Annotated in this window: 59 protein-coding genes, 1 tRNA gene, 1 other RNA gene, 1 pseudogene and 1 riboswitch (1 of these 63 cut by a window edge); of the genes and pseudogenes, 32 read left to right on the top strand and 30 right to left on the bottom strand. The window is 50.7% G+C overall.

Translation table 11 applies throughout. The features are described from left to right. Positions 1–598, top strand: partial view of a VOC family protein gene (locus SD70_RS21150; RefSeq protein ID WP_394298000.1) — the 3' portion only. Its footprint begins 320 nt before the window's first position; only the last 598 of its 918 coding nucleotides appear in the window; the start codon falls outside the window, past its left edge; it ends in the stop codon at positions 596–598. 269 nt (positions 599–867) lie between these two features. Here the strand turns inward: SD70_RS21150 and SD70_RS39905 are convergent, their stop codons facing one another. From SD70_RS39905 to SD70_RS21135, 4 genes are all read right to left on the bottom strand, one after another. After that, positions 868–1,179, bottom strand: coding sequence for a GyrI-like domain-containing protein (locus SD70_RS39905; RefSeq protein ID WP_331436827.1), 312 nt, complete (start codon positions 1,177–1,179; stop codon positions 868–870). Positions 1,180–1,190: 11 nt separating this feature from the next. Next, complete coding sequence (locus SD70_RS39900) at positions 1,191–1,487, bottom strand: hypothetical protein (RefSeq protein WP_331436826.1); 297 nt, start codon at positions 1,485–1,487, stop codon at positions 1,191–1,193. Between the two features lie 287 nt (positions 1,488–1,774). Beyond that, complete coding sequence (locus tag SD70_RS21140; RefSeq protein ID WP_041049481.1) at positions 1,775–2,806, bottom strand: Cfr family 23S rRNA (adenine(2503)-C(8))-methyltransferase; 1,032 nt, start codon at positions 2,804–2,806, stop codon at positions 1,775–1,777. Between the two features lie 235 nt (positions 2,807–3,041). Next, positions 3,042–4,538, bottom strand: a complete 1,497-nt coding sequence (locus tag SD70_RS21135; RefSeq protein ID WP_041049480.1) for an Lsa family ABC-F type ribosomal protection protein — start codon at positions 4,536–4,538, stop codon at positions 3,042–3,044. A gap of 704 nt (positions 4,539–5,242) precedes the next feature. On the opposite strand from SD70_RS21135, the gene SD70_RS21130 reads away from it, so the two are divergent. The 8 genes and pseudogenes from SD70_RS21130 to ssrA all read left to right on the top strand — a co-directional run bounded on the left by SD70_RS21130 (position 5,243) and on the right by ssrA (position 11,839). After that, a complete protein-coding gene (locus SD70_RS21130) occupies positions 5,243–6,382 on the top strand; it encodes a DNA cytosine methyltransferase (protein ID WP_041049479.1) in 1,140 nt (379 codons plus the stop codon). Further along, positions 6,369–7,196, top strand: coding sequence for a NotI family restriction endonuclease (locus SD70_RS21125; protein WP_041049478.1), 828 nt, complete (start codon positions 6,369–6,371; stop codon positions 7,194–7,196). The genes SD70_RS21130 and SD70_RS21125 overlap by 14 nt, the downstream gene beginning before the upstream one ends. 79 nt (positions 7,197–7,275) lie before the next feature. Continuing rightward, a complete protein-coding gene (locus SD70_RS21120; protein ID WP_041049477.1) occupies positions 7,276–8,028 on the top strand; it encodes a DUF6946 family protein in 753 nt (250 codons plus the stop codon). 143 nt (positions 8,029–8,171) lie between these two features. Beyond that, positions 8,172–8,513: pseudogene (locus SD70_RS40465) on the top strand (group I intron-associated PD-(D/E)XK endonuclease); the annotation flags it as partial. Between the two features lie 140 nt (positions 8,514–8,653). Continuing rightward, complete coding sequence (locus SD70_RS21110) at positions 8,654–9,403, top strand: hypothetical protein (RefSeq protein WP_041049475.1); 750 nt, start codon at positions 8,654–8,656, stop codon at positions 9,401–9,403. Beyond that, positions 9,375–10,493, top strand: coding sequence for a HEPN domain-containing protein (locus SD70_RS21105; RefSeq protein WP_156158123.1), 1,119 nt, complete (start codon positions 9,375–9,377; stop codon positions 10,491–10,493). Before SD70_RS21110 ends, SD70_RS21105 begins: the two co-directional genes overlap by 29 nt. Beyond that, positions 10,490–11,416 carry a hypothetical protein gene (locus tag SD70_RS21100; RefSeq protein ID WP_041049473.1) on the top strand — a complete coding sequence of 309 codons (927 nt, stop codon included), beginning with the start codon at positions 10,490–10,492 and terminating at the stop codon, positions 11,414–11,416. The genes SD70_RS21105 and SD70_RS21100 overlap by 4 nt, the downstream gene beginning before the upstream one ends. A gap of 79 nt (positions 11,417–11,495) precedes the next feature. Next, positions 11,496–11,839: a transfer-messenger RNA gene (gene ssrA / locus SD70_RS35170) on the top strand. A gap of 329 nt (positions 11,840–12,168) precedes the next feature. Here ssrA and SD70_RS21090 read toward each other — a convergent pair. The 8 genes from SD70_RS21090 to SD70_RS33755 all read right to left on the bottom strand — a co-directional run bounded on the left by SD70_RS21090 (position 12,169) and on the right by SD70_RS33755 (position 23,713). Continuing rightward, positions 12,169–12,429, bottom strand: a complete 261-nt coding sequence (locus SD70_RS21090; protein ID WP_041049471.1) for a hypothetical protein — start codon at positions 12,427–12,429, stop codon at positions 12,169–12,171. A 208-nt stretch (positions 12,430–12,637) separates the two neighbouring features. Further along, positions 12,638–17,995 (bottom strand): DUF4011 domain-containing protein, encoded by a 5,358-nt coding sequence (locus tag SD70_RS21085; RefSeq protein ID WP_231571375.1) that lies wholly within the window; start codon positions 17,993–17,995, stop codon positions 12,638–12,640. A gap of 128 nt (positions 17,996–18,123) precedes the next feature. Beyond that, positions 18,124–18,333 carry a hypothetical protein gene (locus SD70_RS39360; RefSeq protein ID WP_240353600.1) on the bottom strand — a complete coding sequence of 70 codons (210 nt, stop codon included), beginning with the start codon at positions 18,331–18,333 and terminating at the stop codon, positions 18,124–18,126. 22 nt (positions 18,334–18,355) lie between these two features. Then, positions 18,356–18,700: a UvrD-helicase domain-containing protein gene (locus SD70_RS39355; protein ID WP_269432500.1), complete on the bottom strand. Its 345-nt coding sequence runs from the start codon at positions 18,698–18,700 to the stop codon at positions 18,356–18,358. Positions 18,701–19,405: 705 nt separating this feature from the next. Next, on the bottom strand, positions 19,406–20,911 hold the full coding sequence (locus SD70_RS33760) for an LCP family glycopolymer transferase (RefSeq protein ID WP_052487717.1): 1,506 nt from the start codon (positions 20,909–20,911) through the stop codon (positions 19,406–19,408). A gap of 41 nt (positions 20,912–20,952) precedes the next feature. Further along, entirely contained in the window at positions 20,953–21,594 is a 642-nt protein-coding gene (locus SD70_RS21075) for an ankyrin repeat domain-containing protein (RefSeq protein ID WP_269432501.1), read from the bottom strand. Between the two features lie 78 nt (positions 21,595–21,672). Then, positions 21,673–21,867, bottom strand: coding sequence for a hypothetical protein (locus SD70_RS21070; RefSeq protein ID WP_041049469.1), 195 nt, complete (start codon positions 21,865–21,867; stop codon positions 21,673–21,675). An 85-nt stretch (positions 21,868–21,952) separates the two neighbouring features. Beyond that, on the bottom strand, positions 21,953–23,713 hold the full coding sequence (locus SD70_RS33755) for an S-layer homology domain-containing protein (RefSeq protein WP_052487716.1): 1,761 nt from the start codon (positions 23,711–23,713) through the stop codon (positions 21,953–21,955). Between the two features lie 312 nt (positions 23,714–24,025). Here SD70_RS33755 and SD70_RS21060 point away from each other — a divergent pair, with 312 nt between their 5' ends. The 9 genes from SD70_RS21060 to SD70_RS21025 all read left to right on the top strand — a co-directional run bounded on the left by SD70_RS21060 (position 24,026) and on the right by SD70_RS21025 (position 28,158). Beyond that, positions 24,026–24,385 carry a helix-turn-helix domain-containing protein gene (locus SD70_RS21060; RefSeq protein ID WP_041049468.1) on the top strand — a complete coding sequence of 120 codons (360 nt, stop codon included), beginning with the start codon at positions 24,026–24,028 and terminating at the stop codon, positions 24,383–24,385. Positions 24,386–24,694: 309 nt separating this feature from the next. Next, positions 24,695–24,898, top strand: a complete 204-nt coding sequence (locus SD70_RS21055; protein WP_041049467.1) for a hypothetical protein — start codon at positions 24,695–24,697, stop codon at positions 24,896–24,898. A gap of 39 nt (positions 24,899–24,937) precedes the next feature. After that, entirely contained in the window at positions 24,938–25,432 is a 495-nt protein-coding gene (locus tag SD70_RS21050) for an antirestriction protein ArdA (protein ID WP_041049466.1), read from the top strand. 129 nt (positions 25,433–25,561) lie between these two features. Further along, positions 25,562–25,780, top strand: a complete 219-nt coding sequence (locus tag SD70_RS21045) for a hypothetical protein (RefSeq protein ID WP_041049465.1) — start codon at positions 25,562–25,564, stop codon at positions 25,778–25,780. 38 nt (positions 25,781–25,818) lie between these two features. Then, the gene (locus tag SD70_RS37095) at positions 25,819–25,995 is read left to right on the top strand and encodes a hypothetical protein (RefSeq protein ID WP_197081104.1); all 177 of its coding nucleotides are present in this window, start codon (positions 25,819–25,821) and stop codon (positions 25,993–25,995) included. A gap of 60 nt (positions 25,996–26,055) precedes the next feature. Then, the gene (locus SD70_RS21040; protein WP_041049464.1) at positions 26,056–26,241 is read left to right on the top strand and encodes a hypothetical protein; all 186 of its coding nucleotides are present in this window, start codon (positions 26,056–26,058) and stop codon (positions 26,239–26,241) included. A 110-nt stretch (positions 26,242–26,351) separates the two neighbouring features. After that, on the top strand, positions 26,352–26,969 hold the full coding sequence (gene radC, locus SD70_RS21035) for a RadC family protein (protein WP_041049501.1): 618 nt from the start codon (positions 26,352–26,354) through the stop codon (positions 26,967–26,969). A 93-nt stretch (positions 26,970–27,062) separates the two neighbouring features. Further along, positions 27,063–27,323, top strand: coding sequence for a hypothetical protein (locus SD70_RS36240; protein WP_156158122.1), 261 nt, complete (start codon positions 27,063–27,065; stop codon positions 27,321–27,323). Positions 27,324–27,357: 34 nt separating this feature from the next. Beyond that, on the top strand, positions 27,358–28,158 hold the full coding sequence (locus SD70_RS21025; protein WP_041049462.1) for a hypothetical protein: 801 nt from the start codon (positions 27,358–27,360) through the stop codon (positions 28,156–28,158). Positions 28,159–28,572: 414 nt separating this feature from the next. Here SD70_RS21025 and SD70_RS21020 read toward each other — a convergent pair whose 3' ends face one another. Beyond that, positions 28,573–29,547, bottom strand: a complete 975-nt coding sequence (locus tag SD70_RS21020) for a phage/plasmid replication domain-containing protein (protein ID WP_041049461.1) — start codon at positions 29,545–29,547, stop codon at positions 28,573–28,575. Positions 29,548–29,720: 173 nt separating this feature from the next. Between SD70_RS21020 and SD70_RS21015 the strand changes: the two genes are divergently transcribed. The 3 genes from SD70_RS21015 (at position 29,721) to SD70_RS21000 (ending at position 32,124) form a co-directional block, all read left to right on the top strand. Beyond that, positions 29,721–30,485: a helix-turn-helix domain-containing protein gene (locus SD70_RS21015; RefSeq protein WP_041049460.1), complete on the top strand. Its 765-nt coding sequence runs from the start codon at positions 29,721–29,723 to the stop codon at positions 30,483–30,485. A gap of 211 nt (positions 30,486–30,696) precedes the next feature. After that, positions 30,697–30,918, top strand: a complete 222-nt coding sequence (locus tag SD70_RS21005; protein WP_041049459.1) for a hypothetical protein — start codon at positions 30,697–30,699, stop codon at positions 30,916–30,918. Between the two features lie 78 nt (positions 30,919–30,996). Then, positions 30,997–32,124 (top strand): site-specific integrase, encoded by a 1,128-nt coding sequence (locus SD70_RS21000; protein ID WP_041049458.1) that lies wholly within the window; start codon positions 30,997–30,999, stop codon positions 32,122–32,124. A 255-nt stretch (positions 32,125–32,379) separates the two neighbouring features. Here SD70_RS21000 and SD70_RS20995 read toward each other — a convergent pair. From SD70_RS20995 to SD70_RS39350, 6 genes are all read right to left on the bottom strand, one after another. Further along, positions 32,380–32,455, bottom strand: a tRNA-Ala gene (locus tag SD70_RS20995). Between the two features lie 125 nt (positions 32,456–32,580). Beyond that, the gene (abc-f, locus tag SD70_RS20990) at positions 32,581–34,449 is read right to left on the bottom strand and encodes a ribosomal protection-like ABC-F family protein (RefSeq protein ID WP_197081103.1); all 1,869 of its coding nucleotides are present in this window, start codon (positions 34,447–34,449) and stop codon (positions 32,581–32,583) included. A gap of 102 nt (positions 34,450–34,551) precedes the next feature. Beyond that, positions 34,552–34,938: a hypothetical protein gene (locus SD70_RS20985; protein WP_041049457.1), complete on the bottom strand. Its 387-nt coding sequence runs from the start codon at positions 34,936–34,938 to the stop codon at positions 34,552–34,554. 431 nt (positions 34,939–35,369) lie between these two features. Then, the gene (locus SD70_RS20980; RefSeq protein WP_041049456.1) at positions 35,370–35,843 is read right to left on the bottom strand and encodes a hypothetical protein; all 474 of its coding nucleotides are present in this window, start codon (positions 35,841–35,843) and stop codon (positions 35,370–35,372) included. A 142-nt stretch (positions 35,844–35,985) separates the two neighbouring features. Beyond that, positions 35,986–36,897, bottom strand: coding sequence for a type II pantothenate kinase (gene coaW, locus SD70_RS20975; RefSeq protein ID WP_041049455.1), 912 nt, complete (start codon positions 36,895–36,897; stop codon positions 35,986–35,988). A 289-nt stretch (positions 36,898–37,186) separates the two neighbouring features. After that, positions 37,187–37,309, bottom strand: a complete 123-nt coding sequence (locus SD70_RS39350) for a hypothetical protein (protein WP_269432499.1) — start codon at positions 37,307–37,309, stop codon at positions 37,187–37,189. Positions 37,310–37,421: 112 nt separating this feature from the next. Beyond that, positions 37,422–37,511, bottom strand: a riboswitch (cyclic di-GMP riboswitch). Positions 37,512–37,768: 257 nt separating this feature from the next. Between SD70_RS39350 and SD70_RS20970 the strand changes: the two genes are divergently transcribed. The 6 genes from SD70_RS20970 (at position 37,769) to SD70_RS20945 (ending at position 44,657) form a co-directional block, all read left to right on the top strand. Then, positions 37,769–38,545 (top strand): ABC transporter permease, encoded by a 777-nt coding sequence (locus tag SD70_RS20970; protein ID WP_041049454.1) that lies wholly within the window; start codon positions 37,769–37,771, stop codon positions 38,543–38,545. Between the two features lie 7 nt (positions 38,546–38,552). Further along, a complete protein-coding gene (locus tag SD70_RS20965; RefSeq protein ID WP_041049453.1) occupies positions 38,553–39,338 on the top strand; it encodes an ABC transporter permease in 786 nt (261 codons plus the stop codon). 132 nt (positions 39,339–39,470) lie between these two features. After that, positions 39,471–40,439, top strand: coding sequence for an ABC transporter ATP-binding protein (locus SD70_RS20960; RefSeq protein ID WP_041049452.1), 969 nt, complete (start codon positions 39,471–39,473; stop codon positions 40,437–40,439). Positions 40,440–40,474: 35 nt separating this feature from the next. Further along, positions 40,475–42,826 (top strand): RNA polymerase recycling motor HelD, encoded by a 2,352-nt coding sequence (gene helD / locus SD70_RS20955; protein WP_052487714.1) that lies wholly within the window; start codon positions 40,475–40,477, stop codon positions 42,824–42,826. A 188-nt stretch (positions 42,827–43,014) separates the two neighbouring features. Next, entirely contained in the window at positions 43,015–44,175 is a 1,161-nt protein-coding gene (locus SD70_RS20950; protein ID WP_052487713.1) for a glycosyl hydrolase family 18 protein, read from the top strand. Between the two features lie 62 nt (positions 44,176–44,237). Next, positions 44,238–44,657: an S-layer homology domain-containing protein gene (locus SD70_RS20945; RefSeq protein ID WP_231571373.1), complete on the top strand. Its 420-nt coding sequence runs from the start codon at positions 44,238–44,240 to the stop codon at positions 44,655–44,657. Between the two features lie 682 nt (positions 44,658–45,339). Here SD70_RS20945 and SD70_RS20940 read toward each other — a convergent pair. After that, positions 45,340–46,062, bottom strand: coding sequence for a TetR/AcrR family transcriptional regulator (locus SD70_RS20940; protein WP_041049450.1), 723 nt, complete (start codon positions 46,060–46,062; stop codon positions 45,340–45,342). A gap of 124 nt (positions 46,063–46,186) precedes the next feature. Between SD70_RS20940 and SD70_RS20935 the strand changes: the two genes are divergently transcribed. Then, positions 46,187–46,555, top strand: a complete 369-nt coding sequence (locus SD70_RS20935) for a VOC family protein (RefSeq protein WP_041049449.1) — start codon at positions 46,187–46,189, stop codon at positions 46,553–46,555. Positions 46,556–46,642: 87 nt separating this feature from the next. Here SD70_RS20935 and SD70_RS20930 read toward each other — a convergent pair whose 3' ends face one another. The 6 genes from SD70_RS20930 to SD70_RS20900 form a co-directional block, all read right to left on the bottom strand. After that, positions 46,643–47,083: a spore germination protein GerPE gene (locus SD70_RS20930; protein ID WP_052487712.1), complete on the bottom strand. Its 441-nt coding sequence runs from the start codon at positions 47,081–47,083 to the stop codon at positions 46,643–46,645. Continuing rightward, positions 47,083–47,268 (bottom strand): spore gernimation protein GerPD, encoded by a 186-nt coding sequence (locus SD70_RS20925; RefSeq protein WP_041049448.1) that lies wholly within the window; start codon positions 47,266–47,268, stop codon positions 47,083–47,085. Before SD70_RS20925 ends, SD70_RS20930 begins: the two co-directional genes overlap by 1 nt. Next, positions 47,269–47,544 carry a spore germination protein GerPC gene (gene gerPC, locus SD70_RS20920; RefSeq protein WP_041049447.1) on the bottom strand — a complete coding sequence of 92 codons (276 nt, stop codon included), beginning with the start codon at positions 47,542–47,544 and terminating at the stop codon, positions 47,269–47,271. It lies immediately after the preceding gene. Between the two features lie 32 nt (positions 47,545–47,576). Beyond that, entirely contained in the window at positions 47,577–48,146 is a 570-nt protein-coding gene (gerPC, locus tag SD70_RS33750) for a spore germination protein GerPC (protein WP_052487711.1), read from the bottom strand. An 86-nt stretch (positions 48,147–48,232) separates the two neighbouring features. Beyond that, positions 48,233–48,439 carry a spore germination protein GerPB gene (locus SD70_RS20905; protein ID WP_041049446.1) on the bottom strand — a complete coding sequence of 69 codons (207 nt, stop codon included), beginning with the start codon at positions 48,437–48,439 and terminating at the stop codon, positions 48,233–48,235. After that, the gene (locus SD70_RS20900) at positions 48,436–48,666 is read right to left on the bottom strand and encodes a spore germination protein (protein ID WP_041049445.1); all 231 of its coding nucleotides are present in this window, start codon (positions 48,664–48,666) and stop codon (positions 48,436–48,438) included. Before SD70_RS20900 ends, SD70_RS20905 begins: the two co-directional genes overlap by 4 nt. Before the next feature lie 297 nt (positions 48,667–48,963). Here SD70_RS20900 and SD70_RS33745 point away from each other — a divergent pair, with 297 nt between their 5' ends. Then, complete coding sequence (locus SD70_RS33745; protein ID WP_052487710.1) at positions 48,964–49,476, top strand: Hsp20/alpha crystallin family protein; 513 nt, start codon at positions 48,964–48,966, stop codon at positions 49,474–49,476. A gap of 66 nt (positions 49,477–49,542) precedes the next feature. On the opposite strand, the gene SD70_RS33740 is transcribed toward SD70_RS33745, so the two are convergent. The 3 genes from SD70_RS33740 to SD70_RS20880 all read right to left on the bottom strand — a co-directional run bounded on the left by SD70_RS33740 (position 49,543) and on the right by SD70_RS20880 (position 52,622). Next, positions 49,543–50,805 (bottom strand): sensor histidine kinase, encoded by a 1,263-nt coding sequence (locus SD70_RS33740; protein WP_052487709.1) that lies wholly within the window; start codon positions 50,803–50,805, stop codon positions 49,543–49,545. Further along, entirely contained in the window at positions 50,798–51,499 is a 702-nt protein-coding gene (locus SD70_RS20885) for a response regulator transcription factor (protein ID WP_156158121.1), read from the bottom strand. The genes SD70_RS33740 and SD70_RS20885 overlap by 8 nt, the downstream gene beginning before the upstream one ends. 163 nt (positions 51,500–51,662) lie before the next feature. Next, positions 51,663–52,622: an aldolase catalytic domain-containing protein gene (locus SD70_RS20880; protein ID WP_041049443.1), complete on the bottom strand. Its 960-nt coding sequence runs from the start codon at positions 52,620–52,622 to the stop codon at positions 51,663–51,665. A 148-nt stretch (positions 52,623–52,770) separates the two neighbouring features. Between SD70_RS20880 and SD70_RS20875 the strand changes: the two genes are divergently transcribed. The 3 genes from SD70_RS20875 (at position 52,771) to SD70_RS20865 (ending at position 55,223) form a co-directional block, all read left to right on the top strand. After that, complete coding sequence (locus SD70_RS20875) at positions 52,771–53,469, top strand: ABC transporter ATP-binding protein (RefSeq protein WP_041049490.1); 699 nt, start codon at positions 52,771–52,773, stop codon at positions 53,467–53,469. Between the two features lie 16 nt (positions 53,470–53,485). Next, positions 53,486–54,727, top strand: a complete 1,242-nt coding sequence (locus tag SD70_RS20870) for an ABC transporter permease (protein WP_041049442.1) — start codon at positions 53,486–53,488, stop codon at positions 54,725–54,727. A 70-nt stretch (positions 54,728–54,797) separates the two neighbouring features. Further along, on the top strand, positions 54,798–55,223 hold the full coding sequence (locus SD70_RS20865) for a hypothetical protein (RefSeq protein ID WP_041049441.1): 426 nt from the start codon (positions 54,798–54,800) through the stop codon (positions 55,221–55,223). A 110-nt stretch (positions 55,224–55,333) separates the two neighbouring features. Here the strand turns inward: SD70_RS20865 and SD70_RS20860 are convergent, their stop codons facing one another. Continuing rightward, entirely contained in the window at positions 55,334–56,623 is a 1,290-nt protein-coding gene (locus tag SD70_RS20860; RefSeq protein ID WP_041049440.1) for a BaiN/RdsA family NAD(P)/FAD-dependent oxidoreductase, read from the bottom strand. Positions 56,624–57,178 lie beyond the last annotated feature (555 nt).

Raw genomic sequence — 57,178 nt, 5'->3', positions numbered from 1 at the left:
GCTTATGCCGCTCGACAAATACCCGTTCAGCGAACGGTATGGCTGGATCCAGGACAAGTACGGTGTCACATGGCAGCTCATCCTGACGAATCCGGACGGGGAGCCGCGGCCCGCGATTGTCCCTTCCTTGATGTTTGCGAACAACAACTTCGGCAAGGCGGAAGAGGCACGCGAGTTCTATCTTTCGGTTTTCCGAAACGCCAAACCCGGCGCCCTCTTCCGGTATGGCCCCGGTCAAGAGCCGAACAAAGAGGGAACGGTTATGTTCACCGACTTTATGCTGGAGAACACCTGGTTTGCGGCAATGGACGCAGCGCTGGAACACCGGTTCAATTTCAACGAGGCGATTTCCCTAATGGTCTGTTGCGAGACGCAGGAGGAAATCGACTACTACTGGGAAAAGCTTTCCGCCGTGCCCGAGGCCGAGCAGTGCGGCTGGCTTAAAGACAAATACGGCGTCTCGTGGCAGATCTCCCCTGTTGCGATGGACGAGATGATGACCGGGGGCACGCCGGAACAACGCAATCGCGTCACGAAGGCGTTCTTGAAGATGAAAAAGTTTAACATTGCGGATTTGCAAAAAGCCTTTCGAGAGTAATGACCTTGCGTGCCTAGTGAAGGACGCGCAGCGTTCATCAGGCAGCCGTTGAAGGTGAAGCCGCCCTCTTGTCGGGCGGCCTCACCATTGTGAACGTCTGCGGCTTTGACACCACTAGAACCTGATTTTAGTGTGGCTTTAGCGTTCGTGCCCTACAGCCTCGTTACCTGTTGCGCGGACTGAACCGCCGCTGATCTCCTAGTTGCCGGTGATGCGCACTCCCACCGTGGCCAGATTCACTGCCCTAATTTGTGTTTGGACGCGAATAATCATTTCTTCGCAAGAAATCTTAACACCGTTTTCAGCTTTTCCGGTTTCGTCTTTCGAGGATCCGTCAAATAAATCTCCCGATGAATTTTGCTGGCACGGCTATAACCATTCTCTGCGCAGAACGCTTCCATTCGAGCAAAGCTTTTCGGTTCATCGTCAAAGCTTCCGATATGCATCATTTGACAACACAATCCTTCTTCCACATGCTCGAACCGGACATGCTCAAGAAACGGATTCGGTTTTTTCTTTTTCGCGTGTTCAAGAAACCGCTCAAACCATTGTTCTGTCAAAAAATCGGGTTGGCGTATCATAATCGTATACTTCAAATTGCTTTTTTGTGTCGCAGGTTGGTCCGATCAACCAAATCCCACACACCCTCAAGCGGAAAAACCGTATATTCGTAGTATCCAGGCGGTACATCGTCACTTTTGTAAGACATTCTCACCGCATAACTCAAGCTGTACAAAGCTTCCACCGCTCTCGCAAATTCCTCGCCGTTAGGGTCTCCGGAACCGTTGACCATAATAAACGGCATCCTCGGCACTTCCACAATTTCCGGCAACGTTTTCGGCAAATACAGTTGTTTAAAATCTTTCTTGTAATCTATCTTCGTACTCAAAATGGTATCTCTCCTTTTGGATGGACTTAGCATATTTTAACATTTTGAATATGACAACAGTATGTCATATTCAAACGTTCATGTTTCTCCGGAGCGGGGAAATCGTTAGCCTGATACAAAAGCAAATAGCCCCAATCGATAACTCCCGGTTTTCAGGTATGACTGTCTTTTATTTACTTGAAAGCCTACACCGCAAATCAAAACGGCTGCCATCTTCACGGCAGCCGTTCTCTTTCCAGTCGCAGTCCCGCTGCGTCCGGCGTAATCAATTTCATTTCCGACATCGATTATTCGGAGCGGTATAGCTGGCCGCATGCCGCGTTAATGTCCGATCCGAATTGGGTTCGGACCGTGACGCTGATACCCTTTGACTTCAAGATCCGAACAAACGCTTTAATCCGATCAGGATCAGATTGCCGATAGCTGTCTGGCGTAACGTCGGTCGAATTGAATGGAATCAGGTTAACGTGGTAGAGATGTTCCCCGGGTCCCCGTCCCCTTAACAACTCGGCAACTTCTTCCGCATGCGCCGTCGAGTCGTTGACTCCGCGAAGAAGAATATACGCAATATACACCTTTCTCCCTGTATGGAGGATGTGACGATCCAATGCCTTCAGCACGTCGCGGACCGGGAATCGGTCGTTGATCGGCATCAGCTCGCTTCTCTGATCGTCAAACGGCGAATGCAGCGAGAACGTTAGATTGACCTGCGGAAACTCCCGTGTCAGCCTGTCGATCCCCGGCAGCAAGCCGATGGTGGAAATCGTAATTCGTCGATGTCCTAAACCAAAGAGATGCGGGTCGGTCAAAATCGTCATGGCATCAAAAATATGCGGGTTGGCGAGCGCCTCCCCCATGCCCATGAATGAGACGCTGTCCAAGGCGTGGCCGTTCAAGCGAAAGTGCAGCAATTGGTCGGTAATTTCGTCGGCGGTCAGATTTCGTTTCAGGCCGATGGTACCGGTAGCGCAAAACCTGCACCCGAATCCGCAGCCGCACTGCGTGGAAATGCAGTACGATTTCCACCCCCGCTCATAAGTAAGCCGTACGGCCTCAACGCGTTCGTCACCTGCAATGGCAAACAGCACCTTGCTGACCTGTTTCGACGTGAGTTCCTTTACCGGAACGATGCTGCAAACGTTCGGACCAAGCATCCGGGTCAACTCGTCGCGCAAAAATTTGGGCAGTATGGTCATCCGTCCGTATTCGCCGACGTTTTGCTTGAAAATCGCGTCCATAATCTGAGCATACCGATACTCGGGCTGCTTGAAGTCGGATAACATTCTCCGAATTGTTTCATATTTCGAGGTTAGTCTCATGTCTTCTCCTTACCGCCGGAGAAAACGTAAAAAGCAACCGTCAGTTGGCGCTTTGACACGTCATTAACCAACTATACAGAAAAAGCGCATACGCTTGCAGACGGATCGCTACGTACACCTGTCGATAGTTGGGTAAACCTCCGGCAACCGATTTGTTTTTTTGTGAACCGCTTCACCTAACAGGATCCGGTTCATAACATCATCTACTACCTCAATCTCCATCGCTTTCATCCTCCTAGAAATGGTTGATCTCTTTCAGTTCTACAACCTTTGTCGCGATGTGCTTGCAAAACTCGCTGTCATGCTCCACAAAAAGGATGGTCGGAGAATGCTCCAACAGCAGTTCTTCGATTTGCATCCGGGAAATGACGTCGACAAAATTGAGCGGTTCGTCCCAAACGTGCAAATGAACCCGCTCGCAGAGGCTTTTCGCGATTAGCACCTTCTTCTTCTGACCGCCGCTAAAAGAAGCGATGTCTTTTTCGAATTGCAACCGCGAAAAATCGAATTTCCTCAATATCGATTTGAACAAGCTTTCGTCAATTCCGCTGTTTCTGGCGAATTCCGATAAATTGCCCTGCAAGTGTGAGGTGTCCTGCGAAACGTAGGATATTTTCAACTGGCTCCCTTTTCGAAAAGTGCCGGAATAAGGAATTTCCTCGCCGCAAATCAGTTTGAGCAAGCTGGATTTGCCTGAGCCGTTCGGACCGGAGAGCGCAATGCGGTCTCCTTGCTCCACAGTAAAGCTGACGTCGCGGCAAACGTTCCTCTCGCCGTAATGAATCGAAACGCGGTCAAGCTCGACTAATTGCTGTTTGTGATACGCCAACTGAAATATTTTCAGGCTTTCCGAGCTTTCAACGTTGTGAAGCAGCTGGGATCTTTCCTCGATCGCGGATTGCTGTCTTTGCTCGATCGATTTGGACCTCTTCATCATTTTGGCGGCCTTGTGACCGATGTACCCTTTATCGACCTTGGAGCCGGAGTTGCGGGTACCGTTTTTTGTTTTTTCCACTTCGTGCGACCAGTTGCTCGTCCGCTTGGCAGCTTCGGACAGCCGCTTGATGTCCTTCCTCAGCTTTTCGTTCTCGGCCATCTCAAAGTTGTCCTGCCGCTGCTTGTTCTCCCACCAATCGGAAAAATTTCCCTTCTGGATTTCGATATTCGTCTTGTTGATCGAAAGAACGTGGTCCACGCAGTTGTCGAGAAACGCCCGGTCGTGCGACACCAAAATAAACCCGCGCTTGTCGTTCAAATAATCGCTGACCAGCTTCCGAGCATGCAGGTCCAAATGGTTGGTCGGCTCGTCAATGAGCAAAAAACGGTTTTCCTTCAAAAACAGGGCCGCCAGCAGCACCTTCGTTTGTTCTCCGCTCGACAACGATTCGAACGGCCGGTACAACACGTCCTCCGACACATTCAGCAGCGAAAGCTCACGAAGGAGCTGCCAGTGCTCAAATTCCGGATAGATGTCGGCGACGACGTCGACGGTATGGTTCTCTTTGTGTTCAACATGGAATGGGAAGTACTCAAAGCTGACGCCCGCCGAAATCGTTCCGCTGTATTCGTACTTACCGAGCAGCAGATGGAGAAACGTGGTCTTGCCCCGGCCGTTTCTCCCCGTAAAGCCCAATTTCCAGTCGGTATCGATTTGAAAGCTTACATTCTCAAAGATGTTGTCGTAACTGCCGTCATAAGCAAACGTCAGGTTCGTTACCTTGATCAATGACATGTGTCTGCAACCTCCTTTGTGAAAATAAAAAAGAGCTACAAGAAAGTTACCTTTCTTGCAGCTCAAAAATACGGCAAATCCATCCCGGTACAGGGTATGAAAAAGATATATTTTCTGAGTGAAAAGAATAAGGTAACTTTCTTGCCAATAAAGAATAAAACAAATGCTGCTTTATTCTTTAAAAAAGTGGCAAGAAATATTACATTATCCTCTTCAACTCCAATCGTTAAGTGTCAGCACGATCTTAACATACCCGCGTCTACGTTGCAACATCCTAGAAATGATTACCCAAAAATCGAACTGGCCCATTGGCTTCACAGCCGTTAACTGAACAGGTTTGGTGGAACCCCTGGCCTCATCGCTGCCAGTGTGGAGATGTACTGTCCTCGCGTATCTCAAAATGCCCGGAAGCCTACTCCTATAAGGGTTTTCGGGCATCACTCTGTTTTTATGTATCCGTAGGTTTCCGGCTGTTTTCGGGGGTTTTGTGACCATTGTTGTGACCACAGATACAGATCGCCGTATCTATTGATAGGGTAAACTAAGAAAATAAGTAGAGGCAGACTAATCCACTTTAGGGGCGAGGCCCCTTTTTTGCTATCTATAATCACGAACAAATGTTTGGTATAATGATTTCATCAACTCGGTGAAGGATTTGGCAATTTCATGTCGAATAATAAAACAAATTAGTGAGGTGCTGGATTATGGTTTACACATGCGTTGATTTATTTGCCGGAGCAGGAGGCCTCTCGGAAGGTTTAAGACAAGCAGGATTTACGATTCTTGCGGCAAATGATTTTGACGATCACGCGGCTACTACATACAAACATAACCATCCTGAAACGATCTTTTTTGATGGGCCGATTCAAGATATTCAAGCAGAAGATATTTTGAAACGGACTGGATTGAAGAGAGGGGAGCTTTTCTGTCTTGCGGGCGGTCCTCCGTGCCAGGCATTCAGTGTGTATAATCATCAACGGGGCATGCATGACGAACGTTCCGGGCTCTTTAGAGAGTACATCAGAATCGTCGAAGGTTTGTATCCAAAGTGGATTGTTATGGAGAATGTCACCGGAATGAGTTCGGTTGAAGGCGGATTGGCGATTAAGGAAATTATACGCTCTTTAACTGAATTGGGGTACGAAGTTGAATGCAAGACTTTGAAAGCGGAGGAGTACGGCGTCCCTCAGGAAAGAAGACGTATTATTTTTATAGGGAACAGGCTTGGCTTGCCCATCCGGTTTCCTGAGCCATCACATGATGGAGTGAACCGTCCCTTTGTAAATGTAGAGCAAGCAATTATGGATTTGCCGGAAATCGGAGTGAATGGCGGAGCAGACGAAATGGATTACACTCAGGAAAGAGTATGCGAATACCAGCGTTACGTAAGAGACGGATCGCTGATGGTGTTTAATCATACTTCTCCGAACCTTAGTGATATTAACATCAAGCGGTTATCGTACATCAAACAGGGTGGAAGCTGGAGAGACATTCCTGTTGATTTACTGCCTGCCGGAATGAAAAAGGCAAAACGTTCTGATCACACCAAGCGGTATGGCAGACTGTCGCTCCAAGGGCTCAGTAGTACGATTTTAACCAAGTGTGACCCTCACTGGGGAGCGTATTTCCATCCAACGCAAGATCGGGTCATATCGGTAAGGGAAGCGGCGAGGTTTCAATCTTTCCCGGATAAATTCAGATTTCTTGGACCTAAAGCCGAACAATATAAACAAGTAGGCAATGCTGTTCCTCCATTGCTTGCAAGAGCCGTTGCAATGGAAATCATCAATGTGATGAACGAACATGAGGCCGCTTCGGAGGAGAAATTGATTGAAGTCCACTGATGTTTTTGTAGAGATACTTGGATGTCCTGCAGATGAAATGCATGAGCCGGTAAACGCTGATTACATTTGCCCTTTCATTAGTGAACGGTGTGTAAAAAGGGGCCATAACACGAGAGACCCATTTCCAGTCTGTACTTTATGGAAGCAGAGCGGTTCGGGTGTTAATCGTGTTCCAAGCAGACCAGTAATTGTTTGTCCGAAAAGGTTTTTTACAGCAGACATCGTTGGAGATATACTTGAACATGTTTGGGTTGGTCCGTATGATCGTGAGAAGATTGAGGCTGTCCGAGAGATAAAAATGGGCAAGATCGGGAACGTAGATATGGTTGTATGCGACACTTCAACTCTCCCGGTTCTTGATAAGTTTGTATCTGTCGAATTGCAAGCTATTGACATTACAGGCAGTGTATCGGACGCATATACCGATCACATTAGCCAAGTAGTCATGGAAAGACCGCCGAAATACAATTTTAATACAGCTAACGTCCATAAGAGGTATCTTACACAACTTATTAAGAAGGGTTACTTTCATTCAACTTGGAGAAAGAAAATTGTTGCAGTTGTACAGGACTTCCTTCTGGAAAGCATAAGGGAAAGGGTTAGATTTGCGGCAACTAATCCGAAAGACGAGAATACGAGTATTGTCTTTATGTCATACTCGCTAGATACTTCTGAAAAGGATGAGGAAGGTTACTATCGATTGAAATTGAAAGAAGTTGTCGGAACTGAACACAGTGTCTTGATGAACGCGGTTGTATATGAAACCCCGCCTGACCGTGAGCAGTTTGTTGAGGCGATCAAGCGTCAACTTTAGTGAAATACGAGATGTTGGGGAGGTCTTTGGCCTCCTCTTTCCGCTATACGAAAGCATTATTTGATAAGGGGGCTAAGTCATGATTACTATCCATTCTGCCGATGGCAATATCATTGCTAATACGGATGATTGGCTTCGCTACTCTCCGCCAGCCAAAAAAGAGCTTCAATGGCGGCATGGAAGAAGTGCCAAAGAACTAGCCAAATCATGGTTCAGAACAGGTAAAGCACAAATGCCTGCCGAGTTGACAGCGATTCTCCAATCACACCCCACTACAAATTGTTTTCAGATGGAGACTGGAATTCCCGAGAAAGAGACCAAACTCGACGATTTCAAGGGGAGCGGACGTATCCATGATATGATTCTGCTTGGAAACACACGGGATAACCGTGTTTTAATATCGATTGAAGCAAAAGCGGACGAGCCGTTTGGGGAAGTAATTGGTGATTACGTTCAATCTAGTCTGAAGTCCAACCCACGAAGCCGTGTTCCCGACCGAATTCGTCAACTGGCAATGGGGTTATTTGGCCACACCGAAGTATCCACACTTCGATACCAACTAGTTCACGCTGTCGCCGGAACGCTTATCGAGGCCTTAAATCAGCAGGCGACACAGGCAGTTTTTATAATACATGAGTTCATTCCGGCAACAGGTAAGACGGATAAAGCAAAGAATAATGAACTGGATTTAGAGGCTTTTATAGCTTTGCTATCGGATAGTCGGCAATCAATAAGCGTTGGCAAACTATCCGGTCCATTTTATATGCCCGGCAATTCCAGGGTGCCATCGAATATTCCACTGTATATTGGAAAAATCGAAACAGTTGTTTAGAGGAGTAATGAATATGGACGCGGGTAAACGAATTCAGGGAGAACATCAAATAAATGAATGATCCGGGTCATCAATATCTGGCTGATGCACGTGAAGTCGTTATTGCAGGCAAATTGATGTTGCTAGGATAAACTGTCAGTCGACCGCTGTCAGGTGCAAGCAGATATGATCTTGTAGCGGAAAAGGATGGGCGGTTCATTAAAATTCAAGTTAAGAGTTTGAAACGAGATTCCGCTTATAAAAATTCACCGTTGCCATATCCTGTGTATGTGCTTGAAGCATACTCGCTTAATCCTGTCAGCGGTGAGAAGAAAGGGTACAATCGAACGGAAGTCGATATAATCGTCGGATACAATCACAAAGATGATTGTTTCGCCGAGGTGCCGCTGGATGATTTTAATGGCAAATTGAGCGGCGTTGTTCATGCAAAAGAAGGTATTCGGTCGAAGTATTTCAATTCGTGGGTGGCATTGTCGGAGATATAGTAGAAACCCGTAGAAACCCGTAGAAACCCGTAGTTCAATTTCGGAAGTATCTGTATTGTAAGGGTTTTGAAGTCCAGTGGCAATAAACATGAATATAGTCTAACTTATACATTTTACTTTATCATATGGAGTATATACAAATGTCGAATCTTCTATTAGCTTCACAATTTAATCGAGTGAGTATACCAATTGGCCCATTTATAAATTCTTCAATAATTTACCAAATAATTTGCCATGTTCAGGGTTTGAGTACTGATCAAGTAATAGTTATCGCTCCATTTAATGAAGATTACAAAAATAGTGATAAGTATATGTTTGTTGGTTATAGCCAAAGGTTAAGAAGAATTGAGCATTTGACATTAGAACAGGTGTTTACATCCTTTGATTTATTAATGGAGAAACTTGCAGATTCTTCAGACGATACTCAGCCATTAACGGCTATTGAGATTCAGGAAGCGAAAGAAAGGTTGCAACAAATTAATTCTAAGATTGCAGTAGGCAGCGACGTTCATTTTGAACTTACTGATAAAATATCTGTATTGTTAAACAACTCAGGAGATGAGCATAAGTCTGAATTATGGAGTTTAAAAATAGACTTTTCATCCCTAGTTTTCGAACCATTAGTGTTTGAATTTGTCGGGTATAAAGGCAGTGATGACAAGATAAATATTTTTATGGAGATGGGAAATACTGAAAATTTTAAAAAAATGCATTTGTTAGATGACGTGAAAATCTATATTGACTACGGTGATGGTTTTAACTTAGAGTATTCAGGTATTTGTACCAATATGTTTCTAATAGATAAAGCGGTCGTAAAATTTAATATTGAATCCATGGTTTATGATTTAAAAAAAAGCAAAAATGAGCCGGTTAGTCGCAAAAAGAGTTAGTCCTTTAAATCTTGCATATTTTATTATGCGAAATTCTGGACTAAGCGATGAAAAAATCAATATAGAGGGATTTAATAAAAGTGAACGAGTGTTTACGGTGATGGTGCCAATTTATAAATTAGTCTTAAAAAGCTCAATTGGCTTAGCTAACGTAACATTAACTCCCTCTGGTCAAAATACTCGTGAATTGGAAAATATTTATAAGTTACTTGAAGATGATGCCCACATTTTCAAGGATAATACTTTAGCTATTATTCATATTGAAAATGATAATATATATGACGCCTATAATATTGCCAAAATACAAATTCAACAATCACTAGATGTTCTAATGCATCTAGTACGATCAGATACTTTGTTTCAGGGTTTTTCGACAACAGATAAGGTACAATATTGGAAAAGAGATGAACTTACACCAAAGCCCGAATTGAGTTCTTGGTTTTATATAGAGGATAATTTCACAGGAGAGTATATTGCAACAAATACCGATAAAATAATAGAGCCTGAGGCTCTTGTATTAGATGATAATTTTAATAGCAAGTTATCCTTATTAGAATGGTATGAATCACTATTTTTTGAATTGGCTGATAATAAAAATAAGAAAATTGAGTCTTTGTTTAGTGCTTTAAAATGGCTTAGAAGAAGTTGGGATGCCGATAATGCTGAAGACCAAATAATATATGCAATTATTGCACTTGAATTTGTTATTGCCGGCGAATCAGCTCCACCATTAATATCGCCAAATTATCAAGAATCGATAATTAGAGCATCATTAGAGGCGTTAAATGAAATTTATATTGGAGATGAAAAAGAAAAAAAATTAATAATTCAACAGCTTAAACAGAAATTGTCACATGCCCTTACTGACGCTCCGTTGTTATCGAAGATGCGTAGTTTAATACAAAGATTAAATGTACCTATTGCTGAGGAGGATATAATGAGAATAAAAAATGCGAGGACTCTAAGAAATGAAGTTGTCCATGGTAAGTCAAGTGAGGCTTTAAAATTGATTGACGTTTGGAAGTTAAATAATGCTATAGGGTTAATAACTGCACATAAATTAAAATCTATAAAGGGGTTAAATGAATGAATTTATCTGAAGCGAGTTATCGGCTCGGTCAGATCCTGCGGAGGATAAAGGAGGGACAGGAGCTTTATCAATTACATGAAAATCTTAAGTCGCGGCTTTCCCATGAATCTTGGGATTGTTTAAATAAAATGAGAACAATAATGCTGCATTATTATGCCTTTCCTGCTTCATTAAGCATTATTGTTGGCAATTCAAATAGAGATGACCTTCCGTTGCCATTAAAAAATCAAATTGACGAGATTAATAAATCTGATGAAACAAAGGCTTTTTGCTCATTATGTGAATCCTTTGGCAGATCGATGGAGAATTTTGTAAAAGAATTATTTGTTCCCAATAAAATTCCTAAATCATTTGCTGACTTTAGTACCCCACCGCAACTACGGCGAGCAATTCAAGACTTACACGTAGTAGTATCAAGAACAGGTATTTTTAAAGAAATAATAAAGTATATGAATCCTTCTAACATGGAATTACCTCCGTTAATTAATGAATTTGAATCGAAGATAGAAAAGCAATCACACCATTTTAGCAAAAGTCGTAGAAGGTTATTGATTGGGTTAGCAAATGATGAAGAAGAGATGAAGATGCTCGTTGCATTCCATAGTTTTAAGACATCAATGGACTTGATTAAACAAATAATATTTGAATCACATCTTGGATTAATGTTATTTCTTGACGACGGTCAAATACAAAGCGTAAAGGTAAAAAAACGAAAAAGGGCGATACACTTTACAGCGAGATTAAATCATTCAATGCTTGATATTATGAATTGGTATGGCTCCATTGTAAAGTTTCGTCGTGGAATTCATGACGAGTTCGGCCTTATAACAAAACGAAATATTCGATGGAACAGATCAGAAGATATAAAGATAAAGATTGAAGGATATTTATATCCTTTATACGATAGGGATATATTAAATTGAATTCAAATTAATTGATTTATTCCAAACATTAGTTCTATTAACTGTATTAGTGAATTAATATAGATATTTAATCCATATAGCGAATATGAGTATTTGTCAATGTAAATTAAAGAATCATCGCCACTTAAAAACGCGAATGCCAAATTTAAATGGCAAACAACAACCTTCTTACGCTTTAGCAGCTTAATAACCTGCAGGCGTGCTCCTGCCTCGCATCGCCCATGTGCCGGGATTGGGGCTTAAACCTAGTGGGATACGCCGCCTAGCCTCCGCCTGTGGCTAACGGAAGAAGACGATCAGGCTGACCCGAAGGGAATCCGGTGACGGGGAGTTCCGAGGGTGACATCAAAACTGTCACTACACCCGTAGAAGCTTGTGTGGCGATGTTTTCGGACAGGGGTTCAAATCCCCTCGCCTCCACCATACCTATCAGAAAAGAGACCGTGTTAGGTCTCTTTTCTGCGTTTTCGGTATACGTGGCGGTTAGAAAACCCGCGTAGTTATTGGATTTTTGCCTTTTCTGACTCTGAATAAGAAATATCTCTGATGGTGTACGGGGCGGTGCCACACTGTATACCAGTTTTAATGTCATCCAATAGACGGGCTCGCTCCTTCAACCGTTCCGTTAGAACGCGTCTTGGTCAAACTGGGTTTTCATTTTTAAAAGGTTCAGCATGATTGTTTAACGGTTGAAAATTGTTCGATTAGTTTACGTGATTTTGTAAAAATGGTTCCAAACAATATTTATAATCTCACATCGTATTAGTATCTATCGAATTTAGTATAGTAGAGATCTCATCCAATTTATTACAAACATCACTAAGACTATCATATAGGCCATTGCCTTTGATATCACTTGCTAATGATTCCAACTTATCGTATACATCTGATATTGAATTATAAAGACCTTGTCCCTTGAGTTCCTCAACAGATACTTTTAAGTCCTCAATGTTTGAATTGATTGAGTAAATTCCGTCCCTAATTTCTTGTAGAACTTCAATTAATTGCTCCAAAATAAATCCTCCTAGTAATTGTGGTTAGAAAAAATTAACGACTAAAGAACGATCTTTCCATTAAGATTTTTAACAACCCCTGATTCAACGAGATAATCGCAAGCTTGTTGCATTGCATTGCTAATATTGCCGCCGGTTCTGCTGAATCCGAATACCCGAGCTGTAACTGAATAAAGGTCGTTTGTAGTGATTCCAAAACTTTTACTAACTATTTGTAGCATCGCCTCAGCGATCTCTTCTTTGGAAATATGATTGATCTTACTCCAACGTCATTTGAAAGCGGAACCCTGGCTTTTATGTTTTCAGCTCCCTTAATCCAAAGGAAATCACCCTTTCTCATCAACTTATCGGTAAGGTATTTACTGATTACATAGTTAACTGAATCTCTCACTTTTACTGTTACCTTTTGATTGCCAAACAGCCCGGCAACTCTTTTGCACAGCAATTCAAAATGGATTGGGTATTCCTTTTCGACAACATACTTAATCACGTTCTTAAGATAAGTCGTATCATCGGAATAACGTTTAACCTCATAGACATTAGCTTCTTCATAGTAGTCAAAGGAATAAGGGTTATCGTAAGTATGTTCACCAAGATCCGTGGGGTTCTCTATAATCTCGATACCAATCGTTTGCTGTAAGAGCTCGCTTTGAAACTTATGCATTGATCCAGAATTAACATTGCTTTCCTTGTACTCGCTTATGGCCTTGTTGACAGCATCCAGTAATTTACGACCTTCTGTAATAGGATCTTTAATCCAGTCAGTTGACCATATACGATAGATTTTCCAACCAATGTCCTCCAAGATGGTCTGACGCAACCTGTCACGTTCTCTAGCCGTTCTAGCAGAGTGGTATGTAGCTCCATCACATTCTATTCCAAGGACGAACCTGCCACTTAACGTAGGATGTTTAACGGCAAGATCGATTCGATATCCGGAGCAACCAACTTGAGTAGCAACCATAAATCCATTCTTTACTAAGAAGTCATACACAGACTCTTCAAATGGAGAGTCAACGTTAACCGAATCGGAATATGTCAGCTCATTAAGAATTGCATCGGGCCCATTCATTGCAAATTCTATATAAGATCGTAACATCTTTACACCTTCAGCATTTGTGCTCTCCAATTTAATATCTGTTGGCCGGATCGATCCAACAAGTTTAACATTATATTTAGCTCGAGTTATTGCAACATTCAACCGACGATAGCCGCCGGATCTGCTTAAAGGCCCGAAGTTCATATACATAATGCCATTTGAATCCTTTGCATAACCAATGCTGAAGATAATGGTATCGCGTTCATCCCCCTGCACGTTCTCAAGGTTTTTTATGAAAAACGCTTCTTCTTTATCTTCATTGAAGAATTTTTCAAATTCCTGATTTTGAAGACGCAATTGACGGATTGCTGTTTCAACGGCCTGTTGTTGGGCTTCACTAAAAGTGACAACTCCTAGGGATCTTTCAGGGTAGTTGCGGAAATGCTCATAAACCAATTCAGCCACACGTGTTGCCTCTTTTACGTTACATTTCTTACCGCCACGATCATAAACTCCATTCTCAACATAAATATACTCGACTCCGTGGTCAGGTACTTTATCAATGTGAGAAGGAAATGTGATTAAATTATGATTGTAAATTTTGGCGTTTGAGAAAGCAATCAGGTGTTCATGGCGACTCCTATAATGCCATCTTAGTGTTCGCTCCGGCAGAACAGTAAGTGATTCATCAAGAATAGACTCAAATGCGTCGGTATCGTCAAATTCTTCATCGTCTGCTCCATCGCCATCAAAGTCTCCATCTGAAGTATTCGCGGCAAAGAAGTTGGTTGGTGGCAGCTGTTTATTGTCTCCGGCAATAATGACTTGCTTCCCCCTCATAATTGCTCCTATTGCATCTTCAGTACAAACCTGTGATGCCTCGTCGAAGATTACCACATCAAAGTTATAGTTCTCTGCATCGAGAAATAAGCTTACGGAAAGGGGAGACATCATCAAACATGGTTTTAGAGTAAGTAATAAATTGGGTATCGCCTTGAATAGTTTCCGTAGTGGAAGTATTTTGCGTTGTTTGCCTAGTTCACGCTTTAATATTCCAATCTCATCCATAGCCATTGTCGCCATGTTCAAATCTGGCAACCTTGAGACAAGACGTTCTTTTATCCTTGTTCTTGCCAAGGAAAGTTGAGTTATATCGAGGCGATTAAATTCCCGTATGATCTCATCGTGGCTGCGGCTACGGAAAGAATTAACTGCAGGAAACTTTGAGATTACAGAGTCTACCCACAGTCGATAGAAACGCTTAAGGAATGTACCGACTATCAGATCTTTGTCGATCTTGAGTTCTTCTACTTTCTGGACATACTCCGACAATCCTTCTTTCTTACACTCATCCCTGATGCTACGGAAATCAATCCATTCTTCCAGAGATGATATGTTGTTCAGACATTTGCTGATCTTTAATAAGATGGAGGTTAAGTCTGTTCGTTGTAACTCCTCTACATTGTCAAAGAGGTTTGCAAACCATCGCCATTCTTTCTGTATATGATTCAAGCTATCCTTAAGAATCTTCTTGTAAGAAGAGACCTCTGCAACATATGAGGAATCAGAACAAATGCGAGCAATAAAGTTCTGTGGCAATAAATACTTCTCATGTAACTTCTTAAAATCTCCGGCCCAAGATAATGATCCTAAGATGGAGCCCCAATCAGTTTGGATACTACCGTTGAAGAAACTCTGGAAGTTTTCTTTTAGGTTATCGCTCTCCTTATTGATTGTGCGATCAATAATCTGAATAATTTCCAACTTGGAGAGATCATCTATAACTTCGTCATATGAAAGTTCTTTATGACTATGCTTAGTCACTTCTGTAAACAATCCATCCAGTACTTGAAGTGAATTCATTACACCGGTAACCATTTCAAGAAGTACTGATACATCCAAATTCTTATAATCGGATGTAGATGGCAGTATCCTTTGAAGAGTAAGAACCAGATCAGGGTCTTTTATGATACCAAGCTTCTCATGTCGTGTTTTAATGTCCTGATAATTCGCTTCTCCATCAACGAGAAAGTTTTTAACGCTAACAGGAATAGGCTCACCTGAGAAACAGTTGAGAATGCTTGAGAATTGTTTGAACGATTGATCCAAGAGCCCCCAATCAGTCATTTTCCCAAGATAATGGCTTCCCAATAATTGAGTAAGTATCTTTTCATTTTCATTTAGCCAAGAATGAATATCAGCGATTTCTTTTAATTCGTTTAAGACAGAGATAATGGTTTGATCATCGAACTTCTGAGAATTATCTTTCATTAAAACACGAATTTGTTTTTTATCTGTTCTGTAGCTCCTTTTAAAAACCTTGAACCAAGTAGTGTATTCAATCTTGAATCGTTTCAGCATAGATGAATAATCAATGTCAAAGATCTCTTTATCGAAGCGGCTGCTTATGGATGTTGTGAGATTATTGATCTGATCGTACTTATTCTTTGCTTCTTCTGACAACTTCTTAATAGCATTATATTTACCAGGGTCAAACCATGCCTCAGTAGGTCTTGGATTTAGAAGAATGAAGCTCAATAATGTATGAAGTGCTTCTAAACCCATGATCGATCTTTTATAAGGAATTTTTAATGTTTCAAAAATACTTTCTGCCGCGGCTGAAGCAGCTTCTATTTTTCCGCAAATGGAAGTCAGTTCATTAATGATCGATTTTGCGAACCTCAAAATATCATTGTCACTTGGAAAACTATCCTCATTTAATATAGGCCTAACTGTTGTAACCCTTGATAAGAGTAGTGATTTTGTATTTTCAGCTTGCAGATTGAAGTAATCGTTATCATAAATTTTGCCTAACTCGGACTGGTAATCTTCATATTCCTTTTTCATTGCAAGATATTTCTCCGCTTGCTGAATAAGCGGAGTAATATCTTCAGTAGTTATCCAATGAATCGGAATTCCTGGTGATTTCTCCGAGATATCGAAAATCTCAAGGATATCCTCTGTTGCAGCCAGGGTCAAATCCCTGTTCAGTTCGAAGTTATTATTAACTTTATTAAAATTCTCTACAAGTACGTGGAAAGCGGGGGCCAACTTCCTTAAGTTTGTTTCAATGTCATGCCGAAGTTCGTGCGAAACATTGGGGACTATGCAGTTTCTCCATGGGTTGAGTGCGTAGTCCTCCGTCATTTTTCCGATGGTTTTGGAGAGTTCATTCAAAAGGTAAATATATCTATTCAACTTCTCCGGTGTCGTTTCGCCCACATTGTCAATGGAGAAAATGACATCTGGAGTTTCGTATAACTTAGCTAATTTCCCATTAACACTGTATAGTGTTAGATTGAGAGGCTGGATGGGAGTGTGAAGTTCAGTAATATAACGGTTCAATTTTTCCCTTTGCTTTTCAAGTAATTCTAGTTGGGAGACTGCCTCATCATGAACTTTAAATCTACTAAGAGCCAATGTATTTCCAAGATCGTTTAGGACTTCCTTCTTATTAGCTCTATGGCTATGTAGGGTGAGGCAAAAATCAGATAAGCCTGCTTGCGTCAATCGTTTGTGTACAACCTCAAGTGCTGCCATCTTCTCCGAAACGAATAGCACTCGTTTTCCCTCAGCAAGACTCTCAGCGATTATGTTTGTAATGGTCTGGCTTTTTCCAGTACCAGGGGGCCCTTGCAGCACAAAACTGACACCTTTCTTGGAGTAAAGAATGGCGTCTTGCTGGCTAGAATCTGCATCAACGACTTGAAATGTATCAATAGCCCGAGTCTTCCTGTCGTGATCATACTGATTGAATTCTGCAGGCAGTGTTTTGATTTGGCTTCTGTCTCCAGCCAATCCTAGAAGTACCGGGTGTGCCTTTATCTTATCCTGGTTCTTATCCAGGTCTTCGTACATATTTATTTTCAAAAAAGAGAGCAGGCTTAATCCAGTCTCAAAAGCAACTTCCCATTTGTTTTTATTAACAGATTTATTGAGGTTGTTGAGATACTCGGTAATGCTATCTTCGTGTGCATCGAATTCAGGTAATGTAATTCCGAATTCATGTTCCATTTTATATTTTAATGTTGGGTTAACCACGACCTCGTCTTCATGTAGACGTAGGACGAAGGGCGAGGTAATGGACTCTAGTGTAAGTGATACCGGAACAAGTACGATGGGGGAGGTGATGATCTGATCAGAGTCTTGGTTCTCCTTCCACCTCAAGAAACCAAATGAAAGATATAGGATGTTGACACCTTGCTCTTCAAGTGCTGTCTTTGCTTTGTTTCTAAGATTTCTTAATGTTTTCTGTTGCTCTTTGATGGTTTGATTGGTTTGTAAATCGCCAGTTGAAGTATATGGTTCACTAACTTCGTCTTCATCGTCATCAAAATCTTCAAATGGGAATGGGAATTCTAAAGCTGTTTCATTAACGACGAGCAGTCTAAACAATTCAGCGAGATCAGGGGCTACTATCTTGATGTTGGAACGTTTGGTTTCTCGATAGTTGATGAGTCTGTTTTTCTTGCCCAAATCAAGAAGACGCTTCTTCCATTTATCTATGCGGACATCAATTGCAGCCATAATAACACCTCAGCCATTAGGACTAAATCATATGTATGTAAAAAGCTAACTAAATTATTATTAAGTTCAACAATTGACAAAGATCTCCTTCTTTCGACCAGTCGCAAATTGCCAAATCTCAACAAACTCTATGAAAAAGCTAAACAACAACAAGATAAGGGACAGTAACGATTCTGGTTGATAAGCGTCCTCCAAGTCCTTTTCATACGCTTCAGCAGGATATGCTGGTAACGGGTTTCGCTCAAGATGACTTGTGTTACAACATGTTTTCGAATGATTTTAAGCAAAAAAGAGTGAAACGTGCGGGCTTGAATGGTTGCCGCAATATTTTCATCCATCCCAGGTAAATGTGCGATTCGGTCACGCATTTCCTCTGCCGCTTTTTTTGGAAAACATGACCAGCAATATGTTTTTCGGATTGATGTTACGAACTGCGATCAGATAGCCTGTCCGGCATACCAGAACTGAAGTCTTGCCCGAACCCGCTCCTGCAAGTGTAAGCAATGGCCCTTTGAAATGACGTACAGCATGTATTTGCGGTTCATTCAAATAGATTCCCTGCTTCTCCAATGATCGAAAGAAAAAGGCATCTTTATCAGTATTGGGTATCAGGTCTTTGCTTGTTTCAGTCTTTGCGGTTTGGGCAATAGGGATCGTATGACTTCCCGCTCCAAGCGGAGTTTTGAAAAAAGTCCGGCTACTCAAACCATCACCTTCATTTAACTCGTGAAGCTCGTGCGTTGCGTTCTTTTCTCAACCGAGTGATCATATCATGGACGGCCCGTTGATTAGTGGGATTGGCAATGATTCTGAATAATACTTTCTTGCCATCTCTTAAACGACAGATTCTTCTTAATTCTATCACAAGGAATTGGGCCTTTCTTCCTGATCTTGATCAATATGTTGAACTCAATTAGGTTTTGTTACCCCTATTGGGAGTAAAGACGCCAAAATCGCAATTTTTTGGCTCAGTACCACTTGGCACAAGCTGAAATCCTTATGGATATTAGTCCTACGCCGACATTTCAATCGGTGAATGCTTACAGTAGGGTGATCAATATTCTATATATCGTCAATAGTGACGAATTGTAACGAACATCTACATAAAAAAGCCGAATTCGATTTGAATCGGCACGTAGAGTTAGAACACTAATAGCAAGATCGAAGTAATTTTATCCGTCCTTTTGTTCTGGCATACCACACGTTCCTTATGAAACCCGCCAATAGCAAACGGCCCTTAAGCAATAAAGCACGAAGCAAAGAAGGTAATATGCAATCCATAATCCGAGACAAAATCCCGCCTTTCGGCCATCATTAATAAAGCGGAGAGGCTCGCCCCCTCCGCCGCATACCGATTCTGTTGATATAGATAGTTTTGATGCCGATATCAATAATATTGCTCTACTGATATTAATCGCTTTGAGCCCGGGTATCATCGCTCAGTATACTTTTTACGTATGACCTTACCTGCTCAGGTTCAACGTAAAGTACGGCATTTCCGTTCACTGATTTTTCTTGTATGAGTTCCATCGGCGGCAATTGAATGCTGTCAATGCTTTCCCTGTCGATCTCAAAGCCCAGCTTGCTCAGCTTTATCATATCATCGTCGCTGATGTTCGTTTCGATATACGGCTCGAAAAAAAGTATTAGTTTTGGAAGCTCCGTAACTTTCGTTCTAGTAAGCAACTCTATGACGACAGCTTTCACAAACTTTCGTTGCCGTTCCGTACGGGCGAAATCGCTCATTGCATCATGCCGGAATCGAACGTACTGTAATGCCTGTATTCCGTCCAAGTGCTGATAGCCCTTTTTCAAATGGATTTCGTACATTGAGTCTTCATTGGAATCGACATAGTTCATATTTTTCTCTACTTCTAGGTCAATGCCGCCAATTGAGTCAATCAATCTGATAAAGCTCTGCATATCCATGTACAAATAATATTGGATTGGAATACCCGTCAATTCTTCTGCTGATTTCATTGCCAAACTGGAACCACCCATTGTAATTGCCCTGCTGATACGCTCCTCACCAAAACCCGGAATATTTACATATGTATCACGGAGAATGGAGAGCAATTTCATTTTTTTCGTTGCAGGGTCGATAGAAACGATCATCAAGCTGTCCGCAGAATGAATCTCGTCTTTCTTCCGGGAATCGCCGCCCAATAACAGAATATTAATCCTGTCCGTACTCTCCCACTTTGCTGGAGCGGTTGTCTGAGCCGCTGGTGCTTGGCTTTCATTTGTCACCGCCGTCTTGGTCGTTACCGTTGCCTTCCCAAGAGCGTCATTAAACGTCAGATAGTATTTGAAAAAGAAAAACAGACCTGCAAGCAATGCCAGTAAATAAGGTATCGTTAATACGGCAATAGGCAATACCAAATTCGTTCCGCCTGACGCTGTGATCTCTGCTTCCCGTGACTCATGCTTATTTGGGTCTCGGACAATGGCGATGATTTTCCTTTTTGCTTGATATAGATACAACTTGTTTGCAAAAATGCCCAGCACCGGTTTAGGGATGCAACAGATAACCAGCACCAATTGGAGAAGGCCGGGGCTCTCGATCGGGTTCCATTCGCTGAAAACAGAGGCAACAATCACGTTGCTCCAAACAAACCAAATGATGAGATAGAAGACACAGTAAAGGTACATCTTTCGGTACATCAGCCAGTAAGCATCAAACAGAAAGGCAGGCCAGTTCCAACGGCTATTGCGTCTCCATTTCTGTAAGTATACATCGGCGTTTTTGCCAATGAACCAAGAAAGCTCTTCTTCGGAAACACCACTCGTTTGGGTCTCAGTGATGTTCTGCGGTCGATGATAGCTGGTATTATTACCGGCATCTATCCGTTGCCTGCATTGCCCGCAAAAATTTTGATTGTCCTGTAGTGTATGTCCGCAATTTGTGCAGTTCATGTCTAACTCCTTTGCCGTAATCTTCGAGGTAACTTTTCTCGTTAATGAAGCCGAATCTTGGCACCGTTAACGGTTGTATAGTCCTCTGGATGTGTTTGTTCCCGCGGCGGAGAGGTTACGGTTGCTCTGGCTTCTTCAAGCATGAGCAATGCCTCTTGGTTATACGTCATTTTGGCCAGCATGACTCCTTGATTTGGGTCTGCACCGCTCTCCAGCATCAATCTGACAATGTCGAGTTTGTCATACATGATCGCGAACTGAAGACCGCCGTTGATATCGGCCCCGTGCCGAATCAATAACTCGACTGCTTTTATTTGTCCCCTCTCGATTGCATCTTTCAGTGCATATGGATCATTAGCAACATTTATGCCCGCTTCAATCAATAATTGAATGACCGGCACCGGATCATCAACGTAATTTATGGCGATAGATAGATTGCCAACGAGTATCTTCTCCCCGCTTCCATAGTTCGCTTGCTCATTCGGACTGGCACCATGGGCCAGAAGTTTTCTTATCATGTTTATGTCGCCGTTTCTGACAGCAAGATTCAATGGTGTGTACGCAGAATCGGTATGTGCATTCGGATCGGCCCCGAGTTTCAACATCCAGTCCACCATGTTCATGTCTCGTTCGTTTACTGCGGATAACAATAACCGTTCCTTCGGTATGAGCTTGATGATCATTACGACGGCAATACAACACGCTAGCAAGGAGAACATGATCTTTATAAACAGCCTCACTGGTTACCTTCCTTTCAATGCTTAGTAGTATCCGGCTCTCATCTTGTCTTCGATGTTAGTCGCAATCACAAGCAAAATTACGCCAACAACCAAAATGATGAATCCGATTCCGATTTGTGTTCTCTTCTTCTTTCTAATCGAAGCAATGATATGTACAATGCCGGAAACTTCCGAAACAGCACCGATGATTTTTAACAGCAATGCCAAGGTTGCCATTGAATGTACCTTCTTTCGTATGTTTGGAGTGAAGTCTTAATGTAAATAGAGGGAGCACAGCGGCTCCCACAGATTGATTAGAAAACTACAAATTGATGCGACGAATCGCTTTATTGTCGTCATCATAAATAATGACGTTACCGTTGCTGTCAAAACTCAATTGACTGATTTTTTTGATCGGATTGCCGTCGTTGTAGGTCAGGTCATTGCCGTTGATGAAGATGTTCAGCTTACCAGCTGTGGTTAACTCATAAATTGTCGTACCGCTGGATAGATAAAACTTCCCTTCATAAGCTGTAAGACTATCAAAGCTCATATTGTCAAATTTGATGATGGACTCTACTTTTCGAGGGAATAGATGAATCTTACTGAGAGTCTTATTGCCAGTGTCAAAAACATAAAAGTCTGAATCTGTTAGTACCGCGTCACCTTTGCCATATTTATTATCTTCATCCCAATAAGACGCATAGAAATTAGTCCAAAACTTCACTCCAGTATGATCGTTGCTCGCGGCAATCCGAGTAGCTTCCGAACCTGTCTCCCCTTGATAAACAAAAGATTCACCACGATCACTTTCCGTCTCTGCATATACAAGTGTTTTGTCATTTAAGAATTGAAAAAAGTTATAGGATTTGTATATCGAGCGATATGAATTCAGATTATATACTGCCATTTGTACTGTTGGGTAGATTTCGTAAATTAGTTCACTGGCATCGTTCATCCCTAATAAATAGACTTTATTGCTTGCTTGATTGTATACCAATTTTTTCGGGATTAATTTCGTGTAGTCGTAGTGGACTGCTTTACCGTCTTTTCTATAATCCCAGTCGAATGAGCGGTCTATTGTGATGGTTTCGACTGTACCATTTGATTTATTAAATTTGCGGACTTTATTTTTATTGTCTGCACTGTCAAGAAAGAAAATGTTTCCGTCTCTATCAAGAGTCATGCTCTTCACTGACGATATTTTTGCCTGTCTGACCGGCCCATCTACAATACCGGCCCCCATCCCGCCAACAAGGGTATCCACGCTGAATTTCGCCGCCTGCGACGGTTGTTGCGGCTGGCTTGGTGTTGTTTGTCCCGGTTGAGTTACGGGCGGTGTAGGTATTGTTGGGGTTGTCGTCGATTGGTCGCCCCCTCCGACGCCTTTGTTGTCGTTGCCATACATGAATGCCCGCCACAGCAACGCGGCGGCTTCGGCCCGGGTGATGCTGTTTTGCGGACGGAACGTTTCATCGGGATACCCAGAAACAAGACCGTTCTCAACAGCGATGGCAACGTAGTCCTTCGCACTTTCCGAAATGCCCTCGTAATCCTTGAACATTGCTTCGATGATGGAGCGATTGGCCAGACGTGCAACATCGTACCCCTTCAGTTTGACGATGGCGATGGTAATATCTTCCCTCAACGCCGGTGCTGTCGGATTGTAGATATACTCACCGTTTGCCGCCCTGTAACCGGTAAGGTAGTCTTTCGCTGTCTCAATCCAAGGCGAGTACCAATCCGTTACCTTTACGTCGCTGAACGACGAATAGTTGACTTTTTTCGCTTGCAGACCAGCCGCTTTGACGATGATAGTTGCAAATTCGGCACGAGATATCGTGTTATCCGGGCGAAACTTATGATCCGGATAACCTTCAAGCACTTTCTTGTTTACCATTTCAGCGATATATTTATACGCCCAATGGGTGTTCGGCAAATCGGTAAACGATACTGTTGGCGTACTCTGCGGCATGTTTTGAAGCTCTTCGCCGTATTCAACAGGAGCCGCAAACATCGTTCCGGTCAGGGTGAATATCATGAGAAGTGCTATTAATGCAGATGCAATTTTCTTATGTACCATTTTCATTCCTCCGTATGCTATAAATCTGCTGAAAAAACAGAGCTACATTATCAATGGACTGAAGGATAGGATAGTAGCGTAGGATGGGCATCATGGCTATCTTTTCTCCTTGTCCCTTCGAACATGGTTCACATTCATCTCTCATTTCGGTTGCTGATATATGTCCCCCCTTGATAGAAATTGTAGAATCTTGGCAGATGTATCCAAGGCAATTATACAACAAACTTCACGTATCAGTGTAGTATTACTGTCACTATGTTAGGATAAAAGTCGCAATCACACTCTACTAAGCTGAAGTAGAGGTGATACATAATGGATTTCAAGCAAATGGTAGGTGAACAAATCCGCAAGATTCGAAAGTTAAGAGGCATGACGCAGGAACGTCTGGCGGAACAATCCGGCCTTAGCTTCAGCTATATAAGTGATGTTGAACGTGGAACCCGCAATATATCGCTGGAATCGTTGGGCAAGATAATCAATGCATTGGGTGTGAAGCCCGCTCAACTGTTTGAGGATATAGATGAAATAACGGAACATTCTGGGAATGGCGAAATACAAAACAAGATCGAAGACATGATCACTTTACTGAGTGAGCGTCAAATTGAAGAAGTGGACTTTGTTCTGACGGTGGCCCGTGAGTTTCTAAACACCATTGATCGGAAGAACCGTTGAAAATATCGTTTGCACGGCAATAATCGGCCCTATATAGAGGAAAAATGATACACATTTTCCGGCGGCACCCCCGTGCATAATTGAAGGCGGGGGCCTGCCGTTTCATGCCCCACCCGGTTGCATAGGACTGTTGTCTGCTTATTTGGCAGACAGCAGTCCTTTTTTGTTTTTCTGGCGATAATAAGCGTTTTGACAGCGAGGACACAGCGGCAAGGTGAGAGGCTTGCCCAATCACAAAGAAAGGAGGTGCTACCATGTTTCGGAAGCGATTATCGTTGATCAGAATTGCCTTTTTGGGAAAAACCCTTAATGACGGCGATCAATCAGCAAAGTCCAGTCAATACCCAATCATTCGACAGCGGCAAAGTGAATTGTGATGACTGCGGAAAGGTTTTGGATGTGCAGGAGGGAGAGGACATCTTTGTTGATGCATTTGTTTATTCCGTGCCCGAATCCAGAGTGGTATGCAGTGAGTGCTATGTGAAGTACGACAAACTTTTGCTCCGCCGCTGAACATTAACTGAAATTGATGGTAAGAAAGGAAGATGCAGAATGTTGATCAACGTGTATATCGCCAATCTGGCGAAATACAACGAAGGGAAACTGGTTGGCCGTTGGGTCACGTTGCCAATAGAACGGCATGAACTGGAGCAATGCATCCGGGATGTGCTTGGCAAAGATGAAGAATACGCGATTCATGATTATGAATCTCCCTTTGCCATTGGCGAATACGAGGATGTGTTTGCCATAAATAACGATATGGAGATATTGAGCCGTTACGACGGCAGGCTGGTTGCGGCACTGTGTGAATTTCTCGGCAATCGTGACGAGGTGATTCAGGCCTTGCAGGCCGGGGAGTTCATCGTGTACTACGACATCGATGATTTGACCGACGTTGCGGAGCAGATGGTAGAAGAAGGATTGTTCGGCCATGTGCCGCCGTCAGTGATCCCATATCTGGATTACGGCAAGATCGCCCGGGATTTACAGCATGACGGTTGGTATTTGAGCCGTCAGTTGCGGATTGCCGTGCGGTTGCAGTCCTAACAGCCTGACATTTAACTCAATATCGTTGATTTGCCTGCTTGCATCAAAGCGGGTTATTTGTCGTGGGCATTTGACAGTGAAAATCACCGGTTGTGAGAGTGCCGGAACATGGAAGGGAGGTGAACGCAAATGGTCGTACGCAGAGGTTTACCGGATGAGTTGCAGACGTTATTAAAGCGGCTGGTCGCCAACGGCAGTGTGCGAATCGCGGGCACATTGCTGTACGCATGGTTCAGACGCTGTTGGGAGTTGGACGATGAGACAGCGGCCTATTACATGCGGCGATACTTTGAAAAGTATTTCAGCCGTCAACCCCAGTCTCACCGGAAACATGCAGGTGCAAAATGACCGTCGGTTCCAGACTAAGGCAAGGAGGTGAAACGAAGATGGATTATCAGGCGTTCAAACGCAACAGCCAGAAGGAATATCTCGGCTACTGTGAACTGAAGGGCTTTATATACAGCGTGCAGATCGACAGTAACAAATACGCTGTCGTTGCCCTGAAGAACGGGCAAGTTGAAGTCTTGATCACATACTACGTGAAGCACGAAGTATCCGTCTAATGTTGCTTTGATGGGCAACGATGGACGGATTTTTTATTACTTGCGAAGGAGGTGATACGCATGGATCGTCTGCAAACACTTCAGAAGCAAAAACAATTCTGGATGTCGGTGAAACGCACGCTGGACAAAGATGCCCCGATGCATACCGAGGAAGGATTTCAATACGCCCGCGTGCTGACGAAACTGGTGCTTATTGAACTGGAGATCGAAGAGATCGAGGGCAAAGAAAAAGCCGCCCGTCTATAACGGAGCGACAAAGAAAAATGACCTGTACTAATCTTAGCGGATTTAATTACATCACGCAATGGGAGAGGCCGCCGCGGCTTCTCCTTTTGCATTTTATGGAGGTTAAATACATGAATGTATATGAATTGTCTTCGATTAAAACGCTTTTTGCCGAAGCACTGGCCGAAAAGCCAGGCTCGTATGTTGTTGAAGAAATCTTTTCCCGGTTTCCGTCGCTGATTGAGTTGATGAATGTAACCGAGCAGGAACTTACCGCCATCAAGGGCATTGGAAAGGTTAAGGCTCGACAGATCATTGCCGCTCTGCAACTTGCACGAAAGTTAAACGCACCTATCCGCAATAATCCATATGTGATTCGTTCTCCGAAGGACGCCGCCGATATCTTGATTCCTGAGATGCGGTATCTGCAACAAGAACATGGGGTCTGCCTGTTTTTGAACACTAAGAACATGCTGATAAACAATACGCCGGTAACAATTGCAATTGGGTCTCTTAATAGTGCCATAATTCATCCCCGCGAACTGTTCAGAATGGCCTGCAAATTATCGGCTTCCTCCCTGATTTTTGCTCATAATCATCCGAGTGGTGATACAACGCCTTCGCCAGAGGATATACAGCTTTCGGTTCGCTTGAAAGAGTGTGGCGAACTAATGGGGATTGATGTTTTGGATTCGATTATAGTTGCGGGAGATAGCTATTGCAGTCTTAAAGAGCGTGGCCTTGTGTAATTCATCTTCAACAATCTGCACTTTTAACAGCGGTTCGCTCTCATATTTAGCGGGCCGCTGTTTTCATTTCACAATGAAAGTGAGGCAACAGATATGCGTAAACAATGGTTGGAAGAGTACGAGCGTTTGGTGGTCGCCGCCGATGATCTGCATCATCGCATTGATTCGTGCGGACGGCTGATTGATAAACTGCTGGTTGATGTATATCGCGGCAAGCATGATGACCATGAGGCCCGCATTTTGATTCAAGTGTTGGCGGAGATTCAGGCCGACGTTATGCAGAGGTATTGTCATATACGCCTTCAGAAAGCGATTCTCGCCCGGTTTATCGATGGGCTTCATCCATTTCATTAAGCATCATCAAATCACACGTTGGAGGACGATCTACATGAACAAAAATGACGAACAGCAGTTTTTACCGGCGGCGGTGCAACAAGCAGATACGGATAGCGTTGTCGGGCTTCATCCGCAAATTATTATCATCGTACACATTGATGAAGATTCACGTCTCAATGCCCCCGCAGGTACTGTACAGACCATTGTGTGCTTCACTGAAGCTGATAAGAAACGATTTGAAATAACTTTGCTGGCTGACGACATTGCAGATGGCGGCGTGCAACGAAAGTTGAAGTTCTTACGGCGGCTCATTGAAAATCTGTGCGGCGGCGGATGGCGAGTACGTTTCTTCAAATCATTTGGCTCTGCAAGCATGATGCTTGATCGTGCAGGAAGAATATTGCTAATCAATACGGACGCGGTGTTGCGGATGCCGTACCGTTCTATGGTAAACCTTCTTAGTAGACTACCGGAGATGATCGCCAACGTCTATAAAGGCGTGAAATCGACCGTTAAGGGGGGTGGTGGGCCGAATGGTATGAATAGTCTATCGGCTAGTGAGAACGCCTGTATCAGCCTCATAGTGAGCGAGAAAGGGTTGCTGTTCCCGCACGGATTTGTTTTAAGTGCCGAAGAGCAGATGATGCGAATAGCAATTACTGACACCGAACTAATCGTCTCTGCGGGCCGCCGCCGATGGATTCATCGGTCTGCGGTAGCGATGCCATTCCACGCCTATAAAACACCCGTCACCGTTGAGAATGACGCATATTTGGTCGCTGTTCCTCCCGATGTATTGCAAACATTAGGCGGGCTGGAAGCAGAGTTGTGGTTTGAAATGCTTGCCGATTGATTCTGCATGAAAATCTTCAGACATGCCAGCATTGGGAAGTTGGGCGGCTCGCATTCGCTCGCCGCCCGCCCCCCATTACTACATAGCGATGTACCGGGATAAAGTAGCGATACTCAAAACAAAAAGATCGCCCCCTTCCGTCCCCCGACAAAAGCAATCGGGGGAAACGCAAAGGATTACCACCCTTTGCAATCCCGTCACTCGCCGTGAGGCGTCCCTTAGCTGACGCTAAGGGCAGTCAAAAGTGTCTGCTTGTGGCACCGTCATCAAGGCTGGTACAAAGCTCGCTTCGCTCGGCCTTGATGACTAATGCGACTCATTACCGCCAGTCGGCTCTGCAAGTAAAGTGACCACCATGTTTGCGATGGAAAGAGGGCCGCTCGCTTCGCTCGCGGCCCAACCACATTATTGCCGTCATTGTTGATCATTCTTGCTAACCTCTAACGGTGGAAGGCTCACTTCGGAAATGACTATATTGCTTGAGCCAAAAATCTGCTTTAGCAATCTTCTGTTCCTTTGAATTGTCCTCGCAGAGCGACTACCTTTTCCACAGAAATACTGTTCCGATATAAATGCTATCAGCGAAGCTTTTTGCTGTTTGCTTAAATTGCTCCTATTGATTTTATTTATTGCGGCAGTCAAACCGGATATCGGGCGAAGATTCGTAACACCCAACTTAGCCAATTCTTTTTGAAGTATTTTCGATGCGAATCTCGATGTAAGGATGTCCTCTGCTTTTCTTATGCCTAACCGTCGAAGTTCTGTACGCAATAGCGTGACCTCGAATCTCAATATTCCTTTGGCCTGCCTTCTATGCTTCTTCTTAGATTTCTTGCTCTTTAACATTTCTGCTTCTTTGTCATAAAACTTCAATCGGCGGCGGCTCGCTTCCCAATATATTGTCTCTACATCAGCACTCCCCTTCGCATGGATGGGGTGTGTTTGATATTTGGGTATATACACGCTGGCCAACACTCTGAGATATTGTTGCACTTGATTGCCCGTATGAAAGTTTTTGCAAACATCCAGCTTAGTGACCGTCCAATCCTCAATTCGGGGAATGCGGTTTAATGGAAGTTTGAGTTTCTTCGATAGGACTTTCCGCAGAAGAATAAAGAAATTCCTTATGTCCTGCTCGTTAATTTCGTATACGTTACTCCCCCGCAGAAACTTGGGAATCGAAACCTGAACCTTCAAGTACGATCTGCCCGTTTCATCATTATGCACATATGTAAGATGCGGATCGCCTTCTGCTTTGCCTACAAGCGGCAGGAAATATGTCGTACCCGAGTCTACATTTGGCTTCGTACTGTTGGTTTTGGTAAACACTCGCTTCATTTCACTGTCCGTCAACTTAAACGGAATACTCAACCAGACTGTATCGAACATTTTATTACCTCCGTTGCGTCATCCATGACGTAGTTGTCACACGTATAACAGACGTTTTGACGAATTCTGATTCCTAACATACACAAAAACTATCAAAAATTAAATAGACTATTGAATATTAGTTATATCCTTAGTATAATAAAAACCATACCAAGAATCAGGAGGACACAACCGTGAACAAAGAAATGGTTTTAAGTTCGATGGATTACGCTCAGTTGAGGACGTTAGATTTGGGAGGGAGGGTGAGATACATAAGGGAATTTTTACAAAAGGAATACGGCAACAAGTATAGCGGCAAAAGTTTGGCGAATCGGATTGGTGTATCGCAATCGAATTATACCTATCTGGAGAATAAGGCAAACGACATACCTTCAAAGATTCTTCGTGCGATCAGCAAGGATTTCAATGTTGCGATGGATGTTTTCTTCGATGACTTTTACGAAGGAGAGCCTAAGACGATCATTATTAAACCGCTGTCCTTTGATGAAAAAATCGAGCCTGCCGTCATTGCAAATCGATACTCAGATCTCGGAACAGCAACTAAAATGAATCCAGCCGATGAAGATAGCTATACATTCGTTGTAGTCGCTTATTTGGAAGCATCGAATGGCGACAGAAGGATGATCTTTAATAGTCATTCAAAGGAATTGTATCAACGGACACACGTACAGAGCGTTGTTGCAAGTATGATTCATGCAATGGATGAAATAGATCGGTTTATCAATCCCGGCTATCGTCCAAGCGACAAAACTCCTTCTCCCGCCTACCAAGCACTACAACACATTGAACTCAGGGATAACCCGGAGCTATATGTCTGGATTCCTCAAAAGCTGTACAACGATACTCTAATGACACTTGAGAAAGCAGGCCGTGAGTATACGAGTAAGCTTCTTGAGAGGGCCGCAGTCAACAAAATAACAAATAAGGAGCATGATTAACATGGAAAAGAAAAAACTGAAGGACTACCCATCCGTCCTTAGCGTATCTGATATCCAAGCAATTTTGGGCATAGGCCGCCGCCAAGCGTATGAGCTAGTCAACTCAGGGAGCTTCATGTTGCCCGGGCGGGCCGGAGAATCATGGTGTCAAAGACCGTATTTCTGGCATGGCTGAAAGGTTCAGCAAATCAATCATGATGGAGGCGAACCAATGATTAGTACCGGAAGGGTCAGACAAGGCGAAAAGTGGGTTGAATTTGCGGCTCCGATCATTGAGTCTGAGGAAAAGATAATACCAGTAACTCAGCCGAAGAAAAAATGCAGGTGCAAGTGGGAAGAAAGATGTTTCTTGATTGAATGCATCGATCTAGGTCTTATCTCACGCGAGGATTATGAATACCTCATCAAGCATCCCAAGAAAGGGGGTGGTTAAATTGAGCTTCTGAGTTCCGGTGTGCTGATGAAGCCCACCTTTTTTATTTCATATTCAAGGATACTGGAGGTTATTTGCATGAGTGTAAAGAAAGATGAAAAACGAGGAACTTTTTATTTTGTAATCGACGCCGGGAAAGATGAGCATGGCAAAAGAAAGCAGATTAAGCGGCGTGGTTTCCGCACCGAAAAGGAAGCCAAACGTGAAATGCGGAAGTTGCAACAGCAGTTGGACAATAACACCTATATCAAGCCGTCCAAAATGTTGTTCGCGGAATTTTTGAAGGAATGGCTTCAGAGCAAGTCGGTCAAGCTTCGCAAAATCACCTTGCAGGCCTACACCCAGCGGGTCGAGCATCACATAATTCCCGAACTCGGGCATCACGAGATCATTAAAATCACCACCGCCATGATTGAGAAATTCTACATCAAGCTGAGAACGGAAAAGGGGCTATCCGAACGGAGCATCCTCGACGTTCACAAAGTGCTAAAAAGCTCATTCGAGGCGGCAGTCAAACGGAAATACGTATCCTTCAATCCGGTTAGAGATGCCGAAACGCCGAAAGTATCGCAGAAGGAAATGATGGTATGGGACTTGCAGGAGACATCGGCATTCTTGAACGCCGCACGCGATAATCGCTTGTATATTGCCTTCCTGCTGGCACTTACCACCGGAATGAGACAAAGCGAAATCCTCGGGTTGACATGGAAAGACATCGACCTTGAAAATGGCACGTTGACGGTAAGACAGACGTTAAGCCATGACGGAAAGGAGTTGTCGGCACAGACCAAAACAAAAACCAGCACACGCAATATCAGCCTCAACAATAAGACGGTTGCCGAGTTGAAAAAACATAAGCGGATTGTTACTAAAGAAAAGCTGGCTTGCGGGCCGTTGTATAAAGATTTGAATCTTGTAGTGTGTACGAGCAACGGTACGCCCGTCATTCCGAGAAATCTTCTAAGAAGCTTTTATGCGATCATCAAAAAAGCTGAAGTGCCGAAGATCAGGTTTCATGACCTCCGGCATACGGTTGCAACGCTGATGTTAAAGGAAGGGATAAACCCCAAGATCGTAAAGGAAATTCTAGGACACTCCGATATCAGAATTACCCTCGATACTTACAGTCATGTATTGCCAAGCATCCACAAAGAAACCGCTCAGAAGTATGGCGACATGTTGTTCGGAAAAGAAAATATGCTTTGACCAAAAAGTTTTGTACAGTATGGCAAGTGTCATGCGGAACGAAACTTTTTGTCGTTTTCGCGGGTTTGTGACCATCGTGACCACATCAACCAATAAAATTGTTTTGTGACCACAGATGTGACCACGGCCACTTTATGAGCGAACTCTGAAGCGGCCATCAAGAATCGGAAAGTCATCTCCTCACACGTCGATAGCCTCAGAAGCCTGACAGACAAAAAGAAAAAACCCTTATGTATCAAGGGTTCTCAGGCGTTTTGGTGGAGCATAGCGGGTTCGAACCGCTGACCTTTGCACTGCCAGTGCAACGCTCTCCCAACTGAGCTAATGCCCCGTATTCTGTTGTGACCCCAACTCTGCCAGCGATGGGGTCTCCCAGCTGAGCTAACGCCCTGTATTTTGTTGTGGCCTACTCCGCAAGCTCCAGCCACTGTTCGTACATGGCGTCCAGCTGTGCCTTCATCGTTTCCCGGTGCTGCCACCATTCCGTAGCTGCGCTGTATTCGCCGCTTGAGCGGGATCGTCCAGCCGGGCAGAGCAGTCGGCAATGTCTTGTTCCAGCTGCCTGATAGCTTGTTCCAGCTGCTGCTTCCGTTTCGAATCGGCGGCTTTGCCCGCTGCGGATACCGGACGGTCCGCCGGAGCCGCCTGCGGCTTCGCAACTTGCGAAGGGACAACGGGTGCCGGGCGATCCGCCAGGCTTGCGGCACGGAGTTCGGCGCTTTTCGCCCGGTAGTCGTCGTAATGGCCGACGAACGGCGTGATCGTTCCGTCCCGGAGCTCCCATACGGAACGGGCGATCCGGTTGATGAAATAGCGGTCGTGGGAGATGGCGAGCACCGTCCCCGTGTACTCCTCCAGCGCTTCTTCCAGCGCCTCCCGCGAGGCGATGTCCAAATGGTTGGTCGGCTCGTCGAGCAGCAGCAAGTTCGGCTTGCGGCGCATAAGGAGCGCCAGCCGCAGCCGCGTCCATTCGCCCCCGGAAAGGGAGCCGACCGATTTGAACACGGCGGGTCCGTAAAACAAATACCCGGCCAGCAGCCGCCGGCCTTCGCCTTCCGTCACTTCGGCTTCCCGGCAAAACAGCTCCAGCACCGTTTGCTTGCTATTCGGACGATCCTGCTGATCCAAATAACCGATGTCAACGCGGGCCCCCAGCTCGACGCTTCCTTCATCCGGAGCTAGCTCGCCGACGATCAGCTTCATTAGCGTCGACTTGCCGGCCCCGTTCTCGCCAACGAGAGCGACCCGATCGCCGTACAGCAGCAGGGCATCGGCACCGGCGAGCACAGTGCGGTCGCCGAACCGTTTGACGGCCGCCTGCAGCGCCAGCACTTTGCGGCCCGACCTCTCGGCTGCTTCCGCCTCGAACTCGGCCGTTTTGCGCTGCAGCACAGGACGCTTCAGCTTCTCCATCCGGTCGAGCGCTTTTTGCATCGAAGCGGCCCGGCGGAAAAACTTCTCATTGCCGCCGATCCGTCCCCATTCCATGAGCTGCTTGATCGTTTCCTGCATTTTCTTGATCTTTTTTTGCTGCTCCTGGTAAGCGGCGAATTCCTGCAGCAGGCGCTCTTCCTTTTCCTTCACGTACCCCGTGTAATCGGTGCGGTACAGGAACGCTTCGCCGTCCTCCAGCTCGATTACCTTCGTTACGACCTGATCAAGGAAGTAGCGGTCGTGGGAAACGATAATGCAGGTGCCGTCGTATCCTTTCAAATACGTCTCGAGCCATTCGATGCCGTTGACGTCGAGATGGTTGGTAGGCTCGTCGAGCAGCAGGAGCGTCGGTTTTTCGATCAGCAGCGACGCCAGGCATACTTTCGTTTTCTCGCCTCCGGACAGCGTGCCGAACGTTCGCGGAAATTGCGCTTCCGGAATGCGCAGCCCGGCGGCCACCTGCACGATGCGTGCTTCCATTTCGTAGCCGCCGGCCCGTTCAAAACGCTCCTGCAGCTCTGCATACTGCTGCAAAATCGCATCCAAGTCCGGGGCACCCGTCACGGCCATCCGTTGCTCCAGCCCGGACATCGCTTCCCGGCACTGCATCGCATCGCGGTAGCCTCGGGCCAGCACGTCGTACACGGTCAGCGCTTCGAATTCGGCAGGAATTTGCGCCAAGTAGCCGACGCGGGTGCCTTTTTGCAGGGCGATGGTACCGCCGTCCGGCGCCGTCAAGCCGGCGATAAGCTGCAGCAAAGTGGACTTGCCGCAGCCGTTGCGGCCGATCAGTCCGGCCCGGTCGCCTTGTTTCACTTCTAGCGTCACATTGTCCAGCACCAGATTGGCGCCATAATATTTTTGCACTTGCTGGCAATTCAATATCGTCATGGTCAGGGATTCTCCTTCCGCGCTCCCGCCCCGACAACAAAAATAAGCCGCAGGGAAACTTCCCTACGGCCTATCAAAAGGAGTTGCATGCTCCGTTTGAAGTCAAGGCAGGAACCGTTTCGCTAATGGTGAAATCGTATATGGAAAAATGGACAGACGTGTAGCGTTGCCAGCTTTCGCATGCACGATGCCAGCCATTGCGATCGGCAACCGGCTGAGCAAGTCATTCACACATTCGCGATTCATTCCTACCTTCACCTCCTCAAAAAAACAATGTAATTTAAACATACCACAAGCCGCGAAGCCGCGCAACTGGGGCATCCGCCGGTAGCCGGCGGCTGTTTCGAGGCGCTGTTGATTGGGCCAGGGTGACGTTTTGCCCTCTGCCGGGCAAGCGGCAAGCACCAGGGGCGGCAGGCTACCGGCTGCAATCTCGCACTGCGTGACGACCGGCGGGGGGGTTGGAGGAACTTCCAAACGCCAAAACATGACTCCATCCGGTGCACACGTCGAAATGCGGCTTTCCTTGGCAACCTTAACGGAACACCGTTCCGCTATGGTACGAATAAAGCGACACCAGAGCACTCTTAACGGAACACAGTTCCGTTATTGGCCCGGCACCGGAACGGCCCCCATCCAAAATGAGGAAATAACGTACTCCCGTTCCGCTATTTTCAGGAAATATCCGGGAAATAAACCAATAACGGAACAAATTTCCGCTAACCGGGGCAGGGGCGACCGCGCTTCGAATCGCTCTGTCTCCGTCGAAAGCAGGGTTTTCTCAACAAACTAAAAACCTCCTGCTAAGCAGAACCGTGTGACGTTGCAGTCCCAAAATTGACTTTTCCCACTGTTTCAGCAGCGCCGGTTGACGAATGTGGCGCTATTTACCCGTCATTGTGCCGCTACCGTCACTCCGCTCACAACGACGCGAGGGCGCTGCGCAGCAGATCGCCGTACTGGGTACCGGTTTGATTGATGATGGCAAGCGGTCTGTACAGGATCAAAATATTGCCGCGACCGAACAGGGCGGGAGGCAATCCGCCGCTTGCGGCCAGTGAGGCGCTCAGCTCCGCCTCGCCCTTCAAGCGTTCCGCTTCGGTGGGAAAGGCGTAAATCGCAATCGTTTCCCGCTGCGCCGAATCGTTGGGCACGGCGCCGATCAAGTAACGCCGGGGCGTAACGGCGCGAATTTTCGGCTCGGTATCCGCCGGAGGAAGCGGTACGAGCCGGGCTCCTTCGCTCGCGATAGCCTGCTCCACGGCAACAGGCGCATAAACCCGACTCTCTCTGGAGCCCGAGGCTGCGGCGAAGCATGCGGCCAAGAGCAGGGCGACGGCAAACAGCCACGTCAGCGCGCGCCGGCAAGATATCGATCTTAGCCTTGCAATCACGGCAAAAGCCTCCTATCCGTACAGTAGGTTTGTACCGTTACTGACGGAGAGGAGGCCTATTTTGTTACTGAACATGTATGAACAGGGCGGCGTCGAATCGATACAGCCCAGACCGGCGCCTTTTTCGACCGCCGCAGCTCTCCTAAAGCGCCAGCAGAGCGCCTACGGCGCCGCTGTATTCGCCGTCTGGCAGCACATACGGCCGCCCTCCGCGCAGCTTGGTGTAGCGGTTGACGATTTCGGCGAGCAACGTATTGCCGAGAAAAGTCGAGCCGATGTACACGATGTCCGCAGTGCCGAGTTCGCGGGCGGCGTGGACGCTGACGGTCGTTACCGTCTCGCCGACGAGCCCGATGACGGAGGCGAGAGCGTCTGCAAGCCCGATCGGCTCGGTCTGGTTTGCGACATGGCCGAAGTTGCTGGCCGTCAAGTCGCCCGGTATCGGCGGGGTGACTCCGGCGTAAATATGCGACACCTTCAAGTCGACGCGCGCCCGGTCTCCTTTCCTGGCTAGCGCCACCAAGCCGGCATAATCGAGCTTTTCCGCAAGGCCAGCCTCTGCAACGGCGCTATCCCCGCCGCCACTGCGGAGGCCAGCACCGATGCCGCCGAGCAGCGCGGCAAGCCCCAGTATCGTACCGCCTCCGACGCCGGTACCGCCAACCCGCTCGTGCCCGTCCGGCGTAACGTAATGAATCGAAGTACCCGTGCCGACATTCGTCAGCAGAAACGAATCGAGGTTCCGCTCGTCCCGTCCGAGCAGCCAGCGCGCACCGGCGCACGTCGCGTCAAATTCGGGCACCGTAACGGCGGCGCGCATATGCGCCGCATCCGCAGGCATGCGGTCTGAGGCGAGAGCTTGCAGATTGCCGGCTTTGCCGCCGGTAAAGGCGAGCGCCGCTCCCGGCGCTTCCGCAGCAAGCCAAGCGACGATCCGCCCGGCGTCAGCGGACGGAAATTTTAAAAAGCGGAACTGGCCGTCCGGGCGGCGCGCTGCGATTTTCGTCAGCGTGCCTCCGGCGTCGATGCCGATCCGCAGCGTCGTGTCGTTCATGCGATTCGGTTCCCCCTAGCTATCTTACACCCGACAGCGTTTCTCGTAATCATACAACGAATCGGCATCGTTGCCAAAGCAATTCGCAAAAAAAAGCTTCCCCTCCAGTTCGCGCAAGCGAGACCGGATGAAGGGAAGCTTAGGTTACATGAGAAAGTATGCGCTGCGGCTGTCCATCGGCTGAGAATAAGCAGATTTCGCTAAGGAAACGCAAAACGTGTCGAACGGGCAAACGGGGATACGACCGAAAACGGCGTATGCGTCACCCGGCCGGCGGTAACCGCGCGCGTCACCGGTTCCGCCGTTTCGGCGGTCGGGCGGGGGGAGCCGCATCGCCGGATGCGGCGGACAGCAGCATGGCAGCCATAATCGCGGCCATCAATGCGGCGATGCGGACGGACGTTCTTTTCATGCGGCAAGCCTCCTTTGTCTAAAAGACAACCGCCAGGCTGGCCTCCAACGACAAAAGGCAACCGAGCCGGGCAGCGCCCAGCCGATTACCTCCGGTTATCCCTCTAAAATCTTTCGGCAGCTGGCTGGCATGCCGCTAACGTTAACGGCGAAGCCCCTGTAGCTTTGCGTCGCCGCTTTCGCCGGGTTTGCCTTTATCGGGACGCAGAAGGAGGTGTTGCGGTTCTTTATGATCATTATAAGCGCTTCCGCAGTACCACACATGCTCCTTAACGCCTGTTTTGTCGAATTGTGCAACTAGGACTCGATTCCTATTTGTAGATTTAATGGAAATTTTGTAAGTCTGACACATGCAAGCTGCCCAAAAAAACTGTTGCATGACCAGCCACGTTTTAGTATGATTAAAAACGCTCTCTTTTTTTCGGGAAACGGAAAATAGTTCCATGCGGGGAGGGGTTCAATGCTGTTCGCCGTACTGGCGCGCAAGTCGTTCAAACGCAACCTGCAATACCGGATGGCCCACCTGCTTCAAAATATCGGCAGCCTCGTTTTCGGCTTCGTCTACGCCTCCATATGGGCCGGCATCGGCGCCGCTTCGCCGCTTGGCAGCTACGGCCCGCAAGGCATGGTCGCCTACGTCGCCTTCAACCAGTCGGTGCTGCATATCGTGCTCTTCCTGACGAACGGGCTCGGCCTCGAGCAAAGCGTCCGCACCGGCCACATCTCGCTCGAGCTCATGCGGCCGACGCCGCTCTTCTACCAAACGGTAAGCCGGGAGGTAGGGAACATCGCCTATCAGGCGCTTTATAAATCGGTACCTCTGTTCATTTTCTACTTCCTCTTCTTTCGGCTTCCGCTTCCGTCTCACCCGGCCGTCTACGGCTGGACCGCACTCAGCTTGCTATGCTCCGCTTATCTCGCCATCTGCCTGCAGTATCTCATCGGCATTGCCGCACTATGGACGACCGAATCGCGCTGGCTCTTTTGGGTCAATTACGCCTGCCATCTGCTGCTTTCCGGTTTCTTCATTCCGCTCGAATGGCTGCCCGGTTGGCTTCGGCACGTCAGCGCGGCGACGCCGTACCCGTTCATACAGTACCATACGACGCGCTTGTTTATGGGGCTGGAAGGGCCGCAGCCGATTATCGGTTCCGCCTTGTGGGGGGCGCTGCTGACGGCGCTTTGCCTCGGCGCGACGCGGCTCGCCCGGCGCAAGCTCGAAATACAAGGAGGGTAGCCCGCCGATGCTTCGCATGTACCGCATGCTCGTCATTGCCAGCTTTCGCAGCCGCATGCAGCACCCGTTCAACTTCGTCTTCGGGACGCTGATGGCCGCGGTTGTTAATGTCGTCGAGTTCTCGCTCATCGCCGTCGTGCTAAGCCGCTTCGGCAGCGTGCAAGGCTGGAGCACGTACGAAGTGGCGTATTTGTACGGCGCCATACTGCTCAGCAAAACGCTGTACCGTACCGTGGCGTCGGACGTGCACCATTTGGAAAAATATCTCGTCAGCGGCGACCTCGACCAGATGCTCACGCGGCCTGTCCCGGTGCTGCTGGCGCTCATGGCCCAGAACGTCACCATTTACGTCGCCGAGTTCCTGCAAAGCGCCGTCATGCTCGCGATCAGCCTGAGCGTACTGATCGGCAGCGGGCAGACGAGCTGGCTCGCCGTGCCGCAGACGCTGTTCGTCGTCCTGTGCGGCGCCATCATTTGCTTTGCGATCGGCCTCGCGACGGCAACCGCCGGCTTCTGGATTACGCGCATCCGCGAGTTGCAAGTCATTACCGAAGATTCGGCGCGCTTCGCAGCGCAATACCCGTTGTCGCTATACCCCAAATGGCTGCGCTACGTGCTCTGTACGGCGATCCCGGTCGGCTTCGCCAACTATATTCCGTCCTTATACGTTGTGCGCGGCGAGCTGGGCGGATGGATTCTTGCAGCGACGGCGCTGTTTACGGCCGGATGCCTGGCGCTGTCGATGCGGTTTTGGCGGTTCGGGCTGAGCCGGTACCAGAGCGCCGGCAGCTGAGCGGGGAGCCGCAGCAGCGGGCAGCCGAGCGGTTAGCCAGGCGGTTTGCGGCGGGTTACCTCACAGAGCCGCAGGCTGGCATCAAGCAGCCCAATGGCAATCGTTGGTGAATGATCCAAAGGGAGGCAACGCATGATATCCGTAACGAACATCAGCAAGACGTTCCGCGTTCCGGTGCCTGTGGAAGGGCGGTGGGCGGCGGCGCGGGCGCTGTTCTCGCGGGCGCGCACCGATAAAGAGGCGGTCCGCGACATCAGCTTTACGATTGAACGGGGCGAATTCGTCGGGTATATCGGGCCGAACGGGGCGGGCAAATCGACCACAATCAAAATGCTGACAGGCATCCTGCATCCGACCCGCGGCGAGGTGCGCGTCGCCGGGCTCAGTCCGCACAAGCACAGAACGGATGTGGCGCGGCGGATCGGCGCCGTGTTCGGGCAGAGGTCGCAGCTGTGGTGGGACTTGCCGGTGCGGGATTCGTACGACATTTTGGCGGCGATGTACAAAGTGCCGGATCGGGACAAACGGGAGCGGCTGGCGCGCCTAACGGAGCTGCTGGAGCTGGACGAGTTTTTGCTGACGCCGGTCCGCAAGCTGTCGCTTGGCCAGCGGATGCGGGCCGATCTGGCGGCGGCGCTGCTGCATGCGCCCGATGTTCTGTTCCTCGACGAGCCGACGATCGGGCTCGACGTCGTGGCGAAAAAGCGGATCCGGACGTTTTTGCAGGCGCTTAATCGCGATTTCGGCGTCACCGTGCTGCTGACGACGCACGATATGGACGATATCGAGCAGCTGTGCCGGCGCGTGATGGTGATCAATCGCGGCGAGCTCGCCTACGACGGCTCGATCGAAGCGCTGCGGGAGCGGATCGGGCTTCCGACTACGGTCAAAGTGACGTTCGGCGGCAGCTTCTCGGTTCCCGACAGGTGGGAAGAGCCGTTCCGGCTTGCGGAACGCGGCGACGATTATGTGACGCTTGAATGCAATCGCAGCCTCATTTCCACGATGGAAGTGCTGCGGGCGGCGGGCGCATGGGGCGACATCGCCGACGTCCATATGGAAGAACCGGATTTCGAAGACATTATTCACCGCATATATTAAAATAAAGAAAACGGCCGCAAGGAGGGAGAGTCGATATGCCGGAAGACCAGAAGACCGATTTTGAACGCGAGGCAAGCAGGCTCTCCGCCATCGTCCGGCGCATGGAGCAATTGGGAGAGAAGCTGCAGGAGCTCGTGTCCGACCGCAAGGAGCGGGTCGTCGCAATCCGGCGCGATTTTTGGGACGACGTGAGCTTGAACGCCGAATATGACGACGAGCTGATGGAGACGGCGGCCAGCATCCGCGCGCAAGCGGGCGTGCTGCGGCAGCAGGAGCGGACGCTGCTGCACGCGCACGATACGCTGCAGAAGCTGGAGCGGAGCATGGACGCGCCGTATTTCGGGCGGATCGATTTTACCGAGACGGAGTCGGGGCTGCGCGAGAACGTGTACATCGGCATCATGTCGCTCGTCGATCCGGACACGGACGAGCTGCTCGTCTACGACTGGCGGGCGCCGATCGCCGGGATGTTTTACGATTATCCGCCGGGGCCGGCTTCGTACCAAGTGCCGAAGGGCGAGACGATCAGCGGCGAAATGACGCTGAAGCGCCAATATTTGATCGATGGCGGCAGGCTGCTCGACTATTTCGACACCGGGCTGCGGATCGGCGACGGCCTGCTCGCGCAGCTGCTCGGACGAAGCGCCGACGACAAAATGAAAAGCATCGTCACGACGATCCAGAGCGAGCAAAACGAGATTATCCGTGATACGGAAAGCCGCGTCGTCATCGTGCAAGGTGCTGCCGGAAGCGGCAAAACGTCAGTGGCGCTGCAGCGCGTCGCGTACTTGCTGTACCGGTACCGGAACGTGCTGACGAGCGACAATATGGTGCTGTTTTCGCCGAACCGGCTGTTCAGCGATTACGTCTCGAACGTGCTGCCCGAGCTGGGCGAGGCGAATATGCGGCAGACGACGTTCCAGGAGCACCTCGAACGCGAGCTGTCCGCCGCCTCCAAAGTGGAAGACGCGTACGACCAGCTCGAGGCGCAGCTGACGGAGCCGGAAGGCGACCCGCGGCAGGCGGTCCGGAGCGCAGGCATCCGCTTCAAGTCGTCGGCCGCCTTCGCGGACGCCATTGCGGCGTACGCTAAGCTGCTCGAGCGGGAAGGGATGCGCTTCATCGATTTTACGGTAAAGGACCGCGTCGTGCTGGAGGGCTCGCGTATCGCCGAACGGTTTTACGCGCACCGCACCGAGCGGCCGATGTGGGAGCGGATGGAGCTGCTCTCCGAATGGCTCGCCGCCGAGCTGGAAGAGCTGAAGGAGGAAGCGGCGAAGCGCTATTACCGGCGGCTGCTGAAAGCGCCGAACTACCTCGGCACGGAGCCCGAGCTGAAGGCGATGGCCCGCAAGCAGGCGAAAAAGCGCTACGGGCCGCTCATCGAACAGGCGAAACGGTTCGAGTTCTGGGATCTCGGCGAACTTTACGCACGGCTGTTCAAAGACGACGAGCTGTGGAGCAAGCTGGAACAGACCGGCCCTGAGCGGCTTGCGCCATTGCGGCCGTCTGCCGGGCTGTGGGAGGGCATTTGCCGCGATACGCTGCTGCGGCTGCAGCGCGGCGCCGTGCCGTACGAGGACGCGACGCCGATCGTCGATCTGAAAGGGCGCATCGAGGGGCGGCAAACGATGTCGGCGATCCGCCACGTGCTCATCGACGAGGCGCAGGACTACACGCCGTACCAGTTCTCTTACTTGAAGCGGCTGTTTCCGCGGGCGAAATTTACGCTTCTCGGCGACTGGAACCAGGGCATTTATCAGCACGCGCAAGGGGGCGGCGAATACCGCTCCATCGCCGAGCTGTTCCAGGAAGAAGGCACACGCATCTACCGGCTGACGAAAAGCTACCGCTCCACAAGCGAGATCGCCGGCTTGGCGGCGGCGGTGCTGCCGGAGCGGGAGCCGGTCGAGCCGTTCGAGCGCGGCGGCGAACCGCCGCAGCTTTATACGGCGGCGCCTGCCGAGCTGCCGCTGCAAGTGTGGCGCGACGTGATGCGGCTGCGCGCGGACGGCGCCGGCACGATGGCCGTCCTGTGCAAGACGCAGGCTGAGGCGCGCGAGGCGTTCGAGCGGCTGCAGGCGGCGCGCGCCGCGGCCGGAGCGGAGGCGGCGGGGCTGCCGCCTTTGCAGCTCGTCACCAAGGAGTCGGCCGGCTTCTCCTCGAGTTTGGCCGTACTCCCGGCGGCGCTGGCCAAAGGGCTCGAGTTCGACGCCGTCGTCGTCTACAACGCCGGTGCTGCCGTATACTGCAGCGAACGGGAGCGCAAGCTGTTTTACACCGTCTGCACGCGCGCGCTGCACCGGCTGCACCTGCACGCGGTCGGCGAGCCGACGCCGTTCCTGCAAGGAACGGAGCTGTACAGAGGAGCTGGCGTGGAAGTGTGAAAGGCAGACGGCTGCCAGGCCGCGGCACATACAAAATGGCGCTGTTCCCGCGCAATGGGAGCGGCGCCATTTTTTCTGCCAACATTTGCAGCTAGCCGGAAAGGATAGTTGTCCTGCATAGTGGGAACAGGGAGTGCGCGCATGTTGCGACCCGCTAACGTTTACATTTTGTCGGGAGGACTACATAAATGAGGAAACCGCTGCGCCATCTCGCACTTACCGCCTTGCTGCTCGCCGCTGCAGGCGTATCCGCTGCCGCGCCGGCGCCGGCCGTCTATGCCGAATCCGGCACAGCTGCGGCCAAAATCAATTCGAGCTACGTTTATTTCGGCATTCCGGGCGATTACGTCAAGCAGGTTGACGCTACGAACGGGGCGCTGCAGCTCGTAAAGCCGAATTATTTCGAGCTGAATGCCGACGGCAGCCTGAAGCTGACGGCGCAGGCGGAAGGTACGTTCACGAAGCAAATGCACGACCGCGGCCTGCGCGTCGTTCCGTATTTGACCAACGATTGGGACAGGACTGCGGGGCAGAACGCGCTGGCGCAGCGGGACAAGCTGAGCGACGATTTGGCGGCGGCAGTGACGAGGCTCGGGCTGGACGGCATCGATATCGATATCGAGAACGTGACCGGCGCCGACCGGGATGCGTATACGGACTTCGTCCGCCTGCTGCGGGCCAAGCTGCCGGCCGGGGCCGAGCTGTCGGTTGCCGTGCCGCCGCCTGCGGAAGGCATGGCGACAAGTTGGGAAGCGGCTTACGACTACCAGAAGCTGGCCCAGTACAGCGACTATTTGATGCTTATGGCTTACGACGAAAGCTACCCGGGAGATCCGACGCCAGGGCCGGTCGCCAGCTTGCCTTTTGTCGAGCGGTCGATCCAGGCGGCGCTGCGGGTGACGACGCCGGACAAGCTGGTGCTCGGCGTGCCGTTTTACGGGCGGTTGTGGAAGGACGGCGATGCGAGCTTTGACGGCACAGGCGTGACCGAAAACATGGCGGATACGCTCGTCGCCCGCTATAACGGCACAACGGCGTACGATGAAACGCAGCAGTCGATGAAGGCGACGTTTACGGTTAATGCCGGCGATCCGGCAACGAAAATATTAGGGCGCGACCTGACGCCGGGGACTTATACGATCTGGTACGAAACCGACCGCTCGCTGCAGGCGAAGCTGGCGCTTGTCGGGAAGTACGGCTTGAAGGGGACGGGAAGCTGGAGCTTGGGCCAGGAGACGCCTTCGACCTGGACGAACTACTCGCTTTGGGTGAACGGCTCCTCATTCCGCGACACGATGGGGCATTGGGCGGCAGCCGACATTAACCAACCGCGGCAAAAGGGTGGATGACGGGAACTGCGCCGGGCGTGTTCAGCCCCGAGGCTCCGCTGACGCGGGCGCAGGGGGCCGCCGTGATCGTGCGCGCGCTCGGCTTGTCCGATGCGCCCGCCGCTCCGGTAACCCCGTTCGCCGATGTGCCGCGCGATCACTGGGCTGAGCACGATATCGACGTGGCTTTGCAGCTTGGTTATATCGACGGGATTACGGCCGATACGTTCGCCCCCGATCAGCCGCTCACGCGCGAGCAGCTGTGCGCCTTGCTGGCCCGCGTGCTCGCGCTGCCGACGGCGGCAGCGGCCGCCAGGCCGCCGTTCCGCGACGTGCCGGCTGATCGCTGGTCGGCACCCGTCATCGCGGCGCTAAGCGGGCAGGGCGTCGTCGACGGCTATGGCGACGGCACGTTCCGCCCGCAGGCGCCGATCACGCGCGCGCAGATGGCCGCGCTGCTCGTGCGGCTCGCGCCGAGCTTCGCGGCGGCGGCCGCGCACTGACGAAAGCCCGCCTCGCTTCGAGCGAGGCGGGCTTTGTTTTGGGCCGAGCGCGGAAGGCGACTGTGCCTCAGTGCGCTCGCTCCGCCTTCCCGGAGCTGCGCCTGCTTGCGTCGCCGCATTGCGGCGACGTCCCGGCTCGGCGTGCCTATTTGAAGAGGCCGAATTTTGTTAAGCAGGAACGCGGGTTTTCGCTGCTACCGGAGCTCCTAGGGTTGAGGGATTTTGGCTTGCAGAGAGTGCTTCGCCGCGCAACTGACGTTCTGCGTCTCCCGTTGCACAGATAGAAGTGTTTTGCTTGAAGCGGAGAAGGTATGGACCCAGCACAGAGACCATTTTCGCTATTTTGAGACCATTAAGACGCTGATTCAGAGATAAGTGGAGTAAACCGTTGAATAGCGCACATTGTGCGCTAAGTAAGAATTTTGGTCTTACAGCATGGAACTTGTGTTCGCTGTAGCCGGTATCCGCATAACAGGACCTTAACAACGCCCCGGCGGGCGCTGTTTAACGAACATGTTCGTTACAGTTCCCGGCGTCCCTCTTTTCAGCGACGCTCTCACTCAGGCCAGAACTATCACATAGAAAGGACCGTTTCGAATACACGAAATAACGTCCGAAAGCATTCAACAAAATAAACGATCCGCCTCCATCAGGCCGTTTCGCTCTCCTTCATACGATGCCGTTATTGGCGATGCGGTTCGGCGCGCTGTCGCATCGAAAAGCCATCTATCAAAACATGAAGTCCAAAATGGAACTCTTCCCGCCAATCAGTACTTGTAGTATAAGGGGCAAGACGTATCATATTGGGAAACAGGTCCTTCGGCAATTGGCGGAAAAACCGGCTGTACTGCTCTCCGAACTCCTCGTTCGAAGTACGGTCTTGCTGGGCAAACGCGTTCAGCCGAAGTTCTTCGGCCGCAAATCCGAGCACATAGTTTTTCAGCATGGATGCCATCCAAGGAACCTGGGCATCCGCAAACCCTGCCGAGACGAATAATTGGTACAGCTTCTCGATTTGCGTCAAACGCTCATAACCCATTGCAAGGCTGGAATTGAACAACTCTACCGCATCCCGATGAGAGTGAACAACCTTTCTAAACTGCTCCCCCCATTGCAAAATCTGTTCTTTCCAAGGGAGCGACGGCTCCGGCCAAACCATTTCACCGCATATTTTATCCAGAAGCAACTGCATCAGCTGCTCTTTGTCTTTGACATGATAGTATAATGACGCGGTTTTCACCTGCAATTTGTCGGCAATTTTCCGCATGCTTAATTCCTTTAGACCGATCTCGTTTAATACCTGTAACGCCGTTTGAATGATTCGGCCCCGATCCAGCGGAATATGTGCAGTCTCCTCCTCCAGGCCAGGGATGAAGCTCTGGGGATACGTTCGTCTTCTAGCCATGCAGACCACCCTTTCACTTGACAAGTATAGCACAGCAGTAAATTCTAACACCATTAGAATAATCTATAAGTGTTAGGTAAAAGATGAAGCGAAACGTACATGAGATCGAAAAAGGAGAATGGATATGAAACTTAATCACTTGAATCTTTGTGTGAACGATCTGTCTGAAGCGAGGGATTTTTTTCGCGACCAGTTCAACTTTGAACTGCTTGACCAGAAGGGGGATGCCATTGCCGTAATGAGCGATGGAGACGGTTTCACCCTTGTTTTGAGCAAACTGCGGGCAGACGGAGAGGAAGTTCAGACGTACCCTAGAGACTTTCACCTCGGATTTTACGTCGAAACTCCGGCTGAAGTCGACCAGTTCTATCATAGACTTGTGACCGCCGGCATTGCAACAGATGGAGGGCCGAAGAAAATCAGGGATGGGTATACCCTGTACTTCACGGCCCTCGGGGGAATCCTTTTTGAGATGACATGTTTTATCAGGTAAACTTTATATGCAGCAATTGCCCTTGCATTGAGGCTATCATGCTTGGACGGAAAAACTTGCCGCAAATCGGTGATTCGCGCGCCTGACTTACCGCCCGGCTCCCGGGGCGGCGAGCGGCACCGGGGCCATGCCGCCTGCGCCGACTGCGCCGGCTGCCGCTCCGCCGGCCGGCGGAGTAAATTGCCGGATGTGCTTGATGCGCGATTCGAGATCGATGCACACGTTGGAGCCGATTTGCACGACGGCGCTCGTCGAAGCCGCATTGATTTTCACGGCTCCTACGGTGATGAACGGGACGGTATCGCGCTTGACCATTCGAACGTTTTCAGCGGGCGACAACCGGGGGATCGGGCGGCGGAACATGGGGAACTGCTCGAGCGGGAATTCGTCCTTTTCAAAGTCCGCAATTTGCCGCTGCAAGGCGAATGCGTTGGTTTTCGCCTGGATATATCGCGTATCTCCGACATGGATGACAGCCTGGAAAATGACGGCTAACACCTTGAGGCTGCCGACAACGGACGTCCGCATTATGTTCCCGAAGGCGCAGGCAGCGAGGCTCTGCGGCCGATGATGAGCGATTCCGGCGGCGTATCAAAAATCGACGAACACATTATCGTTTCCGTGTCGCCGATCAGAAATACCGCCGAAGCCGACACGCCTATGATCCGAATCGCGCCTACGGCAATCTCTTTATTTTCGACGTAAAAGTCCAATTACGATTCCTCCTCCTGACGGAAACCCGCCATATACGTTTCAATCGCCGTCCGGATATCCCGCTTCGTCCGCTCGATGATTTCGCGCGCGACCGATTCGAACGTTTGCCCGACGGCGGCTTTATTGCCGCTCTGTTTCGCATAATACCGCACCCGGTCGTCAAGCTGCGCGCGGAGGTCGTCGAGCACGAGCCGCTGCTCCTCCGGGCTGAGCGGCAGCTTGCGCTCGTCGGCCCAGCGGCGCAAATCTTCAGCTATATCGTCGTCGAGAAACATTTTGACTTGCTGCCCGATCTGCTGTACCCAGTCTACCGCGCCTTCGGGCGTGCCTGCGATGTTGACGCCGGCACCCTCTGTTCGCCCGCAAAACCGGGCTGCATCCCGCCCGGATAAGGAGCCGGCCCCTGTGGGCAAGGGGGCCCCCCTGGTGTTCCCGGTGCCCCCGGCGTCCCCATCGCCCCCGGCATCCCGGGAGTTCCCGGCGTCCCCATCGCTGCCGGCATCCCGGGCGTTCCCGGCACCGCTTGCGGTTGCCCGTCGACCGCCGAAGGGAAAGGGCCGACGCCGCCGAGGGGCCCTTGCTTCTCCCCCCCGATCGTCGTCGACTGTCCGTTAACCGCGAACTCCTCGATCGATTTGAGCCCGCCGGGGGTAATTCCGATATTCAGTGTGCCGTCCAGCCGCTCCACCTTGAGCTGATCGAAGCTATATTCGATTCGGTCGATGCGAACGCCCTTCTGCTCCTTTAACGCCGCCAGCTCGATTTGAAGCGATGCGACTGTTCGCTGCAGCTCCGTTATGCGTTCCGTCTGCCACTGCAAATAGGCCTGCAACCGGCGAAAATATTCCGGCCAAGTCGGTTCCCCGCCCGCTTCCATCGCAACTCTCCCCCCTCGCCGCCAGCATCCTCTTCATTTAGCCTATGCAGGGCGGGACGGCCTCATGTTAGTTCGGCTAGGCCGGGTTACCTTGCCGGTGCGGGGAGCGGAACGAGCGATACCGCGCTCGGCCCGGCCAAAGGCGGGGCAGGACGGGTGTAGCCGCCGGTATTGTACAAATTGGACAGCGACTTGATGACTCCAGCCGCGCCGATCTGCAACACGGACGAATTCGAAACGGAACCGACCTTGAGCGTTTGGATAATAATTTGTTGATGAACCGTCAAATTCATGCTACTGTCGCCACCTTCGCCGGGGACGAATCTACGACGTCTTGGTCGGAGACGTTCGTAGTGCTGGTGCCGTTAAATACGCGCGGGAAATCGCCGGTGTTGAAAGAGCCTGCGCCGGCGTACGTCTTCGTCGTGCTCACCGGAGCGATCAGAATCGAGTCGCCGAAATGCACGACGGAGCTTGGACCCACGCTTATGATTTTCACATTTCCTACGATTGCCGGCATCGCGCTCTCTCTCCTTGCGTCATCTGATCGAAATCGTGCGCCAAAGCGTCAGATGCGGTTGTTGCTGTCAGTATATGCGGGCTTCTGCCCATTCGTTCGCCCTCGGCGGCGCTTGCTTTTTTTCGCTACGGTAAAAGCACACGTCTCCAAACAGCGGACCGAGCCGTTTCCGCCTGCTCCGTCGGTTTCCGGGCGAAAAAGGGGGGGCGACCGAAACGCATGGCCTTGGCCGTTCTTCTTAGTGACACCGCCGTGCAGACGCGCATATATTGGGAGAAGAAGTGGAGGGAATCCGGCATGAGCGCTGCGAACAACAGCCGCGGAGGCGGCGGCATGTGGAGCGAGATCGAGAAGTTCATCAGCGACAAGCTGTCTTTTATGAACCCGTCCGGAAACATTGCGGGTCAGTTCCTGAATCAGCCGGATTGGGTGCAAAATATAGTCCGCGACGCCCTGTCCAAAGCGCTCCCGGGGGGACTCGCGATGGGAGGGCTCGCGCGTAAGGACGGCGGGCGCAAGGCGGTTACCAGCGAGAAGCCGCGCATCTCGACGGAGGTGTTCGAGACGCACCGGGACATCATCGCCAAAATCAAGCTCCCGCCCAAGGAGAACCCGCGAGCGCTGCAAGTGTTGGTCCGGTCGGACCGGATCAAGCTGCTTGGCCTTCCCGGCGGCGAGCCGACCTTCATTTCGCTCCCGGCCCCGGTCGTCGCCAACTCGGCGCGGGCACGCTACCGCGAAGGGACGCTCGAAGTGTATGCGCGGAAGCGGAAAAAGGGCAACTACTTTGACACCTACGTTGAATATTAGGCTTTTCGGACAGCAAAAAAGAGATCAGCCCGCATCGCGCATCGGGGCCGATCTCTTTTGAGCCCGCTACCGCTTCGGCAGCGTAACGGTGACAGACGTTCCTTTGCCCTGTATGCTGTCGATCCGGATCGTGCCGCCGTGGCGGTGAACGATGCCGTGCGCAATGGACAGGCCGAGTCCGGACCCGCCCCGCCATAGACGGGCACTCCTGCCGCGGTAATGGCGGTCGAACAAATACGGCAGCTCGCGGCGCGGAATGCCGATGCCGTAGTCCCTGATGACGACCTCCGCGTCTTCGGCTTGCTCCGAAAGCTCGATCTCGATCACGTCGTCGCTGTACTTGATGGCATTGTCGAGCAAAATGATCCACACTTGCTCGAGCTGTTCGCGGTCGCCCGTAATGCGCAAGGATGGGGGCGGCGCCATTTGCCGCGGCGCTGCGCCTCCGTCTACATCGGGCGGTCTGTTGTCCGAAACGCCGGTTTGGACGCGAATCGGTCTGCCGAACGCTTCGGACATTCGTTCCGCCACACCGCGCAGCTGGCCGGCGAGATCGTACGTGACGGCGTGCAGAGGGAGATCGTCTACGCCGCTCCATCCTTCCCGCGAAAGCAGGCGCGTGGCAAGGCGCCGCAGGCGGGCGGCTTCGGAGACGATGACCTCCGTCGCTTCCTCGCGCAGCTTGACGTCGCTGCCGGCCCACCGCTTCATCATGCCGGCGTAGCTTTCGATGACTGTAAGCGGCGTTCTCAGCTCATGGAACAAATCGGCCAGAAACCGTCTTTGCTTCTCCAGCGACGTTTCCCGGTTCAGGCGGGCAGCTGCGGCCAAGCCGCTTGCGGTTAACGCCAGCGCCGCTGCCGCCATTCCGGCGAGCCCGTAACCGAACTGTTTCCATTGACTCGCCAGCTTCGTCCAGCGTCGTCCGAACTCGACGACGCCGGTCTGGCTGTTCCCCCGGAAGACGGGGGCCATGACATAAGCCCGGTCGCTGCTGCGCTCGATGACTGCCGGACGCGACAAATTGCGGAACGAAGCGGGGCGGGACGTCAAGTCGGGATCCGAGGTAAGCTCCACATTGACTTGACCTTGAGCGTCTACCCAGCGCACGAGCGTTCCCGGAGCGACCAAGGTGCCCCAGAAGGATGAGCCTTGACCCCCTTTTGGATCGTCGTTAAGGAGCTGGGCGGTTTGGGCTGCAAGCTGGAGCAGGCTGTCCGTCTCGTTTGACAAAGTAACTTGATGAAAGCTGAAATAGGCATAGGCGCTGACGCCAGCCAGGACGATGCCGAGCCACAGCAGGGCGGATATGAGAAAGCTTCTAGCCATCGCCGGGCGCTTCCTCGCGCAGCATGTACCCGGCGCCGCGCACCGTTTGCAGCAGTTTCAGCGGATACCCTTTGTCGATCTTCTGCCGCAAGTACCGGATGTAGACGTCCACGACATTCGTCTCCCCGACAAAATCGTACCCCCAGACGTCCTCCATAATTTGTTCGCGCGTACATACTTCGCCTTTGTGCTTCAGCAGATAGGCAAGCAAATCGAACTCCTTCGGCGTCAGTTCGATCGGCTTCCCGTCTCTCGTCACGGACCTGCTCTTCATCTGCAGCTCGAGGCTGTCCGATTGCAGCACCGACGGCCCGCCGCTGTCTTCGTCCTTGCCGGTAAGCTGCAGCAAATTGCGGATGCGCGCGAGCAGCTCCTCAATCGCGAACGGCTTCGTTACGTAATCGTTGGCTCCATGGTTGAACCCGGATACGCGATCCGGCACTTCGTCCCGGCCGGTCACCATGATGACGGGCATCGTTTGCCCGGCTTGCCGCAGCCGCCGCAGCACTTCAAGACCGCTAAGCTCCGGCAGCAAAATGTCAAGCAGAAGCAAGTCCCAGCTTTCGTTCAGGGCCAGCTGCAGCCCTTCCCGTCCGTCCTTCGCCCGGGTCGTCTCGTAGCCCTCATGGCCGAGCTCAAGCTCGAGAGCCCTTGCAATGAGATCGTCATCTTCGATCAGCAAGATGCGAGTCAAGACGCCACCCCCCGCAATTTGGCTCTAGTATTCGCGCCGGGGCGGAAATGTATGTGACGGCCAATTGACAAGGCATTATGGCTTGTTCATGCAAGGGAGCAGGCGTTGAACGAAAAAAAACCGGCGAGCTCGCACGGAGCAGGCCGGGGGGTAAGCACATTGGTTAGTCTTTTGAAGTCGGGGCAGTCTCCACCGAGGTAAGGCGGTCGTAGAAATCGACGTACTTGTCCTTGTCCGCGGAGGCGCGGAGCGCCATGGCGACGCGCGGATGCTCATCCAGCACGCCCGCGATCATGTACGGAATGATGTAGCCCCATTCCCACTTCTCCCGCATCGCGATCATGTGCCGCTCGATAATGTCCAGTACCGGGCGCACGTCGTAACGCGGATTTTTCAGGTAGCTGACAAGCAGCTCCGTCGGGCAGTTGCCGGCAGCGCGGCCCATGCCGTACACGGAGGAATCGAGGAACGTGACGCCTTTGGCTGCGCCGGCGATCGTATTGGCGAAAGCCAGCTGCATATTGTTGTGCATATGCAGGCCGAGCTCTTTTTCCGGCAAAAGGCGCTGGAATTTGGCGACGAGATAGTCGATGTCCTTGAAATCCATGCTGCCGTACGAATCGACGATATAGACGACGTCGACAGGACTTTGCCGAATCTCCTCGAACGCTTCCGTCAGCTCGTTGTCCATAACGTGCGACAGCGCCATAATATTCAGCGTCGTTTCGTAGCCCATGCTGTTGAACTTTTGGACGAGCTCCAGTCCTTTGTCGACATCTTTGATGTAGCAGGCGACGCGAATCAGATCGAGCAGGCTCTGCTCGCGCGGCAAAATATCGTTCTCGTCGACGCGGCCGATATCCACGAGCGCGGACAGCTTCGTCCCGGTCTTATTCGTAATGACTTCCTTCAGGAACGATTCGTTCAGGAACCGCCAAGGTCCGGAGTCTGCTCCCTTGAGCAGCTTGGCGGAGTTTTTGTAGCCGACTTCCATGTATTCCACGCCGGCATCGCTAAGTCCGTAATACATATCTTTGACGAACTGGACGCTGAAATCCCAGTTGTTGACGAGCCCGCCGTCGCGTACTGTGCAGTCGAGTATTTTGTGAGGGTGATGTTTCATGGCTTGCTCTCCTTTTCCCGCCTCAGGCGCGGATCTGCTTGGGAACCATTATGGCAAAATCGGCCGGACCTTGTCAATCGCTTCCTCTATTGTGTATCGTAAAAAGGCGAATGTCGCATGCGGAATCAGAACGATCGGAGACCTGTTCATGAATTTGCTTCACGTACGCATTGAAGAAGCCGGATATGAGGCGCATTCGCCTGCGATCCGCGATATCGAATTCGGCCTTCGGCAGGGCGAGCTCGTCGGCCTCATCGGTCATAACGGGGCCGGGAAAAGCACGACGATCAAAGCTATGCTCGGCATGATCAGGCACATGCGCGGCAGCATGCAATGGGCCGGGGAACGCCCAAGCTACGCATACGTTCCTGAACATCCCGTCGTGTATGACGATTTGACGCTTTGGGAGCATTTGGAGACGGCGGCAGCCGTGTACGAACTGGAGCGGCCCATGTTTATCCGGCGGGCGGAAGAGCTGCTGCGGCAGTTCCGGATGGAGGACGTGCGCCATCATTTGCCGGGCAGCTTTTCCAAAGGAATGCGGCAAAAGCTGATGCTTATTCTCGCTTTCCTGCACCAGCCGGACGTTTATATTGTGGACGAGCCGTTCGTCGGCCTCGATCCGCGCGGAACGAAGCAGTTTCTCGAGCTGCTCCGGGCGGAGCGGGAGAGAGGGGCGGGGGTGCTGATGAGTACGCACGTGCTCGATGCCGCCGAGCGGATGTGCGACCGTTTCGTATTGATTGCGGACGGCACATTGGCCGCACAAGGGACGCTGGACGACTTGCGCGCCGCCAGCGGTTTGCCGGACGGCACCTTGTTCGACTGCTTTCATGAGCTTGCATGAAGGGAGCTGCAAGGAAATGGCGATACCCGTTACAACTCCGGCCAAGCTGTGGCTGCACCGCGCGGGGGCGAACGCCCGCTTTCAAGCTGGGATCGTCCGGGCGGCTGTGGACTGGACAGTTGCTCTTTATATCGTGATCCCGGCGCTCGTATACGCCTCCATTCAATATATAGCCTGGTGGCGTCATCCGCCCGCCTCGTTCGCGCTCGTGCCTGCGGCAGCGCTGAGCGGCTTGTTCTTTTTATTGTCGCTGCGAGGCAGCGGGTACCGCTTCTTCGTGCTCGAGCCGGATCAGCTGTTCGTTCGCGCCAACCGGCGCTGGACGCGGCGCATGCTGGCGCTCGGCCTGCTCTATTCGGCTGCGCTGCAGACGCTCGCGGCGGCGGGGCTTGCCGGGCTCCTTCTCCCGCTGCTGCGGGCGATGCCCGTTTCCGCCGGGCTGCAGCTGCGCCTCGTCGGCGCCGGTTGGGCGCTTTGGCTCGTCGCCGGGCTGGCCCGCTACTTGCTTCAGCTGCGCTTAGCGGCCGGCTGGCGCCTATGGCTTGCGCAAGCGGGGCTCGCTTTGGCTTCGGCGCTCGCAACCATCGCCGCTACGCTGCTCGCCGTCTATGCGCCTGCCACCGGCTATCCCGCAGCGCTGGTCGCGCTGGCAGGCGCGTGGCTGCTGTTCGCTCGCGCACGTCTGCGGCAGCAGGGCGCGTTTCTGCGCGAAGCCGAGCTGGAGCAGCGGGCAAAGCTGCGGCTTGCCGGCTTGCTGCTGAACGGCTTTGCTGCGGCCCCTCGCCCGCAGTCGCGCCGCACGCCGCTCGTCTTCCGCCGCTCGCAGACGCTGTTTCGCTACCGGTCGCCGATCTCCGGCTTGTCCGAGGTGCTGCTGAAGTCGTTCCTGCGAAGCTTCACGATGCTCCGCCTCTACGCCATGTTCACGTCGGCCGCCGCGATCGCGGTGTGCGCCGTCTCGTTTGCGCCGGTCCGGACGGCAATTTGGCTCGGCTGCGCGTTTTTGCTCTCGCTATGGATGAAAGCATATTGCAAGGAGGTCGCTGCGGCGCCGTTCCTGGCGCTGCTGCCTTGGCGCGACCGGACCCGCATCGGTGCGCTGCGCAAATGTACGCACCTGCTCATGCTGCCCGGCTTTCTCGTCGTCAGCGCGGCGTTCGGCTATGCCGTCGGCGGCTGGATCGGAGCGGCCGTGTTTGCCGCCGCCGGCTTCGCTATCGCCTACTTCATCGCGGCGGTGGCCACAATTTGGTATTGAAGCGGCGAATGCTGCGTATCCTAAGCTCGAATCCGAGCGACATACGCAGAAGAAAGGATACCGGCCAGCCATGAGCGACCAACCGATTTTTTTCGAATTCGAGCAAGAACGATCCGCCTTCCTGGCGATGGATACGCTGCAAGAGCTCGGCTACAAGTCCGGTTTCGTCGACGGAACGGGCAAGACGATGCTGCACGTTCATGTCGACGGGCAGGACGTGACGTCGGCGCTCGAGATTGCCCAAGCGTACGGCGGCCGCCTGACCGAGCACAGCGAAGCGATGCCGGAAGAGCGGCTGTACCAGATGGCGTACGATCTCGATGAAGGGATACGCATTCCGGCGCATTTCGTTAACGAAGATTTCAGCGAAAGCTATGTGCAACCTGGCGCAACCGAAGCCGGCGGTTCGCCGGACGCCCCCGCCGCGCCGCTTTATGACGAATTCGACCCGTCAGAGGAGACGTATGACGGCTTCTCGCCCGGCGTACATTTGTAAGGCGATGGGGGACAAGAGCAAGTCAAAAAGCGTTTAACCCGCTGCCTATAGGCGGCGGGTTAACGCTTTTTGTGCGAATGGATCGTTCGGGCTCGGGAGCCGCCGGAGCTTTATTGCACAGCCTCGCGGCCCGCGCCTAGCGCCAGCTCGGCGGCATGCGCGCCGGCCGAGTGACCGGTCGAGAACGCCGCTGTAATGTTATATCCGCCTGTGTAGCCGTGTACATCGAGAATTTCGCCGCAGAAAAACAGCCCCTCGGCCAGCTTCGATTGCATCGTGCGCGGGTCGATCTCCTTCAGGCTGACGCCGCCGCCGGTAACGAACGCTTCCTCGATGGACAGCGTGCCGGTCGCTCGCAGCGGGAACGCCTTCAGCAGCCGCGCGAGCTCCTGCCACGGCCCTTTCGGAATGTGGTCGAACGTCACGGTTTCGTCGAGGCCGGCTTTTTTGAGAAGCAAAGGGATGAGCCGCTCCGGCACGTAGCCGCGCAGCACGTTTTTGAGCGCTTTTTTCGGCTCCTGGCCCGCCAGCTGCAGCGATTCGGCGGCCACCTCGTCTACGCTTCGGTCCGGGAACAGATCGATGGTGAGCCGCACGGCATCCGCACCGCTGCGCTTCAGCTCCTTGACGACGAACTGGCTGCAGCGCAGCGCCGCAGGGCCGGATATGCCGAAATGAGTAAAAATCATATCGCCCTCATGGGTGACGATCGGCTTGCCTTTGTCGTTACAGACGGTCAGCTCGATCCCCCGCAGCGACAAGCCTTGCAGCTCTTTGTCCAAAATGAACGCATCGCGCGACGTGATCGGCACCTCGGTCGGATACAGTTCGGTGATCGTATGTCCGGCCGCTTTGGCCCAAGCGTAGCCGTCGCCGGTCGATCCGGTGTGCGGCACCGATTTGCCGCCCGTCGCCACAACGACGCAGCGCGAACGCACCTCTTCGCCGCTGCGCAGCCGGATGCCATGGACGCGGCCGTCGCCGAGCAGCAATTCGCGTACCGGGCAGTCCGTGCGAATATCGACGCCTTGCCGGCGCACCTGCGCGACAAGCGCGTCCACGACCGTCTTCGCCTTGTCGCTCAACGGAAACATGCGTCCGCGGTCCTCTTCCTTGAAGGCGATGCCGAGCCCGCCGAAAAAGTCGATAATATCGCGCGGGCCAAACGCCGCCAAAGCGCTGTGCAGAAACCGGCCGTTGCCGGGAATATGCTTGATGAGCTCCTGCGGCTCTTTATTGTTCGTCACGTTGCAGCGCCCGCCGCCGGAGATGCCCAGCTTGCGCCCGAGCTTGTCGCCCTTGTCCGCGAGCAGCACCTTCGCTCCCCCGGCGCTGGCCGCAATGCATGCCATCAGCCCGGACGGGCCTCCGCCGATGACGATGACGTCGTATTGGTTCATGTCGTTTTCGCTCCCGTTTATGCTGCGTAGCCGTATCAACGCTCCTATTGTAGCAAAAATCTCCGGCGGAGAGAAAAACCGGCCCGCCGAGCGGCCGGTGATGCACTGGTCATGGTTTCGGCTGACGGAACGGGAATTTGCGCCAAGTCATTTCTACGGAGGCGAGAGAGGATATCGCGCAAGGAGGGGGCTTGCAAAGGCGCATAAAATAAGGGTGAGAAGGTAGCGGCTTGCGTCGCGCGTTTCCACCCTCGGGTTGCTGAGTTCCTTGCGGTTGGTTAGCGGAAATATGTTCCGTTATTGGTCTATTTCCCGGATATTTCCCGGAATTAGCGGAACGACAGTACGTTATATGCGCATTTTCGGCGAGAATCTCTTTTGTCCCGGGCCAATAACGGAACCGTGTTCCGCTAAGGTTTATCCAGCCTCACTCTTTCCAAGCAATAGCGGAACTATTGGACCTCTGTCAAGAAAGTGGACACTCATTAAGGGAATTTAGCTAATGCCTTTGTAGTAAAGAGCCTCGAATCGATCGGGCGAAAGATAACCGAGAGA

The sequence above is a fragment of the Gordoniibacillus kamchatkensis genome (assembly GCF_000829455.1).
GTDB classification, from domain to species: Bacteria; Bacillota; Bacilli; order Paenibacillales; family NBRC-103111; genus Gordoniibacillus; species Gordoniibacillus kamchatkensis.
Note: the sequence above shows the minus strand (reverse complement) of the source record. Positions and strands in the feature narration are given on the sequence as shown.

Coding starts and splice junctions, on each gene's coding strand:
- SD70_RS39905 (WP_331436827.1), bottom strand. CDS start 1,179: ATGATACGCCAACCCGATTTTTTGACAGAACAATGGTTTGAGCGGTTT.
- SD70_RS21140 (WP_041049481.1), bottom strand. CDS start 2,806: ATGAGACTAACCTCGAAATATGAAACAATTCGGAGAATGTTATCCGAC.
- SD70_RS21135 (WP_041049480.1), bottom strand. CDS start 4,538: ATGTCATTGATCAAGGTAACGAACCTGACGTTTGCTTATGACGGCAGT.
- SD70_RS21130 (WP_041049479.1), top strand. CDS start 5,243: ATGGTTTACACATGCGTTGATTTATTTGCCGGAGCAGGAGGCCTCTCG.
- SD70_RS21120 (WP_041049477.1), top strand. CDS start 7,276: ATGATTACTATCCATTCTGCCGATGGCAATATCATTGCTAATACGGAT.
- SD70_RS21110 (WP_041049475.1), top strand. CDS start 8,654: ATGTCGAATCTTCTATTAGCTTCACAATTTAATCGAGTGAGTATACCA.
- SD70_RS21105 (WP_156158123.1), top strand. CDS start 9,375: ATGAGCCGGTTAGTCGCAAAAAGAGTTAGTCCTTTAAATCTTGCATAT.
- SD70_RS21100 (WP_041049473.1), top strand. CDS start 10,490: ATGAATTTATCTGAAGCGAGTTATCGGCTCGGTCAGATCCTGCGGAGG.
- SD70_RS21085 (WP_231571375.1), bottom strand. CDS start 17,995: ATGGCTGCAATTGATGTCCGCATAGATAAATGGAAGAAGCGTCTTCTT.
- SD70_RS39360 (WP_240353600.1), bottom strand. CDS start 18,333: ATGGATGAAAATATTGCGGCAACCATTCAAGCCCGCACGTTTCACTCT.
- SD70_RS33760 (WP_052487717.1), bottom strand. CDS start 20,911: ATGAACTGCACAAATTGCGGACATACACTACAGGACAATCAAAATTTT.
- SD70_RS21075 (WP_269432501.1), bottom strand. CDS start 21,594: ATGATCATCAAGCTCATACCGAAGGAACGGTTATTGTTATCCGCAGTA.
- SD70_RS21070 (WP_041049469.1), bottom strand. CDS start 21,867: ATGGCAACCTTGGCATTGCTGTTAAAAATCATCGGTGCTGTTTCGGAA.
- SD70_RS33755 (WP_052487716.1), bottom strand. CDS start 23,713: ATGGTACATAAGAAAATTGCATCTGCATTAATAGCACTTCTCATGATA.
- SD70_RS21060 (WP_041049468.1), top strand. CDS start 24,026: ATGGATTTCAAGCAAATGGTAGGTGAACAAATCCGCAAGATTCGAAAG.
- SD70_RS21055 (WP_041049467.1), top strand. CDS start 24,695: ATGACGGCGATCAATCAGCAAAGTCCAGTCAATACCCAATCATTCGAC.
- SD70_RS21050 (WP_041049466.1), top strand. CDS start 24,938: ATGTTGATCAACGTGTATATCGCCAATCTGGCGAAATACAACGAAGGG.
- SD70_RS21045 (WP_041049465.1), top strand. CDS start 25,562: ATGGTCGTACGCAGAGGTTTACCGGATGAGTTGCAGACGTTATTAAAG.
- SD70_RS37095 (WP_197081104.1), top strand. CDS start 25,819: ATGGATTATCAGGCGTTCAAACGCAACAGCCAGAAGGAATATCTCGGC.
- SD70_RS21040 (WP_041049464.1), top strand. CDS start 26,056: ATGGATCGTCTGCAAACACTTCAGAAGCAAAAACAATTCTGGATGTCG.
- radC (WP_041049501.1), top strand. CDS start 26,352: ATGAATGTATATGAATTGTCTTCGATTAAAACGCTTTTTGCCGAAGCA.
- SD70_RS36240 (WP_156158122.1), top strand. CDS start 27,063: ATGCGTAAACAATGGTTGGAAGAGTACGAGCGTTTGGTGGTCGCCGCC.
- SD70_RS21025 (WP_041049462.1), top strand. CDS start 27,358: ATGAACAAAAATGACGAACAGCAGTTTTTACCGGCGGCGGTGCAACAA.
- SD70_RS21020 (WP_041049461.1), bottom strand. CDS start 29,547: ATGTTCGATACAGTCTGGTTGAGTATTCCGTTTAAGTTGACGGACAGT.
- SD70_RS21005 (WP_041049459.1), top strand. CDS start 30,697: ATGATTAGTACCGGAAGGGTCAGACAAGGCGAAAAGTGGGTTGAATTT.
- SD70_RS21000 (WP_041049458.1), top strand. CDS start 30,997: ATGAGTGTAAAGAAAGATGAAAAACGAGGAACTTTTTATTTTGTAATC.
- abc-f (WP_197081103.1), bottom strand. CDS start 34,449: ATGACGATATTGAATTGCCAGCAAGTGCAAAAATATTATGGCGCCAAT.
- SD70_RS20985 (WP_041049457.1), bottom strand. CDS start 34,938: ATGTTTTGGCGTTTGGAAGTTCCTCCAACCCCCCCGCCGGTCGTCACG.
- coaW (WP_041049455.1), bottom strand. CDS start 36,897: ATGAACGACACGACGCTGCGGATCGGCATCGACGCCGGAGGCACGCTG.
- SD70_RS39350 (WP_269432499.1), bottom strand. CDS start 37,309: ATGAAAAGAACGTCCGTCCGCATCGCCGCATTGATGGCCGCGATTATG.
- SD70_RS20970 (WP_041049454.1), top strand. CDS start 37,769: ATGCTGTTCGCCGTACTGGCGCGCAAGTCGTTCAAACGCAACCTGCAA.
- SD70_RS20965 (WP_041049453.1), top strand. CDS start 38,553: ATGCTTCGCATGTACCGCATGCTCGTCATTGCCAGCTTTCGCAGCCGC.
- SD70_RS20960 (WP_041049452.1), top strand. CDS start 39,471: ATGATATCCGTAACGAACATCAGCAAGACGTTCCGCGTTCCGGTGCCT.
- helD (WP_052487714.1), top strand. CDS start 40,475: ATGCCGGAAGACCAGAAGACCGATTTTGAACGCGAGGCAAGCAGGCTC.
- SD70_RS20950 (WP_052487713.1), top strand. CDS start 43,015: ATGAGGAAACCGCTGCGCCATCTCGCACTTACCGCCTTGCTGCTCGCC.
- SD70_RS20940 (WP_041049450.1), bottom strand. CDS start 46,062: ATGGCTAGAAGACGAACGTATCCCCAGAGCTTCATCCCTGGCCTGGAG.
- SD70_RS20935 (WP_041049449.1), top strand. CDS start 46,187: ATGAAACTTAATCACTTGAATCTTTGTGTGAACGATCTGTCTGAAGCG.
- SD70_RS20930 (WP_052487712.1), bottom strand. CDS start 47,083: ATGCGGACGTCCGTTGTCGGCAGCCTCAAGGTGTTAGCCGTCATTTTC.
- gerPC (WP_041049447.1), bottom strand. CDS start 47,544: ATGTTTCTCGACGACGATATAGCTGAAGATTTGCGCCGCTGGGCCGAC.
- gerPC (WP_052487711.1), bottom strand. CDS start 48,146: ATGGAAGCGGGCGGGGAACCGACTTGGCCGGAATATTTTCGCCGGTTG.
- SD70_RS20905 (WP_041049446.1), bottom strand. CDS start 48,439: ATGAATTTGACGGTTCATCAACAAATTATTATCCAAACGCTCAAGGTC.
- SD70_RS20900 (WP_041049445.1), bottom strand. CDS start 48,666: ATGCCGGCAATCGTAGGAAATGTGAAAATCATAAGCGTGGGTCCAAGC.
- SD70_RS33745 (WP_052487710.1), top strand. CDS start 48,964: ATGAGCGCTGCGAACAACAGCCGCGGAGGCGGCGGCATGTGGAGCGAG.
- SD70_RS33740 (WP_052487709.1), bottom strand. CDS start 50,805: ATGGCTAGAAGCTTTCTCATATCCGCCCTGCTGTGGCTCGGCATCGTC.
- SD70_RS20880 (WP_041049443.1), bottom strand. CDS start 52,622: ATGAAACATCACCCTCACAAAATACTCGACTGCACAGTACGCGACGGC.
- SD70_RS20875 (WP_041049490.1), top strand. CDS start 52,771: ATGAATTTGCTTCACGTACGCATTGAAGAAGCCGGATATGAGGCGCAT.
- SD70_RS20870 (WP_041049442.1), top strand. CDS start 53,486: ATGGCGATACCCGTTACAACTCCGGCCAAGCTGTGGCTGCACCGCGCG.
- SD70_RS20865 (WP_041049441.1), top strand. CDS start 54,798: ATGAGCGACCAACCGATTTTTTTCGAATTCGAGCAAGAACGATCCGCC.
- SD70_RS20860 (WP_041049440.1), bottom strand. CDS start 56,623: ATGAACCAATACGACGTCATCGTCATCGGCGGAGGCCCGTCCGGGCTG.